This window comes from Rhizobium sp. No.120 (assembly GCF_054558365.1).
On sequence record NZ_BAAJNQ010000001.1, the window covers coordinates 945,846 to 1,003,516 of the forward strand.

General features: G+C 59.7%; 49 protein-coding genes (2 of these 49 cut by a window edge). 33 read left to right on the top strand and 16 right to left on the bottom strand.

Annotated features, from left to right (window positions below; genetic code table 11):
• From ACYJRZ_RS04735 to ACYJRZ_RS04770, 8 genes are all read left to right on the top strand, one after another.
• Nucleotides 1–561, top strand: partial view of a carbohydrate ABC transporter permease gene (locus ACYJRZ_RS04735; protein WP_459456947.1) — the 3' portion only. The gene continues 336 nt to the left of window position 1, outside the view; only the last 561 of its 897 coding nucleotides appear in the window; its start codon lies off the left edge, out of view; the stop codon is at nt 559–561.
• A 3-nt stretch (nt 562–564) separates the two neighbouring features.
• Entirely contained in the window at nt 565–1,656 is a 1,092-nt protein-coding gene (locus ACYJRZ_RS04740; protein ID WP_459456558.1) for an ABC transporter ATP-binding protein, read from the top strand.
• Between the two features lie 58 nt (nt 1,657–1,714).
• Complete coding sequence (locus ACYJRZ_RS04745) at nt 1,715–4,177, top strand: beta-mannosidase (protein WP_459456560.1); 2,463 nt, start codon at nt 1,715–1,717, stop codon at nt 4,175–4,177.
• A 79-nt stretch (nt 4,178–4,256) separates the two neighbouring features.
• Nucleotides 4,257–5,018 carry a sugar phosphate isomerase/epimerase family protein gene (locus ACYJRZ_RS04750; RefSeq protein WP_459456562.1) on the top strand — a complete coding sequence of 254 codons (762 nt, stop codon included), beginning with the start codon at nt 4,257–4,259 and terminating at the stop codon, nt 5,016–5,018.
• An 11-nt stretch (nt 5,019–5,029) separates the two neighbouring features.
• Complete coding sequence (locus tag ACYJRZ_RS04755) at nt 5,030–6,163, top strand: Gfo/Idh/MocA family protein (RefSeq protein ID WP_459456564.1); 1,134 nt, start codon at nt 5,030–5,032, stop codon at nt 6,161–6,163.
• A 70-nt stretch (nt 6,164–6,233) separates the two neighbouring features.
• Nucleotides 6,234–7,265 carry an L-glyceraldehyde 3-phosphate reductase gene (gene mgrA / locus ACYJRZ_RS04760; protein ID WP_183870562.1) on the top strand — a complete coding sequence of 344 codons (1,032 nt, stop codon included), beginning with the start codon at nt 6,234–6,236 and terminating at the stop codon, nt 7,263–7,265.
• Nucleotides 7,266–7,356: 91 nt separating this feature from the next.
• Nucleotides 7,357–8,967 (top strand): glycoside hydrolase family 43 protein, encoded by a 1,611-nt coding sequence (locus ACYJRZ_RS04765; RefSeq protein ID WP_459456566.1) that lies wholly within the window; start codon nt 7,357–7,359, stop codon nt 8,965–8,967.
• Nucleotides 8,968–9,106: 139 nt separating this feature from the next.
• On the top strand, nt 9,107–9,433 hold the full coding sequence (locus ACYJRZ_RS04770) for an RcnB family protein (protein ID WP_459456568.1): 327 nt from the start codon (nt 9,107–9,109) through the stop codon (nt 9,431–9,433).
• A 138-nt stretch (nt 9,434–9,571) separates the two neighbouring features.
• On the opposite strand, the gene ACYJRZ_RS04775 is transcribed toward ACYJRZ_RS04770, so the two are convergent.
• On the bottom strand, nt 9,572–16,261 hold the full coding sequence (locus ACYJRZ_RS04775) for an apolipoprotein A-IV repeat region-like domain-containing protein (RefSeq protein WP_459456570.1): 6,690 nt from the start codon (nt 16,259–16,261) through the stop codon (nt 9,572–9,574).
• A gap of 492 nt (nt 16,262–16,753) precedes the next feature.
• Here ACYJRZ_RS04775 and ACYJRZ_RS04780 point away from each other — a divergent pair, with 492 nt between their 5' ends.
• A complete protein-coding gene (locus ACYJRZ_RS04780; RefSeq protein ID WP_459456572.1) occupies nt 16,754–17,122 on the top strand; it encodes an Hpt domain-containing protein in 369 nt (122 codons plus the stop codon).
• 147 nt (nt 17,123–17,269) lie between these two features.
• Nucleotides 17,270–17,590, top strand: a complete 321-nt coding sequence (locus tag ACYJRZ_RS04785) for a 2Fe-2S iron-sulfur cluster-binding protein (protein ID WP_459456574.1) — start codon at nt 17,270–17,272, stop codon at nt 17,588–17,590.
• Between the two features lie 440 nt (nt 17,591–18,030).
• Here the strand turns inward: ACYJRZ_RS04785 and ACYJRZ_RS04790 are convergent, their stop codons facing one another.
• Complete coding sequence (locus ACYJRZ_RS04790; protein ID WP_459456949.1) at nt 18,031–18,654, bottom strand: DUF922 domain-containing Zn-dependent protease; 624 nt, start codon at nt 18,652–18,654, stop codon at nt 18,031–18,033.
• A 103-nt stretch (nt 18,655–18,757) separates the two neighbouring features.
• Here ACYJRZ_RS04790 and folP point away from each other — a divergent pair, with 103 nt between their 5' ends.
• The 3 genes from folP (at nt 18,758) to folK (ending at nt 20,559) form a co-directional block, all read left to right on the top strand.
• A complete protein-coding gene (gene folP, locus ACYJRZ_RS04795; RefSeq protein ID WP_459456576.1) occupies nt 18,758–19,615 on the top strand; it encodes a dihydropteroate synthase in 858 nt (285 codons plus the stop codon).
• Nucleotides 19,616–19,676: 61 nt separating this feature from the next.
• On the top strand, nt 19,677–20,048 hold the full coding sequence (gene folB / locus ACYJRZ_RS04800; RefSeq protein WP_459456578.1) for a dihydroneopterin aldolase: 372 nt from the start codon (nt 19,677–19,679) through the stop codon (nt 20,046–20,048).
• A gap of 10 nt (nt 20,049–20,058) precedes the next feature.
• Nucleotides 20,059–20,559: a 2-amino-4-hydroxy-6-hydroxymethyldihydropteridine diphosphokinase gene (folK, locus tag ACYJRZ_RS04805; protein WP_459456581.1), complete on the top strand. Its 501-nt coding sequence runs from the start codon at nt 20,059–20,061 to the stop codon at nt 20,557–20,559.
• Between the two features lie 72 nt (nt 20,560–20,631).
• On the opposite strand, the gene ACYJRZ_RS04810 is transcribed toward folK, so the two are convergent.
• From ACYJRZ_RS04810 to ACYJRZ_RS04825, 4 genes are all read right to left on the bottom strand, one after another.
• A complete protein-coding gene (locus ACYJRZ_RS04810) occupies nt 20,632–21,183 on the bottom strand; it encodes a hypothetical protein (protein ID WP_459456583.1) in 552 nt (183 codons plus the stop codon).
• A 105-nt stretch (nt 21,184–21,288) separates the two neighbouring features.
• Nucleotides 21,289–22,368 (bottom strand): YcjF family protein, encoded by a 1,080-nt coding sequence (locus tag ACYJRZ_RS04815; protein ID WP_459456585.1) that lies wholly within the window; start codon nt 22,366–22,368, stop codon nt 21,289–21,291.
• Nucleotides 22,365–23,840: a YcjX family GTP-binding protein gene (locus ACYJRZ_RS04820; RefSeq protein WP_459456587.1), complete on the bottom strand. Its 1,476-nt coding sequence runs from the start codon at nt 23,838–23,840 to the stop codon at nt 22,365–22,367. The genes ACYJRZ_RS04815 and ACYJRZ_RS04820 overlap by 4 nt, the downstream gene beginning before the upstream one ends.
• Nucleotides 23,841–23,963: 123 nt before the next feature.
• Nucleotides 23,964–24,455 carry a SixA phosphatase family protein gene (locus tag ACYJRZ_RS04825; RefSeq protein WP_459456951.1) on the bottom strand — a complete coding sequence of 164 codons (492 nt, stop codon included), beginning with the start codon at nt 24,453–24,455 and terminating at the stop codon, nt 23,964–23,966.
• Between the two features lie 280 nt (nt 24,456–24,735).
• Here ACYJRZ_RS04825 and dksA point away from each other — a divergent pair, with 280 nt between their 5' ends.
• The gene (dksA, locus tag ACYJRZ_RS04830) at nt 24,736–25,155 is read left to right on the top strand and encodes an RNA polymerase-binding protein DksA (protein ID WP_015340076.1); all 420 of its coding nucleotides are present in this window, start codon (nt 24,736–24,738) and stop codon (nt 25,153–25,155) included.
• A 96-nt stretch (nt 25,156–25,251) separates the two neighbouring features.
• Here dksA and ACYJRZ_RS04835 read toward each other — a convergent pair whose 3' ends face one another.
• Nucleotides 25,252–26,175: a flagellar biosynthetic protein FliO gene (locus ACYJRZ_RS04835; protein WP_459456589.1), complete on the bottom strand. Its 924-nt coding sequence runs from the start codon at nt 26,173–26,175 to the stop codon at nt 25,252–25,254.
• Between the two features lie 391 nt (nt 26,176–26,566).
• On the opposite strand from ACYJRZ_RS04835, the gene cckA reads away from it, so the two are divergent.
• Both cckA and trpS read left to right on the top strand, forming a co-directional pair.
• Nucleotides 26,567–29,185 carry a cell cycle histidine kinase CckA gene (gene cckA, locus ACYJRZ_RS04840; protein WP_459456591.1) on the top strand — a complete coding sequence of 873 codons (2,619 nt, stop codon included), beginning with the start codon at nt 26,567–26,569 and terminating at the stop codon, nt 29,183–29,185.
• Between the two features lie 224 nt (nt 29,186–29,409).
• Nucleotides 29,410–30,429 (top strand): tryptophan--tRNA ligase, encoded by a 1,020-nt coding sequence (gene trpS / locus ACYJRZ_RS04845; RefSeq protein ID WP_459456593.1) that lies wholly within the window; start codon nt 29,410–29,412, stop codon nt 30,427–30,429.
• Between the two features lie 60 nt (nt 30,430–30,489).
• On the opposite strand, the gene ACYJRZ_RS04850 is transcribed toward trpS, so the two are convergent.
• Together ACYJRZ_RS04850 and ACYJRZ_RS04855 are read right to left on the bottom strand one after the other, a co-directional pair.
• Nucleotides 30,490–31,416 (bottom strand): pseudouridine-5'-phosphate glycosidase, encoded by a 927-nt coding sequence (locus ACYJRZ_RS04850; protein WP_459456595.1) that lies wholly within the window; start codon nt 31,414–31,416, stop codon nt 30,490–30,492.
• A gap of 46 nt (nt 31,417–31,462) precedes the next feature.
• Nucleotides 31,463–32,407, bottom strand: coding sequence for a carbohydrate kinase family protein (locus ACYJRZ_RS04855; protein WP_459456597.1), 945 nt, complete (start codon nt 32,405–32,407; stop codon nt 31,463–31,465).
• A gap of 239 nt (nt 32,408–32,646) precedes the next feature.
• On the opposite strand from ACYJRZ_RS04855, the gene recA reads away from it, so the two are divergent.
• The 3 genes from recA (at nt 32,647) to ACYJRZ_RS04870 (ending at nt 37,556) form a co-directional block, all read left to right on the top strand.
• On the top strand, nt 32,647–33,732 hold the full coding sequence (gene recA / locus ACYJRZ_RS04860; RefSeq protein ID WP_459456599.1) for a recombinase RecA: 1,086 nt from the start codon (nt 32,647–32,649) through the stop codon (nt 33,730–33,732).
• Nucleotides 33,733–33,905: 173 nt separating this feature from the next.
• On the top strand, nt 33,906–36,566 hold the full coding sequence (gene alaS / locus ACYJRZ_RS04865; RefSeq protein ID WP_459456601.1) for an alanine--tRNA ligase: 2,661 nt from the start codon (nt 33,906–33,908) through the stop codon (nt 36,564–36,566).
• A gap of 138 nt (nt 36,567–36,704) precedes the next feature.
• Nucleotides 36,705–37,556 carry an AraC family transcriptional regulator gene (locus tag ACYJRZ_RS04870; RefSeq protein ID WP_459456603.1) on the top strand — a complete coding sequence of 284 codons (852 nt, stop codon included), beginning with the start codon at nt 36,705–36,707 and terminating at the stop codon, nt 37,554–37,556.
• A gap of 46 nt (nt 37,557–37,602) precedes the next feature.
• Here the strand turns inward: ACYJRZ_RS04870 and ACYJRZ_RS04875 are convergent, their stop codons facing one another.
• Together ACYJRZ_RS04875 and ACYJRZ_RS04880 are read right to left on the bottom strand one after the other, a co-directional pair.
• Complete coding sequence (locus tag ACYJRZ_RS04875) at nt 37,603–38,229, bottom strand: glutathione S-transferase family protein (protein WP_459456605.1); 627 nt, start codon at nt 38,227–38,229, stop codon at nt 37,603–37,605.
• A gap of 118 nt (nt 38,230–38,347) precedes the next feature.
• A complete protein-coding gene (locus tag ACYJRZ_RS04880) occupies nt 38,348–39,562 on the bottom strand; it encodes an NADP-dependent isocitrate dehydrogenase (RefSeq protein ID WP_459456607.1) in 1,215 nt (404 codons plus the stop codon).
• 222 nt (nt 39,563–39,784) lie between these two features.
• On the opposite strand from ACYJRZ_RS04880, the gene ACYJRZ_RS04885 reads away from it, so the two are divergent.
• The 12 genes from ACYJRZ_RS04885 to ACYJRZ_RS04940 all read left to right on the top strand — a co-directional run bounded on the left by ACYJRZ_RS04885 (nt 39,785) and on the right by ACYJRZ_RS04940 (nt 51,118).
• Nucleotides 39,785–40,390 (top strand): hypothetical protein, encoded by a 606-nt coding sequence (locus tag ACYJRZ_RS04885; protein WP_459456609.1) that lies wholly within the window; start codon nt 39,785–39,787, stop codon nt 40,388–40,390.
• A 174-nt stretch (nt 40,391–40,564) separates the two neighbouring features.
• Nucleotides 40,565–41,407: an RNA methyltransferase gene (locus ACYJRZ_RS04890; RefSeq protein ID WP_459456611.1), complete on the top strand. Its 843-nt coding sequence runs from the start codon at nt 40,565–40,567 to the stop codon at nt 41,405–41,407.
• Nucleotides 41,388–42,188 (top strand): glutamate racemase, encoded by an 801-nt coding sequence (gene murI / locus ACYJRZ_RS04895; RefSeq protein WP_459456613.1) that lies wholly within the window; start codon nt 41,388–41,390, stop codon nt 42,186–42,188. Before ACYJRZ_RS04890 ends, murI begins: the two co-directional genes overlap by 20 nt.
• Nucleotides 42,189–42,190: 2 nt before the next feature.
• Nucleotides 42,191–42,655 carry an N-acetyltransferase family protein gene (locus tag ACYJRZ_RS04900; RefSeq protein WP_459456953.1) on the top strand — a complete coding sequence of 155 codons (465 nt, stop codon included), beginning with the start codon at nt 42,191–42,193 and terminating at the stop codon, nt 42,653–42,655.
• A gap of 85 nt (nt 42,656–42,740) precedes the next feature.
• The gene (locus ACYJRZ_RS04905) at nt 42,741–43,886 is read left to right on the top strand and encodes an alpha-hydroxy acid oxidase (protein WP_459456615.1); all 1,146 of its coding nucleotides are present in this window, start codon (nt 42,741–42,743) and stop codon (nt 43,884–43,886) included.
• Between the two features lie 130 nt (nt 43,887–44,016).
• On the top strand, nt 44,017–45,534 hold the full coding sequence (locus ACYJRZ_RS04910) for a helicase HerA domain-containing protein (protein ID WP_459456618.1): 1,518 nt from the start codon (nt 44,017–44,019) through the stop codon (nt 45,532–45,534).
• A 232-nt stretch (nt 45,535–45,766) separates the two neighbouring features.
• Nucleotides 45,767–46,384: a 30S ribosomal protein S4 gene (rpsD, locus tag ACYJRZ_RS04915; protein ID WP_015340058.1), complete on the top strand. Its 618-nt coding sequence runs from the start codon at nt 45,767–45,769 to the stop codon at nt 46,382–46,384.
• A 71-nt stretch (nt 46,385–46,455) separates the two neighbouring features.
• Entirely contained in the window at nt 46,456–47,385 is a 930-nt protein-coding gene (locus ACYJRZ_RS04920) for a glutaminase (RefSeq protein WP_459456620.1), read from the top strand.
• 60 nt (nt 47,386–47,445) lie between these two features.
• Complete coding sequence (ttcA, locus tag ACYJRZ_RS04925; RefSeq protein WP_459456622.1) at nt 47,446–48,333, top strand: tRNA 2-thiocytidine(32) synthetase TtcA; 888 nt, start codon at nt 47,446–47,448, stop codon at nt 48,331–48,333.
• Nucleotides 48,334–48,406: 73 nt separating this feature from the next.
• The gene (locus ACYJRZ_RS04930) at nt 48,407–49,234 is read left to right on the top strand and encodes an inositol monophosphatase family protein (protein ID WP_459456624.1); all 828 of its coding nucleotides are present in this window, start codon (nt 48,407–48,409) and stop codon (nt 49,232–49,234) included.
• A gap of 16 nt (nt 49,235–49,250) precedes the next feature.
• Nucleotides 49,251–50,075 carry an inositol monophosphatase family protein gene (locus tag ACYJRZ_RS04935; protein WP_459456626.1) on the top strand — a complete coding sequence of 275 codons (825 nt, stop codon included), beginning with the start codon at nt 49,251–49,253 and terminating at the stop codon, nt 50,073–50,075.
• A gap of 113 nt (nt 50,076–50,188) precedes the next feature.
• Nucleotides 50,189–51,118: an adenylate/guanylate cyclase domain-containing protein gene (locus ACYJRZ_RS04940; RefSeq protein ID WP_459456628.1), complete on the top strand. Its 930-nt coding sequence runs from the start codon at nt 50,189–50,191 to the stop codon at nt 51,116–51,118.
• 18 nt (nt 51,119–51,136) lie between these two features.
• Here ACYJRZ_RS04940 and ACYJRZ_RS04945 read toward each other — a convergent pair whose 3' ends face one another.
• The 3 genes from ACYJRZ_RS04945 to grxD all read right to left on the bottom strand — a co-directional run bounded on the left by ACYJRZ_RS04945 (nt 51,137) and on the right by grxD (nt 54,154).
• Nucleotides 51,137–52,432: a multidrug effflux MFS transporter gene (locus ACYJRZ_RS04945; protein WP_459456630.1), complete on the bottom strand. Its 1,296-nt coding sequence runs from the start codon at nt 52,430–52,432 to the stop codon at nt 51,137–51,139.
• 13 nt (nt 52,433–52,445) lie between these two features.
• The gene (locus tag ACYJRZ_RS04950; protein WP_459456955.1) at nt 52,446–53,678 is read right to left on the bottom strand and encodes a multidrug effflux MFS transporter; all 1,233 of its coding nucleotides are present in this window, start codon (nt 53,676–53,678) and stop codon (nt 52,446–52,448) included.
• Nucleotides 53,679–53,818: 140 nt separating this feature from the next.
• Entirely contained in the window at nt 53,819–54,154 is a 336-nt protein-coding gene (gene grxD / locus ACYJRZ_RS04955; protein WP_015340050.1) for a Grx4 family monothiol glutaredoxin, read from the bottom strand.
• Nucleotides 54,155–54,534: 380 nt separating this feature from the next.
• Between grxD and ACYJRZ_RS04960 the strand changes: the two genes are divergently transcribed.
• Both ACYJRZ_RS04960 and ACYJRZ_RS04965 read left to right on the top strand, forming a co-directional pair.
• Nucleotides 54,535–54,837 carry a hypothetical protein gene (locus tag ACYJRZ_RS04960; protein WP_459456633.1) on the top strand — a complete coding sequence of 101 codons (303 nt, stop codon included), beginning with the start codon at nt 54,535–54,537 and terminating at the stop codon, nt 54,835–54,837.
• A 213-nt stretch (nt 54,838–55,050) separates the two neighbouring features.
• The gene (locus tag ACYJRZ_RS04965) at nt 55,051–56,250 is read left to right on the top strand and encodes a hypothetical protein (protein WP_459456635.1); all 1,200 of its coding nucleotides are present in this window, start codon (nt 55,051–55,053) and stop codon (nt 56,248–56,250) included.
• Here ACYJRZ_RS04965 and ACYJRZ_RS04970 read toward each other — a convergent pair.
• Entirely contained in the window at nt 56,236–56,469 is a 234-nt protein-coding gene (locus ACYJRZ_RS04970) for a BolA family protein (RefSeq protein WP_459456637.1), read from the bottom strand. The two genes, ACYJRZ_RS04965 and ACYJRZ_RS04970, sit on opposite strands and share 15 nt — an antisense overlap.
• Nucleotides 56,470–56,484: 15 nt before the next feature.
• On the bottom strand, nt 56,485–57,671 hold the 3' portion of the coding sequence (gene purL, locus ACYJRZ_RS04975; protein WP_459456639.1) for a phosphoribosylformylglycinamidine synthase subunit PurL. 1,045 nt of this gene lie beyond the right edge of the window; 1,187 of the gene's 2,232 nt are visible here — the last part of the coding sequence; its start codon lies off the right edge, out of view — the gene reads right to left on this strand; its stop codon occupies nt 56,485–56,487.

Consider the following 57,671-nt stretch of genomic DNA (forward strand, 5'->3'; position numbering starts at 1 on the left):
GGCTATGCGCTTGCCAATTGGCGCTTCAAGGGAGCCGATCTGTTCTTTTCGATCCTGGTGATCGGGGCGTTCATACCCTATCAGGTGATGATTTATCCGATCGTTATCGTGCTACGCGAAATCGGCATCTACGGTACGCTGACCGGACTTATCCTAGTGCACAGCATCTTCGGCATGCCGATCCTGACGCTGTTGTTCCGGAATTATTTCGCATCGCTGCCGGTGGAGCTTTTTAAGGCTGCGCGTATCGATGGCGCCGGCTTCTGGCAGATTTTCCTGCGCATCATGCTGCCCATGTCACTGCCGATCTTCGTCGTCGCCATGATCCTGCAAGTCACAGGCATTTGGAACGACTTTCTGTTCGGTGTCGTCTTCACCAGGCCGGAATATTATCCAATGACCGTCCAGCTCAACAATATCGTCAATTCCGTCCAGGGCGTGAAGGAATACAACGTCAATATGGCGGCAACGATCCTGACCGGTCTTGTTCCACTTATCGTCTATTTCGTCTCCGGACGGCTTTTCGTTCGGGGCATCGCCGCCGGCGCAGTGAAGGGGTGATCCATGAACAGCAGTGTTTCCATCAAAGACCTCTCGCTCGATTTCGGCGCTGTCACCGTTCTGAAAAACCTCAATCTCGAGATCAATGACGGCGAATTCCTCGTGCTTCTCGGTTCGTCGGGCTGCGGCAAGTCGACGTTGCTGAATTGCATTGCCGGCCTGCTCGATATCACCGAGGGGCAGATCTTCATCAAGAATAAGAACGTCACCTGGGAAGAGCCCAAGGATCGCGGTATCGGCATGGTGTTCCAATCCTATGCCCTCTATCCGCAGATGACGGTCGAGAAGAACCTGTCCTTCGGCCTGCGTGTCGCCAAGGTGCCGCAGGACGAAATCAACAAGCGCATCGCGCGTGCCGCCGAGATCCTGCAGATCCAGCCTCTGCTGAAGCGCAAGCCGGCCGAGCTTTCGGGCGGCCAGCGCCAGCGCGTCGCGATCGGCCGCGCCCTGGTGCGCGATGTCGACGTCTTTCTCTTCGACGAACCGCTCTCGAACCTCGATGCCAAGCTGCGCTCGGAACTGCGCGTGGAAATCAAGCGCTTGCACCAGTCGCTGAAGAACACGATGATCTATGTCACCCACGACCAGATCGAGGCGCTGACGCTTGCCGACCGCATCGCGATCATGAAGAACGGCGTCATCATGCAGCTCGACGATCCCACGACGATCTACAACGAGCCGCGCAATCTCTTCGTCGCGGGCTTCATCGGCTCGCCGTCGATGAATTTCCTCAAGGGCGAACTGGTCAACCGCGAAGGCAAGGTCGTCTTCGCGACCAATGACGTGCTGTTTTCTCTCGATGGCTACAAGGCCGGAGAGGCGCTGCAGGCCGGCCGCAAGGTCGTGCTGGGCGTTCGTCCCGAGCATATCAAGGTCAATGAAGCGGCCGCCTTCGGTACCGAGATCCACAACGCCACGGTCGATATCGAAGAGCCGATGGGCGCCGATAACCTGCTCTGGCTGAAGCATGCCGGCCATACCATGTCGGTTCGCGTCAACGGCTCGAGGCGCTTTGGCCCGGGTTCTGCCGTACAGCTTGGCTTCGACATGTCTCTCGCATCGCTCTTCGATGCGCAGACAGAACTCAGAATATGATCCCATGCCCGGAGGCGGCCCTGCCGCCTCCTACTTTGCAGCGGTCCGAGGAGGTCCGATGTCGTCTTCCATCAATGATAGCCTCTCCGTCGATCTGGCGGGATCGTGGATGCTAACGTCTCCCGACAGTGATCACTCTCTGTTCATGTCTCTGCCCGGTGATATTCATTCCGCGCTCCATGCCGAAGGGCTTATTCCCGATCCTTATTTTGCGCGGAACGAAGAGGTCGTGCAGTGGGTCGCCAAGCAGGACTGGGAGCTGACGCGCAGCTTTGTGCTCGATGATGCCGGCGGAGACTGGTATCTCGATATCGACTATCTCGATACTGTCGCCAGCGTCTACGTCAACGATGCGTTGGTGCTGGAGGGCAATAACTGTTTTCAGCGTTATCGCCCCGACGTCTCGAAAGTGCTGAAGGCGGGTGCGAACACCATTCGCATCGTCCTGCATTCGAGCATTTCGGCTGGCGCTGCCTTGCAGGCGAAGCAGCCTTTCTACATTCCCTACAGCACCGGCAATTCGCCGATCCCGAACGGCAACATGCTGCGCAAGCCGCAATGCCATTTCGGCTGGGACTGGAATGTCGCGATCGCGCCGCTTGGCCTCTACGGCACCATCGCACTGAAGAAGCTCGAAATCGCCCGTATCGAAAATGTCGTCACCCAGCAAATTCATAACGAGGACGGCTCGGTCGATCTCAAAGTGACGGTAGCGCTGTTTGCTAAGGGGACAGGCATCGCGCAGCTCTATTTCTCGCTTGATGACGAGCGGGTGCGCCTCGATGTCGGCGTCAATGCCGGCGAAACCTCAATCACCCACTTCTTCCATATCGACAAGCCTAAGCTTTGGTGGCCGGCAGGCAATGGCGAGCAGGCACTCTATACGCTTTCGGTGGAAACCAATTTCGAAACCGTCACGCGGCAGATCGGCCTGCGCACGGTCGAGTTGATCACCACTGAGGATGAAGCTGGCAGCCGTTTTGCCTTGAAGGTCAATGGCCGCGAGATCTTCGCCCGTGGCGCGAACTGGATTCCCGCCGACGCGCTGTTTTCCCGCTCCAACCCGGCGGCGACCGAAGACCTGCTGCAATCGGCCGTCGATGCAAACATGAATGCGATCCGTGTATGGGGTGGCGGCTTCTATGAGCATGACTGGTTCTACGACACCTGCGACCGCCTGGGCCTCATGGTGTGGCAGGACTTCATGTTCGCCTGCAATCTCTATCCGTCGACGGGCGATTTCCTCGAGAATGTCGAGGAGGAGGTTGGCTATCAGGTTCGCCGGCTTGCGACGCATCCTTCAATCGTTCTCTGGTGCGGCGACAATGAACTGGTGGGCGCACTCACCTGGTTCGAGGAGTCCCGCAAAGATCGGGATCGCTATCTCGTCTCCTACGATCGCCTGAACAGAACGATCGAGACGGCGATGAAGAAGGCCCTGCCGGATGCGATCTGGTGGCCGTCGAGCCCGGCTTCGGGTTATCTCAATTTCGGCGACGCCTGGCATGCCGATGGCTCCGGCGACATGCATTACTGGTCGGTCTGGCACGAGAACAAATCCTTCGACAATTATCGCTCCGTGCGGCCGCGCTTCTGCTCGGAATTCGGCTTCCAGTCCTATACCTCGCTGCCCGTCATCAAGACCTATGCGGAGGCGAAGGATATGAACATTGCTTCCCCAGTCATGGAGCTGCACCAGAAGAATGCCGGCGGCAACGAGCGCATTGCCGGCACGATGTTCCGCTATTTCCGCTTTCCCAAGGATTTCCCGAATTTCGTCTATCTGAGCCAGGTCCAGCAGGGCCTCGCCATCAAGACGGCCGTGGAATATTGGCGGTCGCTGAAGCCGCATTGCATGGGCACCATTTACTGGCAGCTCAACGACACCTGGCCTGTCGCCTCGTGGTCCAGCCTGGATTACGGCGGCCGGTGGAAGGTGATGCACTATCAGGTGCGGCGTTTCTTCCAGCCCGTGTCCGTCGCGGCCATTCCCTCGGAAGACAACAAGACGATCCGCTTCTCCCTGGTCAACGATACCAATGCCGATGTGGTAGTGGATATTTCCGTATCGCTGCTCAAGCTCGATGGCGAACGCGTGCCGCTGACGACAGCGCACGCCGTCTGTACGCCGGATGCTGCCGTTACGGCATTGTCGATCGATGCAGATCAGGTTCCGGCCGATTGTCTGCTGGCGTGGCGCTTCACCGCATCGAACGGCATGGGCGGCGAGGGGCACTATGTCCACGGCACCTACAAGGCGCTCGAGCTTCAGCCTGCCGGGCTGACCGTGCTGCGGGAGGAGAAAGAGGAAAACGGGACAGTGGAACTCACCGTCACCGCAAAGGGACTTGCGCTGTTCGTGATGATCGAGAGCGAGGCGGAGGGGCGCTATTCCGACAATGCCTTCGATCTCGCCGCCGGTGAGAGCCGCCGCGTCGTATTCACGCCGGCCAAGCCGCTCGCAAGCGGCGTGCCCGATTTCCGCATCTACGATTTGCAATCCAGCCAGTCGGTGGATTGAGCCATCGCGTCGCAGTGGCGACGCTTTCGGGCCCCCAAGCCCCAAGATAGACGGCCCGAGGGCCATTGGAGGACTATTGATGACGAAACTTGGATTTCAGATTTACAGCGCCCGCAATTTCCAGCCCTATTCGGAAATCTTCGTAAAGCTCGGCAAAGCCGGCTACGCCGAAGTCGAAGGTTTCGGCGGCATCTATGCCGATCTGGACGAAACCGGCCTCAAGAACCTGCGCGCCGAACTCGACAAGAACGGCCTGCGGATGGCAAGCGGCCATTTCAGCCCGGATTTCCTCGATGGCGAAGTGCAGAAGTCGCTCACCATCGGCAAGATCCTCGGCATGGATTCGATCTATGCGCCGCACATTGCTGCCGACCAGCGCCCGAAGGATGCCGCCGGCTGGCTCGCATTCGGCAAGCGTCTGCATGAAATGAGCAAGCCCTATAAGGATGCAGGCTTCGAGTTCGGCTGGCACAACCACGACTTCGAATTCGTCAAGCAGGCCGATGGCTCGCTGCCGATCGAGCAGATCTTCGAAGGCGCTCCGGATATCTCCTGGGAAGCCGATATCGCCTGGGTCATCCGCGGCGGCGGCGATCCCTTTGCCTGGATCGAAAAGTTGGGTCCGCGCATCACCGCCGTTCACGTCAAGGACATTGCGCCGGCTGGCGAGAACAAGAACGAAGACGGATGGGCCGATGTCGGTCATGGTACGGTTCCGTGGGCGAAGCTGCTCAAGGCGCTCGCCGGCACCAAGGCCAAGCACTTCGTCGTCGAACATGACAATCCGAGCGATGTCGATCGTCTGATCACGCGCTCCATCGCATCCTTCAAGAGCTTTTGAGGCACTTCCACATGGCTAAGGAACTTGGCGTCGGCATCATCGGATGCGGCAACATTTCAACAACCTATTTCTCGCTGGCACCGCTCTTCAAGGGCCTGAAGGTGCTGGCCTGCGCGGATATCAACATGGAAGCGGCGCGTGCGCGCGCCGAAGAATATAAGGTCAAGGCCCAGACGATCGACGAACTGCTCGCCAATGACGAGCTCGATGTCATCGTCAACCTGACCATCCCGGACGCGCATTTCCCGGTTTCCAAGCGCATCCTCGAAGCCGGCAAGCACGTCTACTCTGAAAAGCCACTCGTGCTGACGCTGGAGCAGGGCGAGGAACTGCGCCGCATCGCCAAGGAAAAGGGGCTGGCCGTCGGCTGCGCGCCCGATACCTTCCTCGGCGGTGCGCATCAGCTCGCCCGCAAATTCATCGATGACGGCGGCATCGGCCGCGTCACTTCGGGCGCATGCTATGTCATGAGCCCGGGCATGGAGATGTGGCATCCAAATCCGGACTTCTTCTTCCTGCCTGGTGGCGGCCCGATCCTCGATCTCGGCCCTTATTATATAGCCAATCTGATCAACCTGATCGGGCCGGTGAAGCGTGTTGGCGCGATGACTTCAATGGCATCGCCGACCCGCACCATTACCAGCCAGCCGCGACATGGCGAGATCATTCCGGTTAAGACGCCGACGACGATCCAGGCGCTTCTGGAATTCGTCAGCGGTGCCCGGATCACGCTGACAGCGAGCTGGGATGTGTGGTCGCACCGCCATGCCAATATGGAGCTCTACGGCACCGAGGGCTCACTCTATGTGCCCGATCCGAACTTCTTCGGCGGCACCGTCGAGGCGAGCGGCCGCGACAAAGACATCAAGCCGCTGGAAAACTGGGCGCATCCTTTCGGTATCGTCAATCAGGAAAGCCCGAACGGCTCGCGTGCCAACTATCGCACGGCTGGTCTTGCCGATATGGCGGCCTCGCTGATCGACGGACGTGATGCCCGTTGCTCGCTCGACCGCACGCTGCATGGCGTCGATGTCATGACATCGATCCTGAAGTCGGGCGAAGAAGGCCGTTTCATTGATCTCAGCACGACCTGCACGCAGCCGGCAGCGCTTGGCATCGAAGAGGCTCAGGCGCTCTTGAAGTAGGTGCTGGAAGAGCTAGTTTGCGCGCGGGAGACCAAACCCGCGCGCTTTTTCATCTCGAAGGAATTTCATCATGGCCTGGCAACCGGCATCCGATCGCTATTCGAAAATGAAATACAACAGGACCGGCCGTTCCGGTCTGAAGCTGCCGGCGGTTTCGCTGGGCCTCTGGCATAATTTCGGCGGCGACACGCCGCATGACCGCAAGGTCGATATGTGCCGCACGGCCTTCGATCTCGGTATCACCCATTTCGACCTCGCCAACAACTACGGACCGCCTCCCGGCAGTGCCGAGACGGCGTTCGGCGAGATTCTGCGCACCGATTTCGCGGGCTTGCGCGATGAGCTGATCATCTCCTCCAAGGCAGGCTATGACATGTGGCCAGGTCCCTATGGCGAATGGGGCAGCCGCAAATATCTGATCGCCTCCTGCGACCAGAGCCTGAAGCGCATGGGCCTCGACTATGTCGATATCTTCTATTCCCATCGCTTCGATCCGGATACGCCGCTCGAGGAGACCTGCGGTGCGCTCGATCACATCGTCCGCTCGGGCAGGGCGCTTTATGTCGGCATATCCTCCTATAACTCGCAGCGTACGCGTGAGGCTGCCGCCATCCTCAAGGACCTCGGCACGCCATGCCTGATCCATCAACCGAGCTATTCCATGCTCAATCGCTGGGTCGAGGATGACGGTCTGGTGGACACGCTGGAAGACCTCGGCATTGGCTCGATCGTCTTCTCACCGCTGGCCCAGGGCATGCTCTCGACCAAGTATCTCGGCGGCATTCCGGAAGACAGCCGCGCGGCGCAGAACCACTTCCTGAAGCGCGACTTCATCCGCCCGTCGATTATCGATAACATCAAAAAGCTCAACGAGATCGCCGAGAAGCGCGGCCAGACGCTGGCGCAAATGGCGATTGCCTGGGTTCTGCGCGGCGGCCGCATCACCTCTGCCCTGATCGGCGCCAGCCGTTCGTCGCAGATCGTCGATTGCGTCAAGGCTCTCGACAATCTCGACTTCACGGCCGAAGAGCTGAAGCAGATCGATGTCTATGCCAAGGAGGCGGACATCAATCTGTGGGCAAAGTCGGCTGAACGCGACTGATCATCATAAGACGCCCGAGACCTGGTTCCGGGCGTCTCATTTGTATGACCGCACATCGCCACATGTCGTGGTCTCTGGAGGGGAGAGTTTCATGATCCGCAATCCGATCCTGCCGGGGTTCAACCCCGATCCATCCATCTGCCGCGTGGGCGAGGACTATTATATCGCCACCTCGACATTCGAGTGGTATCCGGGCGTCCAGATCCATCATTCGCGCGATTTGGTGAACTGGACGCTCGTGAGGCGACCGCTGGAGCGCGCGTCGCAGCTCGACATGCGCGGCGAGCCCGATAGCTGCGGCATTTGGGCGCCCTGCCTCTCTTACGCGGACGGGCTGTTCTGGCTCGTCTATACCGACGTCAAGCGCTATGACGGCAACTTCAAGGATGCCCATAATTACATCGTGACCTCGCCAACCATTGAAGGTGAGTGGTCCGAACCAGCCTATGTGAACTCCTCCGGTTTCGACCCCTCGCTGTTTCATGACGACGACGGCCGCAAGTGGTTCGTCAACATGCAATGGAACCACCGTACCGAAAGCTATGGCGGTTCGCCGAAGACACCGGCCTTCGACGGCATCCTGCTGCAGGAATGGGACCCTGCGACGAAATCCTTGAAAGGGCCGATCAGGAACATCTTTGCCGGTACGGAGCTGGGGCTGGTCGAAGGCCCGCATCTCTTCAAGCGTAACGGCTGGTACTATCTGACCACGGCTGAAGGCGGCACCGGTTACGACCATGCCGTGACCATGGCCCGATCCCGCGATATTGCCGGGCCGTACGAACTGCATCCGAACAAGCACCTGATCACCTCGAAGGATCATCCGGAGGCGGCGCTGCAACGTGCGGGCCATGGCCAGTATGTCGAGACCCATGACGGGCAGTTCTACCATACCCATCTTTGCGGGCGGCCTTTGCCGCCGCATCGCCGCTGCACACTTGGCCGGGAAACGGCTCTGCAGAAATGCGTGTGGAAAGAGGATGGCTGGCTCTATCTCGAAAACGGCACCAGCGTTCCAGATGCCGAGGTCGCAGGCTTGAACGGCGCCGTGCCGGTCCAAAAGCCGCGCCGCAGCGGTTACAATTTCGATGAGGCCAGACTGCCGATGGATTTTCAGTGGCTGCGCACACCGCAGCCTGAACGCATTTTCAGCGTAACGGAACGTCCCGGTCATTTGCGGCTTTTTGCCCGTGAAAGCATCGGTTCCTGGTTCGAGCAAGCGCTCGTCGCCCGCCGTCAGGAACATCACAGTTTCCGGGCTGAAACGGTAGTCGAATTCCAGCCCGATACCTATCAGCAGGTTGCGGGCCTGACGCATTACTACAATCGCTTCAAGCTGCATGCCATTGCGGTGACCCTGCACGAGAAGCTCGGCCGCTGCGTCACCATCATGACGTGCCCGGGCGATTATCCGAATGGCCGCTTGAGCTTTCCGATCGACGGCGGCGTCGCCGTGCCGGATGGGCGCATACAGCTCGCCATGGAAGTGCGGGACAACGACCTGCAGTTCTTCTGGCAAGCCGAAGGCATGGGCGCATGGCAGGCGATCGGGCCAGTACTCGATGCCGGTGTCATCTCGGATGAGGGCGGGCGCGGCGAACACGGCTCATTCACCGGTGCTTTCGTGGGCATGTTCGCCTTCGACATCTCAGGCAGAGCAAAGACAGCGGATTTCGACTGGTTTAACTACGATGAATTGTGAGGCATCGAAGACTTGCGGACATGCGATGGAAAGTCTGCCTGTTGTTGCCTCTATTACGGAATTGTAATTCGACTGTCAGATGCGTTTCATGTCTGTCACGATAAGTTCGCGTGCAGATTCTGAAATGAGGAAACAACCAATGAGAAAAACCTTCGCAGTGCTTCTTGCGGCGACAGTCCTCGGGATGCCGCTGGCTGCGACAGCGCAGGTCAAGCCCGCTCCCGCCGGCAGGCAGACCGTTGTTCAGAAAGAGGTAGTGAAGAAGAAGGTCGTTATCCGCAAAGGCGGCTGGGTCAAGGGGCGCCGCCTGTCGGCTTCTGACCGCCGCCGCGCAACGGAAATCGACTATCGTGCCTTCCAGCTATCCACGCCTCCGCGCGGCTATCACTGGGTTCGCCTGAAGAACAACTTCCTCCTCGTTGGTATTACCAGCGGTTTGATCTCGAAGGTGCATGAGGCCCGGTAAGCCGGCTCGAGCTACTACCAAGCAAGTCAAGGGCGGCCGAGAACCGCCCTTTTTTCGTGCCCTAAAACTTATGAAAAAGCCTGAAACAAAAATCCCCGGCATCTCTGCCGGGGATCAAGGAGTCGTCTGGTCTCATTCTCAGTTCAGGCGGCCTGCTGCGTGGGCCAGCATGGTGTAGACCTTGCCCGTGTCCGAGGTGAGATAGGACTGCGTAATGGTGCGATCACGATCGGTACGCGCGACATCGGCGAGCAGCTTTTCGAAATCGGCGATGTAGCGATCGACTGCGGTGCGGAATTCCGGCTCACGGTCGTATTTGCGCTTGATCTCGTCGAAGGTCTGCTGACCCTTGAGCGTATAGAGCCGACGGGTGAACACGTCGCGTTCGCCGCGCTGGTAACGGCGCCACAGATCGACCGAGGCGTCATGATCGATGGCGCGGGCGATATCGACCGAAAGCGAGTTCAGCGATTCCACAACATGGCGCGGGTTGCGCGCGGCGGGGGCAGGAGCCTGTTCCGCCGGCGCCTTCGGCGCTGGTTGGCGGGTCGGCTGCAGACCGGCATTTTCATCGCGCGAAGCGCCACGCAGCAGATCGCTGATCCAGCCACCGCCAGCTGCTTCCTGGCGCGCGGGCGCCGGTTCAGCCGGGCGCTGCGGCTGTGCGGCCGGGCGCTCTGCGGAAAGCGATCCACGCAGGCCGAGGGACTCGATCGAAGGCGGCTGCTGCGGCGCCGGGCGCTGTGCGGGCTGCTGGGCGACTGGCGGCTGTGGCGCCGGTTGTTGCGGAGCAGGCTGTTGAGACCGCGGGGCTGCAGCTGCCGGGGCAGGCGCGGCGGGCTGCGGCCGTGGAGCAGGTTGTGCTTCGGCCAGCGCGCGAGCGGTCGGCTCGGAAATCTCCAGCTGCTGCGTCGAGCGGCCGACGATTTGCGAGATATCTTGAAGGGCCTTGATCTGCTCGGCAACCGCGCGGCGCATCGCTGCAGCGCTTTCCTTCGCTTCTTCTGGAAGGTCGAAGGCACCGCGCTTCAACTCGCTGCGGGTGAGATCAAGCTCACGGCGGATATCGCCGGCCGAGCGGCGGATCTCGTCCGTCGCACCGGCGAAGCGGCCGATCGCGTCATCGACTGCAACACGCAGGGTTTCACGCAGCTGATGAGCAGCCGTCTCGGAGGTCTTGCCGGCGTCGGCGAGCATCTGCTCGACCTCGGACAACGAGGCGGTGAGGCCACCGCGCAGGCGATTGGTGAGATCGCTGGAGCGGCGCTCGGCGTTGGCGAATGTGTTTTCGACAGCCTGGTTCGCTTCCTCGCCGGCCTTCTGCAATGCTGCGCGCATGTTTTCCGCTGCATCTTCGGCGCGCTTCTCGGCGTCGGAGAGAACGCGGCCGATATCGCCGAAGGAAGACTGCACGCTCTGGCGCAGATTACCGGTCACCTGGTTCGACCGCTGCTCGGCCCGGTCGAAAGCTGTTTCCACCATCGAGCCGAGGGCGCGCATGGTGTTCTCGATCTCTTCCGAGCGCTGAACGAGGCCGACGGCCAGGTTCTGCAGCGCCGTTTCGCGCTCTTCCAGCGTCGATACAAGGTTCGACTGGGCCGCGCCAAGGAGCTGAGACGCTTGCGTCAGCACCTTGGAATGATCGTCAAAGCGGCCAACGATACTGCCGACCTGCGAAAGAGTCTGGCCGGTGATCTCAGACAGCTTGTCGACCTTGCCTTCAAGGAGGCGGCTCGAAGCCGAAACCATCTCGCCGGCTTTTGCCGCGGATTCAGCGAAGCGCGACGAGGTTGCCATCAGTCGGTCATCGACGCTTGCAAATTCGCTCGCAGCATTGGACAGCAGTCCGGCGATCGCCGAGTTGTTGTCCGCTAGACGGGCGATGACACCATTGACACTCGCAAGCAGGTTGTTTTCCAGCGCGCTGACCGTGTTGACGGCATGCTCGGTGCGCGACGAAATCGCGTTGATCAGCGCGGCATTCTCGGCCCGCAGGCGCTCCGTGCTTTCCTGAGCTGCCGCCGTGATGAGAGCGGCGGCTTCCTGACCCGTTGCCGCGTAGCGATCGACGATGGGCCGAGCCTTTTCGTCGATGAGGCGCGACAGCTCGGTGGAGCGTCCAGCCAGCATCGAATTCAGCTCGCGGGTGCGCTCGTCGAGCGAGGTACGGATGGAGGAGCCACGAGCTTCCAGGGCCTTGTCGACATCGGCAAGCGTCGAGTCGATTTCGTGAGCGCGTTCCTCCAGCGAACTGCGGATCGCTGTGCTGCGCTCGTCGAGCGCGCGCTCGACTTGTGCCATGGTGGCGGCGATCTGCTCGCTGCCGCCGGCAAGCGTATTGCGGAGAGACGCGCCGCGGGCTTCCAGCGACTGTTCGGCCGAAGAGAGTGCCTGCGAGATCGTGTTGACTTGGTTGCTGACGAGGCCCTCGGCTTCGGCGACCTTGTTGACGATCGCGTTGCCTGCTTCCGAGAAGGTCTGGGCGACGGCTGCAGCCTGGCTTGCCAGCCGGTTCTGCGTTTCCGAGACGCGGTTGACGAGCTCGTCGGAGCGCTCGGTCATGGCGCGCGTAAAGGCATCGCTATGGCTGCCGAGGTTTTCGGCAAATTGCTGGCCAGTATTGGCGAGCAATTCAGCCGTGCGGGTCGCTTCCGTGTCCATGCCCTGCGCGGCATCGGCAACAGCCGTGCGCAGCGTCGTTGCAAGATTGGCAGCCTTGCCTTCGATCGTGCGATTGACCGCTTCGAGGCCGAGATTGAGGGCGCGATCCATGGTCGAAAGGCGCTCTTCGATGCGGGCAGCTGCGTGGCTGCCGCTGTCATCGATCTTTGCCGCACCGCTCGCCAGCGTATCGGAGAGGCGGTTGCCGGCGGCATCGACCTGGGCTGCAACGCCGGTGACGCCTTCATTGATGCGATTTTCGAGAGCCGACAGGCTGGCTTCGACCCGCGAGCCGGTCTCGGCAAAGCGGTTCGTCATGCCTTCGATCGACTGATTGAGGTTGGACGAGAAGGTTTCGGCCGAGCGGGCGATGTCGCCGGCGGCCTGCTGGATACGGCCGGCAATGTCGCCTGCACCGCTGTTCAGGCGCTCTTCCAACGTCCTTGCACTAGCGTCGATGGTCTGACGCAGCGAAGCCTCACGGTCCTCGAGCGACATTTCGAGCATGCTGGCGCTGGTGGCGATCGAGGTCCCGATGGCGGTCGTCTGTTCCATCAAGGTGTTGTCGATCTGCGCATGGGCGTCGCGCAGGGCAAGGTTGATCGCATTGCTGCGGTCTTCCAGCGTGGAACGCATACGCTCGTAGGCCGAGGCCAGGTTCTGATCCATCTGCGACAGACCGGCGCCAAGCGTGTTCTCCAGCTGACGGGCGGTGGTGCCGAGAACAGTTTCGACGCGGTCGCTATTGGTGCCGAGAATATTGGAGAGAGTGTCCGTATGGGCGGCGAGCGAGCGGTCGAGGCGTTCCTGGTTTTCGCTATAGGCTGCGCGAATGGCATCCGCCTTGTCGCCAAAGGCTCCGGCAACGCGGGATTCTGCGCCGGAGACGCTTTGGAGGAGCGCGTTGGCACGTTCCTCCAGGGCGCTTTCGAAGCGGTTCTGGTTTTCTGCAAGCGAGATTGCGAAGGCCATGCTCTTGTCGTCGAGCGTGTTGGTCAATGCCTCGTGGCCGCTGGTGACGGTATGGGCAATGGCCTTGGCGCTGTTGGAAAGAGTGTCTTCCAGCTTCGCATGGCCTTCCGAAAGAGCGACGGCGAGCGCCATCGTCCTGTCGTCGAGGCTGTTGACGATCTTGTCGTGAGTGCCGGCAACAGTTTCGGAGAGGGCGTCGAGACGGCTGGATACCGCATCCTCGAGGCGTGACTGGGTGTCCGAAAGCGAAATTGCGAGAGCCATCGCCTTGTCGTCCAGTGCATCGGCCAGCGCATTGTGGTTGCTGGCGAACGCGTTGGTGATCGCCTCGGCGCGATTGGCAAGCGTCGCTTCGAGACGCGACTGGCCGGAGGTCAGCGCATCGGAAAGCGCCCGTGTCTTGCCGTCCAGCGTGTCGGCAACGCGATCAGCATGGCCGGAGACGGTATCCTCGAGGCGGGCCTGGGCTTCCGACAATGCGATGGCGAGAGCCATAGCTCTGTCGTCCAGTGCTTCGGCCAAGGCATTATGGTTGCCTGCAAATGCCTTGATGATGGCCTCGGCGCGGTTCGCGAGGGTTTCGTCGAGACGAGCCTGTCCGGAGGTCAGCGCGGCGGCGAGGGCACTGGCCTTGCCTTCGAACGTGTCAGCGACGCGATCTGCGTGACCGGCAACGGTTTCCTCCAGCCGGGCCTGGCTCTCTGAAAGTGCGATGGCGAGCGCCATCGTCCTGTCGTCGAGAGCATTGGTGACGCTTTCGGCGTGACCCGAGACGGTGCTTTCGAGGCGAGCCTGACCCTCGGCAAGTGCGCGCGCCAGTTCGTTGGTCTTGGTATCGAGCGTGCCGGCAACCCGTTCCGCATGACCGGAAACCGTATCTTCCAGGCGGGATTGGCTTTCGGAAAGCGCGATAGCAAGCGCCATCGTCTTATCGTCGAGCGTGTCGGCCAGCTTGCTGTGGGTATCGGTCATGACGCTGGTGATCGCATCTGCGCGGCTCGCAAGCGTGTTTTCGAGGCGCAGTTGGCTCTCGGCCAGCGAAATGGCGAGCATCGAGGTACGCTCGTCCAGAGCGGCGGTCAGATGTTCATGAGAACCGCTGACGGCGTTGGTAATCGCTTCCGAGCGCTCGGCAAGCGTCTGCTCGAAACGGGATTGGTTATCGGCAAGCGCGCCGAACAAGGCGTTGCTGCGGGCGGCCATGACGGCATCGACCCGCTCGTGAGCAGAACTCAAAGCCTGCGTGATCTCGTTGGTGCGGGCAGAGAGGGTGTTGTTGATGTCGTTGGCGCGGCCGGTGAAGGCGGAGGTGAGTTCTTCCGTACCGCTTTGCAGCGCGGTCGAGACTTCGCGCGTCACACCCTGCACCGCAGAGGTAAAGGCGCTGGCATGCGAGGCAAGCGTGGTGTTGAGTTCGCTCGTGCCCGAGGTCAGGGCCGAGGAAATGCCTGTCGTGGCGTTCTGCAGCGCGGAAGTGATCTCGTTCGCCTTGGAGCCGATTGCGCTTTCCAATACCTCCTGGCCGGTTGCCAGCGTCGTTGCCAGAGCGAAGGACTGGTCGGTGAGATGCGAACCGAGGCGCTCAATGCTGGAGGTCAGGATGCCTTCCAGTGCCTCCGAATTGCTGCCAAGCGACTGATTGATGCGAGCAAGGCTTTCCGAGAGCTTGGTGTCCAGAGAGCCGGCGCGCTTGTCGAAGGCGGAGGCGAATTCCGACACGCGCTCGTCAAAGGTCGTCGAAAGCTGTGCGATCGTCGACTGGAAGCGCTCTTCGAAGAAGCCGGAGCGCAAGTCGATGTCCATGATGGCATCATCGGCTGTCGACTGCAGACTTTGGCGGAAGCTCGCGCCTTTTTCGTCGAGTGCCGTGTTGAGGCGGGACAGAACATTGTCCAGCGTGCCGGTGATGGACCGCTCGCCGCCGCTGAGGCTTTCGCTGATCTCCCTTGTGCGGGCAACCAGCGTTTCGTTGAGCTGGCGCGCACGTTCATTCAATGCGGAATTCAGCTTTTCGGTGTTTGCATCGAGTGTCGAAGCGCGGGTTTCGAACTGTCCGAGCAGGTCCTTGCCGCGTTCGGCAAGGGTCGACGATAGAGATTCCAGGCGGGAATCGAATTCATGGCTGAGAGCGAGGCCCGAGGCGTTGAGGTTCTGCAGCAGGCTGTCGGTCTTCGCGGAAAGCAGAGTGCCAAGGGCCTGGACCGCGGAATCCGACTTTTCCATCAGGGCGGCTGCGCGCGTGTCGATCATCGACGCGAAGGCTTCACCCGACGTGGAGAGGCGCACGGCGATTTCTTCGGTCGCCAGCGACAGGTCTTCCTTGATCTGATCGTGCACGCCCGAAATCGAAGAGCGGATACGCTCGGCATGATTGACGATGGCGTCGCGCTCTGCGCCGAGTTCGTGGACCAAGCCGCGCACGCGCAATTCGTTGTCGGCGTAGCTGCGCTCCAGTGCGTTGACCTCGGAATGGACGAGGGTTTCGAGCTCCGTCGCGCGTGCAATGGTGCGCTCGATGCCTTCGTTCATCGCCGAGACTTCGCGGCGAACGGCCTGACCGACCGTCATGATGCGCTCCGAAGCGACGGTTTCCGGCTCTACGAGACGTAGCGCGACTTCCGCCATGGAGCGGGCCGCATTGCGCATGTCATGCGCACGCGAGATCATCATGCCGAAAGCATAGAAAAGCAGTACCGGAACGATAATGCCGACGATGCAGGCGATGAGGCCCGGAAGGGCAGCGAGATCCGCGATCGAATGGATGTTCCGGATCTGAGCGCCATAGAGCATGAAGGCGAGGCCGGCCCCGCCGATGATCCAGAACAGAGAGACGATCGTGGCGTTTCGCACCGCATGGCTCTGCGAGGCTCCATCGAGCGCTCTCAATATACTAGCGGAACTTGCCCTATTGCCGTCATTGGCGGCAGCGAGGGTCGGGTTCCTCGGCGCCTCGGCAGGGCGGGGCGGAGGCGCAGGGGCTGCGGTGCTGCGTGCGCCGCCATTCTGGCGGGCGGCATCATCCCTGGTCTGCTTTATCGGCTGTTTCGGCGGCTCAGACACATTTTGCTCCGGGATATCGGGCGTAATGCCGCTGCGAGACTCTAAGCTCTCGTCACTGAAATCGATCTGCAAAGCTTCGTCCAATGCCTGGAAGGCCTTGTCCTCGACCGACTCGATGTACTTTTTGTTCGCCATGCGGTTACGCCTCGTTACAACTCACTCGGGCTTGCCGTGTCTTTTCCGGTAATTCCGCCGCGTCCGGAAAAGACGAACCCTGCCTCCCGTGGGGTCTTCCGTCCTCGGTCAACACCGAGCTTGGATTTCCCATTACATTCAGAGTGGATAACTGGTTTTTCAAACGGATGTTATGAAAACATTACCATCATCCACTTCCGGGGCAAAGGCATGTGCCATCCACCCAATTTACCAGTATCGTAGTGACACATTCCCCCAGTTATGACAATTAATTCCACCTTAAAGTCAGTGGATCATTAAGGGGCCATTAACCCTGTTTGGCTGTTCAATACTATGAAAACCCAAGATTTTGAGCATGTTTAACGCACGTTAACCATGTCCGGAGTTTTCGGCCCTCAATGTGCCAAAATTTAACGGGATGGCCATGCCCGAGCCGCAACTATGCGGCAGGTTCCTAAAACAGTCCTAGATATAAGACGGGAGCATTGGCACATGGCCGCTTTGAACATCGCATTTGAATCTCCGGACAATTCGCGGGGCGCGGCCCCGTCGCGGGAGCGGGCTATCGATCTTGTCCATCTCGGAAAGCAGACGATGGGTGATAAGGCGCTTGAGGTGGAGGTGCTGCAGATGTTCGCAAGGCAGGCGCGTTCCTGTCTGCAGGAGATCGGCAGCGGCGATTTGAAGCGCATGCAGGCTGCATCGCACAAGCTGAAGGGTGCTGCCAGCGCCGTTGGCGCTTTCCGCGTGGCGGATGCGGCCGGAGCGCTCGAAAGCAATGCCGGCGACGCCGCTCGCATGGCAGTTGTTACAGCCAGCGTGATCGAGGCCGAGAACTTCATTTTGAAGCTCTCGCGTTAAGTCGACCGCTCGAACGTCAATCTCATGCATTCTTGCGCCGCCAGACGGTAAAACCCGTTTCGGCGGCGCAAATGTTGACTGCTCCGGCGAATTGTTGGAAGTAAAATCCCCATCGTCCTTCATTCAAGCAATTCGGAATCCACCCACATGACCAAATTGACCATCGTCGCCTTCGACGGCACGCGCTTTGACCTCAATGTCGACGAGGGCTCCACCGTGATGGAAAATGCAGTGCGTAATTCCGTTCCGGGTATCGAAGCGGAGTGCGGCGGCGCGTGCGCCTGTGCCACCTGTCATGTCTATGTCGACGAGGAATGGACCGAAAAGGTCGGCGGCCCGGAAGCCATGGAAGAAGACATGCTCGATTTTGCCTTCGACGTCCGCTCGAATTCGCGGCTTTCCTGTCAGATCAAGATGAAGAGCGCGCTTGACGGGCTCGTCGTGCATGTGCCGGAGCGCCAGGCCTGAGGCAGTGCTCCGACGCGCCTTCCGGCGTTTCCTCGGCTAGATCTCCTGTAGGCACTTATCACTCAAAAAGATGCCCCGCTCAGCCAGTGCAGCGAGCGAGGCGAGGCGGGCGCATCACCACAGGCAAGGGAGGAAACACCTGCGGCTTCAGGACGCGCCAGGAGAACACTTAGCGCATGCTTTGAAAAACAAACCCGACTGCGCCAACGAGCGAATAGCCCCGCCGACGCAGGCACTCGAAATCGATCTTTATGAGCCTCTCGCCCGGCCTTTTTCGAATCAACCAGTGCGTTTGTCTCTGTAATTGATAGGAAAAACCTATTTCAGATTCTCGTAAAGTTCAAAGAGGGGCGAGATCACACGATTCACAACATATAGTGACCTATTTCCCACAGTCGTTATTACTCGATCGCTTTTTGTGGTGAGTGCGGCTCTTCGGGCTACTGCGAATTGCCTTGTCGGCTGCGATAATAGAGCAGCCTCTGAATGCGGCTCGAAAAATTGAGCGCTTCTATGCGGTCGAAGCGCGCCTGATCGGCGTCGTGCCGCTCTGTTTCGCGGGATGTCACCGCGTTTGCCCGTTCCTGCAGCGTATCGCAATTGCTGGCCGATGGCAGAGCTAGGATCTGTTTTTCCATCTGTCGCGCATGCTGGCGGGCGATTTCGACATGCCGATCCTCATGGCGCCGGATATCGCCGGCAAGAGTATCCCAGATCACCGAAAGCTGCTTGGTGGCGCCGCGCCGGTCGCGCCAACGTGGCAGGATGATTTCCGTATCGACCGTTACCTTGACGCTGGAAATATGACAGCGGCCGTTTGCTTCGCTGTAGGTCGCGCTGCCACCGAAGCGGATCTTTGTCGCACCGGGATGGTGGCTGCTGGAGCCTATCGCCAGCGGGCCGCGCTGATTCAAGGCTGCATCGAGTTCGTCGGCGGTGCTGCCTTTGATGTCGAAATAGGAAATGGATTTGCGGGCGATGACTTCCGCACCGGCCACAGCGGGCATGCAGATTGTGAGCAGCAATGCACACGAAAGACTGAACTTATGGGACGCAAGCGGCATTCGTGTCGCTACCATGTTGAACTTCTGTGAACCTTGCGGCATAGCCACTGTGAGCGCAATATCAAGCGTAAGGTTTTTTCCTTTTCAATGGGATGGACAGTTCGTGACGGAGCTTCGCAGCCAAACTTGGCATGTCGCGCATGGCCGCAGCATCGATGTCGGCGGGCAGAGCGTCATTATGGCGATCGTCAATGTGACGCCGGATTCCTTTTCCGACGGCGGTCACTATGAGGCCGTCGATGCGGCTGTTGCCCATGCGTTGGCTTGCGTTGAGGACGGGGCTGCCATCATCGATATTGGTGGTGAATCGACCAAGCCGGGCGCTGCCCCCGTCAACGCCACCGAGGAGCAGGGACGGGTATTGCCCGTCATCGAAGCCCTGCGTGGGAGGACTGATGCTCTGATCTCGGTCGACACGTACCGTGCCGATACGGCGCGGCTGGCGATTGGAGCAGGTGCTCATATCGTCAATGATGTCTTCGGCCTGCAGCGCGAGCCTGACATCGCCGCCGTGGCGGCGCAGACGGGCGCCGGTCTGTGCATCATGCATACCGGCCGTAACCGGCAGAAGCTGCCTGATGTCATCGATGACCAGCTTCTATTTCTCAATCGCTCGCTCGAGATCGCTGCCGCCTCAGGCGTGGACAGGCGGACGATCGTACTCGATCCGGGTTTCGGCTTTGCCAAGGAAAACGCCGAGGAAAATTTGGAGCTCATGGCGCGTTTCAATGCCCTGCTGCACTTCGACCTGCCCCTGTTGGTCGGCACTTCGCGCAAGCGGTTCGTGGGCACGATAACCGGTCGCGAAGCAGCTGATCGCGATGTCGGCACTGCCGCAACCAGTGCAATCCTGCGATTGCAGGGAGCTGCGATATTCCGCGTACACAATGTCGCAATCAACAGGGACGCGCTGGCGGTCGCGGATGCTATTCTCAGGACGCGCGCGAGACTTAAAACATGATACTCGGATCCAGGGAGCGGTTTTCGGACGCGATCGCGCCTGTTCGAAACGGAGATACGCCATGAGCGCTGTGACATATACCATTACTCTGCAGAATTGCGCCTTTTTTGCCCGGCACGGCGTCCATGATGAGGAGGAGTTCCTAGGTCAGCGCTTCTTCGTTGATGCCGAACTCGATGTCGAGGCCGGCGATGCGTTGGAGCAGGATTCGATCGACGATACGGTCAATTACGGCATCGCTTTTAGCGTCATCGAGGAAATCGTGACTGGCCGCCGGCGTTATCTGATAGAGGCGCTGGCGCTCGATGTGGCGAAGGAACTATGCCGACGTTTTCCGAGTATCCGCCGCGCTAAAATCACGGTACGCAAGCCCAATGCCCCGGTTCCGGGCGTTCTCGATTATGTACAGGTGAGCATTGAGCATTTTGCCTGAGGGGGTAGCCGTGCGGACGACGCTCGGTTTGGGCGGCAATCTGGACAACCCGATCCACGCCATGGCGCTTGCCCTGCGCACGCTGGACGCGCATGCTGATTGTCAGGTGGTTTCGGTGTCGCGGCTTTACCGCACGCCGCCTTGGGGCAAGACGGACCAATCCTTCTTCTACAATTCCTGTGCTGCCGTCGATACTACGCTTTCGCCGGAAGCCCTGCTTGATGTGTGTCTCGATATAGAGCGGCAGATGAAGCGGGTGCGGATCGAGCGCTGGGGGCCGCGCACGATCGATATCGACGTGCTGACCTATGGAGAGCTGGAACAGGCTGAGCCGCTGCTCACCATTCCGCATCCGCGAATGGTCGAGCGTGGTTTCGTGCTGATGCCGCTTGCCGATTTTGCAGAGGATCTCGTCGTCAACGGCCGCAAGATCAGCGACTGGTTGCGGGAGGTCGATGTCGAGGGCATCGAGGTTGCGGATGAAAACCGTGACTGGTGGCGAACCGCCTGAATCGCAATATGAAAAAAGCAAAAGGCCGGCGAGTTTGCCAGCCTTTTGCTTTTGGGCATTGATATACGAAGCTTACTGGATTGATCCGACCGCCATCTGGTCAACATCGGCGCGCTTCAACGTGACGCCGATGACCGGCACCATCTGTTCGCCGACCTTCACCGAGATTGTGACATTCATCGACTTGTTGTCCGCAACGCGAGCGATCATGGCGCCGTTAAGCTTCTGGCGGATCAATCCGAGAACGACCGTGTTGTCGTTGACCGTGCCGGACGTTACGTCGAGGCCCTTACCGGCTGCACCATCCAGGAATTTTCCGCTGTAGGAACCGCCGTTCTGCGTGATCTCTGCCGACATCGGCTGCTGGAAAACGCCAACGCGGCAGGTGCCGTCGAGCTTGACACCGGCACTGCCGCCATCGGATGGCTTGCCCGTGAGATTGCACGTAAACTTCGTACCCTTGTACTTGCCGGCAACAATCTCACCCGGGCCGCTCCAGGTGCCTGATATCGACTGGAAGAAGGCCTTGTCGCGGGGTGCCGCGTCGGCTGATTGCGTCCAGACGCCGGTGGAGATGGCTGCGGCGGCAAGGCTGCTTACAAGAAGAAATCGACGCGAAAACATGGACATTCCCTAGCGAGGCGAAACCGTGAAACTGGTTGTCACTTTTGCCCTAGAATGGTTAATGCTTGGTTTCCGGACGTGTTGAAGTCCCTAATTTGCAGGTCGTCACGCCGGATTGCGACCGGTGACGTTCGGCGTGAGATCACCGGCGAAATCGGCAATACCTGGTCGCTTGAGCGCCTTGAAGGGAAGCGGTCGGCAGAGGTCCATGGCGGCTATCCCGATTCGCGCGGTCATCATGCCGTTGACGACGCCCTCGCCAAGACGCGCCGACAGTTTCGATGCCAGACCGTGGCCGATCAGTTGCTGGATGATGCTGTCGCCGACTGCTATGGAGCCGGTGACGGCGAGATGGGCGACTACATCGCGCATCAGCCTGACCATGCCGAGCGTTCCGGGTCTACCGCCGTAGAGTTCGGCCATGGCGCGGACCAATTTTGCCGCTTCATAGAGAACATAGAGAATATCGACGAGAGCGCGGGGACTGACGGCGGTCACCACCGATACCCGTTTCGATGCGCCGAGAATCAGCGCCCGGGCGCGGCGATCAAGCGGGCCGAGCAGCTCACGTTCGGCAAGATCGATCAGCTGGGGCGCATCGATGATATCGTCTTCCGCTGCCTTGAGGGTCGCACGGCCTCTTGCCGTGTCCGGATTGGCTTCCAGCAGTGCGCAGAGTCGCTTGACCAATGCTTTGGCGCGCGCCGGTCGAGTTTCGACAATGGCTGCTTCCGCCTCTGCCTTGATGGTCTGCACGGCGGCAAGCCGCATCATTCCGGCAGTCTCGCGGATGACGATGGCAAGGACGGCCAGAATGCCGACAGCGACGACCGTAAGGGCGGTATAGCCGAGCCAGTCGGCCCGGCTGAACAGGTCGCGGATGAGCTGATCCGTCCAGAGGCCAAAGGCGAGCGATACCAGAATACCGAGCGCACCGAGTGCCACCTTGCCGAAGGAGAATCTTTTGCGGCGGGGCTTGGCGATGGCAGTTGCGTCCGAATCGGCGCCGAGGGTGGGACTGATGAACGGATCCTCCGCGTCGGGCGTCAGCACGACATCGGCATCAAAGCTCTGTGGCTTGCGAACCGCTGGTGGAGCTACCTCCTTTCTGGAGGTTTCCGGTTCCACCGTGAAGGCGCCCGGACGACGACTACCGTTCGGTTCGTTTTCGGTCGATTTCGTCATGCGAGGCGATCTCCGAACAGGAACTGCATGGCGCGGTCGAGGCGAATATGCGGCACCGAAAGTTTGATGCCTTCCCCGGTTTTTTCCAGCTCCGGCGGGCGGAACCGCACGACATTCACTTCGGGCAGATGGACTTTGGCTCCGTCCGATTCAAGGGCTTCAAACAGCCAGCGCGGATTTTCAGGGAGGTCGCCGGGGAAAACCGCAGTTTTGCGATTGCCGTCGAATCTCTCGCCAGCGATGGTTTCCCCGTCCATCGGCGTGCCGACGATGACGGGGAGCGTCTGGCCATCGCGGGTCACGGTTGCCTCGCGGGTCGCCCGCACCGAGGCGATGGCCATGACATCGATGCCGGCACCGGCCATGCCGATGCGCTCAATGGCGCGGTCGACGAGACGGCGGGTCAATGCTTCCAGCCGATCATGACTTTCATGATGGAGATGGTCGGCCTTGGTTGCGGCCACTAGCACGCGGTCGATGCGCCGGCCGAGCAGCGAGGAGAGGAGGGAGTTTGTGCCCGGACGAAAGCAGGCCAGCACATCCGTCAGCGCCCGCTCGAGATCCTGCACCGCTTCCGGGCCGCGATTGATGGCCTGCAGAGCATCGACCAGAACGATCTGCCGGTCGAGGCGAGCAAAATGCTCGCGAAAGAAAGGTTTGACGACGACGGACTTGTAGGCCTCGTAGCGGCGCTCCATCATCGCCCAGAGCGAGCCTTTCGGCGCGCTGCCTTGGGGCGACAGCTTCAGCGGCGCGAAGGTGAGGGCCGGCGAACCGTCGAGATCGCCCGGCAGAAGGAAACGACCGGGCGGCAATGTGGAAAGCGAACGTTCGTCGGATTTGCAGGCTTTCAGGTAATCGGCGAAAGCCGTGGCAAGATCGCGCGCCTTCATTTCATCCGCGGGCGCTGCGATGTCTGTGGCGTCGGTCACGGCAAGCCAATGACGTGAAAGCTCGGCGCGAATACCGGTTTCCGCCAGCGCCAGAGTTTCCTCGCTGAAGGTGCGGAAATCCTTGGCAAGCAGCGGCAGGTCCAGCAGCCATTCGCCCGGATAGTCGACGATATCGATCGAGAGACGGCCGGGGGAGAACAAGCGGTTCCAGCCACTGGCGCTTTGATAATCCAGTGTGATGCGCAGCTCGGAAATTGCCCGCGTCGAATCCGGCCAAATGCGGTCGTTCACGAGTGCACGGATATGATCCTCATACTGAAAGCGCGGCACAGCATCATCCGGCTGGGGTTCGAGACGAACGGCGGAGACGCGGCCGGATTGCACCGGCTCGAACAGCGGCAGCCGCCCGCCATTCAGGAGATTGTGCACCAGCGACGAGATGAAGACAGTCTTGCCCGAACGGGAGAGGCCTGTAACACCCAGACGGATCGTGGGATTGACGAGGCCGGCGGCGCGATCGGCCAGATTGTCAAATGCAATGAGAGCGTCGTCGGTAAAAGAGGTCAGGCTTGGGGGCAAGGCGGGATCCCTGGATGACAGCGTGGCCGTGAATATAGGGATGGAAATGTGTGCCGAAAAGATGAGCGAATATGTGTCCGCAATTAGCGGCACTGCCGCTTGCGGCCTATCTCGGCGAAGTCTCTATTTGGTGACAAAATCGAGCAGTACCCAGCCCGATGGCGTCGAATCGACAACTGCAAGGCCGGCTGTGGGAAAGCCGCGTGGAAGAGCGCCAGCCAGAGCGTCGCGTCCGATCAAGGCCGCAAGCGTCATCTCGATGACCGGATTGTGCGCAACCAGCATGACTGAGCCCTGATCGGTCTGCGCAGCGATGAGCGACAGATAGATATCGGGTGAGCCGTTATAGAGTTCGTCGACAAAGCGAAACTCCGTCGATGGAGTGACGACGCGGCGCATGGCCTCCGCGGTCTGACGGCAGCGTAAGGCGGTGGAGGAAATGACGAGGTCGGGCTTGTAGCCTTTATCAGCCGCCTCGTCAGCGACGATCTCCGCTGCGGCGTAGCCATTATCGCTCAAGGGACGGTCGAAATCTTTCTGCCCGGGTGCAGCCTGCAGAGCCTCGGCGTGGCGCAGAAGATAGATCCGGAAGGGCGGCGGCGAAATGCTGATCATGGCAAGATCCCGAGGCTCGATTTCACTCATGAGCTAACGTTTCTTTATTGGTGCCGTCAACTGCTGCGCGATCTCTCAGAAGCCGAAATGCTCCATCATCACGGGAAGGTTACGAGAGACACGAATCCGGCCTGATGAGAAGAAGTGATTAAAAAATAGACCCTTAGCCGAATTTTATGACAAATTTAAAAATCAGTTGACAGCAGCTATTTGGCTTGAATCGGCACTATTGGTTGGGATATACACCCCGCCATATGAGATGTTCTTCAGGAGAATCGCGTTGAGTGAGAAGATCGATCTTAGCAATTATGTGCCCTCGGAAGACGAGGAGTTCATGAATCTGAACCAGCGAGCTTATTTTCGAGCGAAGCTGGTGGCATGGAAAAACGATATCCTTAGAGAAGCGCGCGAAACCCTGGATCATCTGGCGGAAGAGAGTGCAAATCACCCCGATCTCGCCGATCGGGCCTCATCGGAAACCGACAGAGCTATCGAACTTCGGGCCCGCGACCGCCAGCGTAAACTTATTTCGAAGATCGATGCCGCATTGCAGCGTATCGAAGATGGCACTTACGGCTATTGTGAAGAAACCGGCGAGCCGATCGGCTTGAAGCGTCTGGACGCCCGTCCGATCGCAACCTTGTCGATCGAGGCGCAGGAGCGTCATGAGCGCCGCGAGAAGGTCTACCGCGACGAGTAGTGACAGGCTCGGTTTCGACGGATTTCATAAAATAAAGGCACGATGGACATGTCCGTCGTGCCTTTTTCGATTCCGGCGAGATGGGGCGGCCGCGCTTTATTTGTCGCGGCTGACGCTCATTTCTCCAAAGATGCGAGCGACTTCTTTCTGAAGAGCGCTGTCAGCTCCCGTCAGCGGAGCGAGCTCGGGCTCGACACGTTTTGCCGGGCTTGGAATCGGGGATGGTCCAGCACTCTGTTGCTGCTGCACCTGTCGCGGTGCCGGCGCGTTCGGAATGATCCGCTCAGCGGTCAGGTTCTTCGACATTTCCGCTTCCAGTATGCGCTGGAAATCATTGCCGGGTTCAGCCGATGGAGTCGGCGAGGGGGCAGGTTCGACCGGTGCAGGGCGTGCGGGCGCCGGTTGTTGTTGTGGCAGGACGACATGGCGAGCAGCGTCCAGTATGTCGGCGGCTTCCGTCTCACTGATTGCCGGAGCCGGCTGGGGTGCAGGTTGCGACGGCTTGACCGCAGCGGGTTGCGGACGTTCGGTTACTTGAGGCACCGAAGCCGGTTGTGCTTCAGGCTCGAGACGCGGCTCGTTGCGCAGATAGGCTTCGATCTTGTCCTCAGCGGATTGCTGACGCTGCGGAAGCGTTGCGGGAGGTGCCTCCACAGCGGTTGCCTTTTGCTGCGGCTGCCTCTCTCCAAATACCAAGGGTGTCTCGGTCGACCTTGCCGTTCCGGCCTGGGTGGCATCGGAAATGCCCGATTCGATGACGATGTCTGTGGGGCCACCGATCATGATCAGGTGCTCAATACCATCGCGTCGAACGAGTACGAGGCGGCGGCGGGCATCGACGGCGGCGGCATCCAGCACCTGCAGGCGCGGCTGACGGTTCTTGCCGCCGCGCACGAAGGGAGAGGGCGCTCGGTTGCGCATGATCCACAGAATGCCGATCAGCACCAGCAGGGCAATGCCAACTCCTCCGGCTGCGAGAAAGAAACGGCTGCCATAGGCTCCGGCGATATCGTCCAACATATCGAGATACTCCGTAATTATCCCCGATGTCGCGGTTTGCAGCGCCGAGCGTCACTATGGCGCGCAAAGGTCGCCATAATACTCTAAATCCACTGCGTAATTTTGCCCTTAAATCGAATCCTGTTTAAGGAATTATGCAGTGGGTGCAACTGCTGCGGGTAATGCTTTGACCGTGACCCTTCTATACGGTGATCATATGAACAGGATTGCGGCGGAGACAAGATGCGATTGCGGTCTGTTCTGCTCTATTGCTTGTGAATTCAAGCCTTTCTAGCCCAGCAAAGCTTTTTGCCAATGATGCAAATTGATAAAGAAGATTCGAAAGTCCGACTCCGGCGACCCCTAAACGTGTATGACATGTCGCGAGGAGAAAGGCGGATACGAGGGGTTCATGACGAAGCAGCGTCCGTCCGACGAGTATAGCGTGCCGCTGGTGGATCGCGGAGTTCGTTCTGGAACCGTGCTGCGCATCATCCTGCTCGCGCTTGTCCTCGTGGCTGCCGCGGCGGCCTTCGTCGTTTTTAAAAACCAGCTGGACAATGAAGCGGTTCTCGGCGGCCTCGGCATTCTCGCCATGGTCGGCATCTTCTTCTTGGTTTCCTCGATCATCGGCTTTGTCGAGGTGATGCCGCAACCGCAGTCCGATAGTCTGGCGCGGTCCTTCCTCAACAGCCATCCCGACGGAACGCTGATTACGGACGAGAAGGGGCGCATCGTCTACGCGAATGCCGCCTATGGCCGTTTGACGGGGGCGACAAAGGCGACGGAAGTGCAGTCGCTGGAGATGCTCCTGTCGCGAAATCGTGAGTCCAACGAGGCTCTCTATCGTCTCGCCAATGGCCTGCGCGATGGTAATGAGGGGTCGGAAGAGTTTCGCCTGTTGAAGCCGCTCGGGCCGATGGATGGCAGCGGCAATGGAGCGCATTGGTACCGGTTGAAGGCGCGCGTGCTGCCGGCCGAGCATGGCGCCAACAAGACACTGCATATCTGGCAGATCACCGACATCACCTCCGAGCGTGACGACCAAGAACGCTTCTTCAAGGAACTGCAGAACGCGATCGACTATCTCGACCATGCCCCGGCCGGCTTCTTCTCCGCCGGTCGCAAGGGAGAGATCTTCTATCTCAATGCGACGCTTGCCGAATGGCTGGGCTTCGACCTGACGAAATTCGTGCCGGGCTCGATGACGATTGGCGATCTGGTGGCCGGCGAGGGACTGGCACTCATTCAGTCCGTGCAGGCCGAGCCGGGCTTGAAGAAGACGGTGACGCTCGATCTCGATCTGCGCCGGTCCAACGGCCAGAGCCTGCCGGTGCAGATCGTCCACAGCGTAACCTCGATGCGCGACGGCGCTCCGGGCGAGAGCCGCACCATCGTCCTGACCCGCCAGAACGGTGGGGATACCGAGCAATCGGCCTCCGCCGCCGCGATGCGTTTCAGCCGCTTCTTCAACAATACGCCGATGGCGATCGCGTCCGTCGATGGCAACGGACGTATTCTGCGGACGAATGCGCCTTTCCTGAAGCTCTTTTCGGAATTGGTATCCCGCGACGATATCGAACGCGGTGCTGCCCTCGAGAGCGTCGTCAACGAAAGTGACCGGCCGCAGCTGCAGCAGGCGCTGGCGGCCGCCAAGGACCGGCAGGGTGATATTCCGCCGATCGATTCCCGCAATCCGAAGGACGAAACGCGGCATTTCCGCTTCTACGTCAATGCCGTCATCGACCAGACCGACGAGGCGCCGGAAGAGGCGGCCATCGTCTATGCGGTCGAGGTGACCGAGCAGAAGGCGCTCGAAACCCAGATGGCGCAGACGCAGAAGCTCAATGCTGTCGGTACGCTTGCTGGCGGCATCGCGCATGACTTCAACAATGTTCTGACCGCCATCCTTTTGTCTTCCGACCATCTCCTGCTGCAGGCTCGGCCTTCCGACGCCAGCTTCGCGGATCTGATGGAAATCAAGCGCAACGCCAATCGTGCGGCAGTGCTGGTTCGGCAGTTGCTCGCCTTCTCGCGCAAGCAGACCATGCGGCCGACGATCCTGAACCTGACGGACGTGATCGGCGATCTGCGCATGCTGGTGGACCGACTGCTATCTGGCACGCATGTCAAACTCGACGTCGATTACGGGCGTGATCTCTGGCCTGTCAAAACTGACCTCTCGCAGTTCGAGCAGGTGCTGATCAATCTCTGCGTCAATGCCCGCGACGCGATGCCGAGCGGCGGTACGCTGACCCTGCGCACCCGTAATCTGCGTGCTGCCGATGTCAGTGCCTTCAACTATCCCTATCTTCCGCATGAGGACATGGTGCTCGTCGAGGTCAGCGATACCGGAACCGGTATTGCGCCAGAAATCATGGACAAGATTTTCGAGCCTTTCTTTACGACTAAGGAAGTCGGCAAGGGCACCGGCCTTGGTCTTGCCATGGTCTATGGTATCATCAAGCAGTCCGGCGGCTATATTCAGCCGGAATCGGAAGTGGGCAAGGGAACGACCTTCCGTATTTTCTTGCCACGGCACATCGTCGAAATGCCGTCGGTGACGGAAGTGAAAGTGGCGGAAAGCCGCGATGTTGCGGCCATGGACCAAAGTGTGGGTGTCGCCGCCTCATCAGAAGAGCCGGCCGATCTCACAGGCAAATCCGCAGTCGTTCTGCTAGTAGAGGACGAAGAAGCGGTACGCCGTGGCGGCAAGCGCATGCTTGAGACGCGTGGTTATACCGTCCACGAGGCCGGCTCCGGCGTTGAGGCGCTCGACATCATGGAGGAGCTCGACGGACAGGTCGATGTCGTCGTCTCCGACGTCGTCATGCCCGAGATGGACGGGCCGTCGCTCCTGCGCGAACTGCGCAAGAAGTATCCGGATCTGAAGTTCATCTTCGTTTCGGGTTATGCCGAGGATGCCTTTGCGCGCAATCTGCCAGCGGACGCCCAATTCGGCTTCCTGCCGAAGCCGTTCTCGCTGAAGCAGCTTGCTGTCGTCGTGCGGGAGACGCTGGACAAGAATTAAGCGAGGGGCGTTTCTCGCCTCTCCATGTTGCCGATTGTGGCGCAACAGTGTAATCAACCGCCCATGATCGACCTTGCCAAGCCCATTTGCCAAATGTGGTGGCGCTCCTTCTAGGAGCGGCAGTCGTCATGTCTTGAAATCGACCCTGCCGCCGTGATCCGGCAGGCATGGTCCATTCCGTTTTTCCTTCCCGATTGCGGCGGCTCCTTTTGCGGAGCAACCAAATGCATTCTCCCATCGATACTCGCCCCGTCATCCTGACTGGCGACCGGACCACCGGCCCATTGCATCTCGGCCACTACGCCGGGTCGCTGAAGAGCCGCGTTGCGCTTCAGCAAAGCCATCGGCAATTCCTGCTCCTGGCGGATACGCAGGCGTTGACCGACAATGCCCATGATCCTCAGAAAGTGCGGCGCAACGTCCTTGAAGTCGCCACGGACTATCTGGCCGTCGGCATCGATCCGACGCTGACGACGATCTGCCTACAATCCGCCTTGCCAGCACTGGCAGAGCTGACATTGCTCTACCTGAACTTCGTCACGGTCAGCCGTCTCGAGCGAAATCCAACGATCAAGACGGAGATCCAGTTGCGCGGCTTCGAACGCGATGTCCCGGCCGGCTTTCTCTGCTATCCGGTCGCGCAAGCCGCCGATATCACGGCGTTCAAGGCGACGGTCGTTCCGGTCGGCGAGGATCAGGCGCCTTTGATCGAGCAGACAAACGAGATCGTCCGCCGTCTCAACCGGCAGATTGGGCGCGATGTTCTTGTGGAAGCAACAGCGATGGTGCCGAGCGTGGGGCGCCTGCCAGGCGTCGACGGCAAGGCGAAGATGAGCAAATCCCAGGGCAACGCCATCCCGCTTTCGGCATCGTCGGATGAAATATGCGATGCGGTGCGACGCATGTACACCGATCCGGATCACCTGCGCGTCAGCGATCCCGGCAAGATCGAAGGAAATATCGTCTTCACCTATCTCGATGCTTTTTGTGAGGATCGGCAATTCGTCGAAGAGATGAAGGCGCGTTATCGGCATGGCGGCCTTGGTGACGTCACCTTGAAGAGACATCTTGAAGCTGTCCTGCAGGCGCTGCTCGCGCCGATCAGGGAGCGCCGCGCGCATTATGCCGCTGAGCCCGACTATGTCATGGGAATCGTGCGTGAGGGTACGCGAAAGGCGAGGGAGCGGACGGAGGCCACATTTGCCGAATTACGCAACGCCTTGGGCCTTTTCGTCCTGTCCTGAAACAAAAACGGCCGGGCGATCTTCTGATGCGTCCGGCCGTTCTCGTCGCTGCTTGTCTGATTATTCCGCCAGAGCGACGGCGATTTCTGCGGCCAAACGCGCATTGTTTTCGACAAGCGCGATGTTGGTCTTGAGGCTGCGGCCTTCGGTAATGTCGAAGATCGTGCTCAGCAGATAGGGCGTAACCGCCTTGCCGCTGATCTCGTCACGCTCAGCGCTGTCGAGGGCGCGCTCGATGTAGATTTCCATCTCCTCGCGCGGGATCTCGTCGGCTTGCGGAACCGGATTGGCGATCAACATACCGCCATCGATGCCGAGCTGCTCGCGCGTCGTCTGGAAGTTGGCGATCGCAGCGGGGCTGTTCAGCGTCAAAGGGCTCGTGAGCCCGGATGAGCGCGACCAGAAGGCCGGGAATTCCGTGCTGTCGTAGGTGACGACCGGAACGCCGCGGGTTTCCAGCACTTCCAGGGTCTTCGGAATGTCGAGGATTGCCTTGGCGCCGGCGCAGACGACGATGACACCCGTGCGGGACAGCTCTTCAAGATCGGCCGAGATATCGAAGCTCTCTTCGGCGCCGCGATGCACGCCGCCGATACCGCCGGTGGCGAAAACCTTGATGCCGGCGCGGGCGGCGGCAATCATCGTGGCGGCAACGGTGGTCGCGCCCGTGCGGCGTTCGGCGATCGCAAAGGCGATATCGGCGCGGGAAACCTTCATCGCACCTTCCGTTTTGGCGAGGGCTTCCAGCTCTTCCGGCTCAAGACCGATATGCAGCGTACCGTGAATGACGGCGATAGTCGCCGGAACAGCGCCTTCCTGCCGGATGATCGCCTCAACGCTGCGGGCCATCTCGATATTGCCGGGGTAGGGCATGCCGTGGGTGATGATCGTCGATTCCAGGGCGACGATCGGCGCACCGCGCAGCTTGGCGGCAGCGACTTCCTTCGAATAGGAGATCGGAAGCAGGGGCGAGATAGGCTGGGTCATTGTCGTTTCCAATTCACTGAAACAATATACGCGTCTTGAGCAGGCTTCATGACAGAATTTCGGCCTCGGGAACAAGGGCCAAAGCCGCCTTTAGCAGCTCGGGAGTGAGATTTTCCGCCGTCGCATGAGGGGACTGGACGGTGATCGCCGCCGCCGCTGCCCCATGACGGACGGCTTCCGCGAGATCGTGGCCGGCCAGCAGCGCCGAAAGAACGCCGGAAGCAAGCGAGTCTCCCGCGCCGGTGACATCGGCCACATCTTCGACGACAGGCGGCTGCAGGCTGACGATGGCATCATGCGAGAAGGCGATCAGGGGGCGTTTCCCGCGAGTGATCACACCATTGCGCAGGCCGAGCGCACGCAAAGCATTTATCCATTCGCGCGGATCCTCCGGACGGATTTCGGTCAGCGCCGCGGCTTCGGCCTCATTGAGGAACAGATGGTCGATGCCGGCAAGGCTTGGTTTCAGCCGCACGACTTTGGCCGGCGAGATGGCGATAGCGGCAACGGGCTTGCCGCAAAAGACGGCCCTTGCCGCAATTGCCGCCAGGGTTTCGGCTGGCAGATTGGCATCGCAGAGAATGAGGTCGGTTTCTTCGAAGGTGTCCCGAACGGCGCGAATCGCCAGGCGTCTTGGCACGAAGAGCTTGTAGAGCTCCATGTCGGCAAGCGCGATGACGAGATTGCCGTCATTCTCGAGGATTGCCGTATAGCTCGGCGTCTTGCGATCGAGGAAGACGAAGGGCTTGTCTTCGATGCCGGCATGGCTTGCGGCTTCCGCCACCATTTCGCCGGAGGGATCACCGCCGCGCGGCGAGATCAGCTTCACGTCGAAGCCTAGGCGGGCGAGATTTCGGGCTGCATTGAAGCCGCCGCCGCCGGGCTCTTCGTACCATGCGCCGGGGTTGCTGGCGCCAGGCGCCGTCTCGCCGAAGATGCGGCCACGTCGGTCGATATGGGCGCCGCCGAGAACGAGAATCTTTTTCGCCATAGGGTTATCCTCAGCAGTCGAAAAGGCGAATCGAGCGAGCCGCAAACACCTCGCAATTCACCGTTCCTGGCATGTAAGTGCCTGGGAAGAAAGAAGAAAACAAAAATAGAACGAAATTCATTTTACCTTTTTCTTTCAATTGCTTGTTGTGCTCTTGCGATAAGAGAACAAATAGAGTACAGAATTCTCATCGGCGGCGACATTGCTAGAGCGGCTTCAATAACCTAAAGGTGGATCGGATGTCTCAGAATTCTTTGCGGCTTGTAGAGGACAAATCGGTGGATAAAAGCAAGGCACTTGAAGCGGCACTCTCTCAAATTGAGCGGTCGTTCGGCAAGGGCTCGATCATGAAGCTCGGTTCTAACGAGAACGTGGTCGAAATCGAAACGGTTTCCACCGGCTCTCTGAGCCTCGATATCGCTCTCGGCATTGGCGGCTTGCCGAAGGGGCGCATCATCGAAATCTACGGGCCGGAAAGCTCGGGTAAGACGACACTGGCGCTGCAGACCATTGCAGAAGCGCAGAAGAAGGGCGGCATTTGCGCCTTCGTGGACGCAGAACATGCGCTCGATCCGGTCTACGCCCGCAAGCTCGGCGTCGACCTGCAGAACCTGCTGATCTCGCAGCCCGATACGGGCGAGCAGGCGCTTGAAATCACCGACACGCTGGTGCGCTCCGGCGCGATCGACGTTCTGGTCGTCGACTCCGTTGCGGCTCTGACGCCGCGCGCCGAAATCGAAGGCGAGATGGGCGACAGCCTGCCGGGTCTGCAGGCTCGTCTGATGAGCCAGGCGCTGCGCAAGCTTACGGCTTCGATCTCGAAGTCCAACTGCATGGTGATCTTCATCAACCAGATCCGTATGAAGATCGGCGTCATGTTCGGTTCGCCGGAAACGACGACGGGCGGTAACGCGCTGAAGTTCTATGCCTCGGTTCGCCTCGACATCCGCCGTATCGGCGCCGTCAAGGAGCGCGAAGAGGTGATCGGCAACCAGACCCGCGTCAAGGTCGTCAAGAACAAGATGGCGCCTCCCTTCAAGCAGGTCGAGTTCGACATTATGTATGGTGAAGGTGTTTCCAAGACCGGCGAACTTGTCGATCTCGGCGTCAAGGCCGGTATTGTCGAAAAGTCCGGTGCCTGGTTCTCTTATAATAGCCAACGCCTCGGACAGGGCCGCGAGAATGCGAAAATCTTCTTGCGCGACAATCCGGATCTCGCCCGCGAAATCGAGTTGTCGCTGCGCCAGAATGCCGGTCTCATCGCCGACCGCTTCCTGCAGAATGGCGGTCCCGATGCCGATGATGGCGACGCCTCCGGAGAATAAGGATCTTCGGGAGCAGTTCCCGGTCTGAGACTGAGACTTTAAATTGGAACCGGCCGCATTGTCCAAGGGATGTGCGGCCGGTTTTGTTCGTGCGGCTGGACAGCGCCCGGAGCGAACGATAAAAGCCTCTGACTTTGACGCAAGTTGTTGACGGCAGTACTGAAGGGCCCCCTATGAGCGGTGTGAATGAAATCCGGTCGACCTTCCTCGACTATTTTAAGAAAAACGGCCACGAGATCGTGCCGTCGAGCCCGCTGGTGCCGCGCAACGATCCGACATTGATGTTCACCAATGCCGGCATGGTGCAGTTCAAGAACGTCTTTACCGGCCTGGAGCAGCGCCCCTATACGACGGCTTCGACGGCGCAGAAATGCGTTCGCGCCGGCGGCAAGCACAACGACCTCGACAATGTCGGCTATACCGCACGCCACCACACCTTCTTCGAGATGCTCGGCAATTTCTCCTTTGGCGACTATTTCAAGGAGCGCGCCATCGAGCTTGCCTGGAACCTGATCACCAAGGAATTCGGCCTCGATGCCAAGCGCCTGCTGGTCACGGTCTACCACACTGACGACGACGCCTTTAACCTGTGGAAGAAGATTGCCGGCCTTTCCGACGACCGGATCATCCGCATCGCCACCAGCGACAATTTCTGGGCGATGGGCGATACCGGTCCCTGCGGCCCCTGTTCGGAAATCTTCTACGATCATGGCGATCACATCTGGGGCGGCCCTCCCGGATCGCCGGAAGAAGATGGCGACCGCTTCATCGAGATTTGGAATCTCGTCTTCATGCAGTTCGAGCAGATCACCAAGGAGCAGCGCGTCGACCTGCCGCGTCCGTCGATCGATACCGGCATGGGCCTCGAGCGCGTTGCTGCCGTGCTGCAGGGCAAGCATGACAATTATGACATCGATCTGTTCCGCGCGTTGATTGAAGCTTCGGAAGAGGCAACGGGCGTCAAGGCCGAGGGCGAGCATCGTGCCAGCCATCGCGTCATCGCCGACCATCTGCGTTCGTCTGCCTTCCTGATCGCCGATGGCGTGCTGCCGTCGAACGAAGGCCGCGGCTACGTGCTTCGCCGCATCATGCGCCGCGCCATGCGCCACGCGCAGTTGCTCGGTGCCAAGGAACCGCTGATGTGGAAGCTGCTGCCGGCGCTAATCCAGCAGATGGGCCGCGCCTATCCCGAGTTGGTGCGCGCCGAGGCGCTTACCTCCGAGACGCTGAAGCTCGAAGAGACCCGTTTCCGCAAGACGCTGGAACGTGGCCTGTCGCTGCTCAACGATGCAACTTCAGACCTGCATAAGGGCGACAGCCTGGACGGCGAGACCGCCTTCAAGCTCTACGACACCTATGGTTTCCCGCTCGACCTGACGCAGGATGCGCTGCGCGCCCGCGGCATCGGCGTCGACATTTCCAGCTTTACCGATGCGATGGAGCGGCAGAAGGCTGAAGCGCGTTCGCATTGGGCAGGCTCCGGCGACAAGGCGACCGAGACCATCTGGTTCGAGCTCAAGGAAAAGAACGGCGCCACTGAATTCCTGGGTTACGATACGGAATCTGCCGAAGGGGTGATCCAGGCGATCGTCAAGGACGGTGTTGCAGTCGATAGCGCCTCTACCGGCAACAAGGTGCAGATCGTCGTCAATCAGACGCCTTTCTACGGCGAATCCGGCGGCCAGATGGGCGATACCGGCGTGATATCAAGCGATCACGGCAGACTCGCCGTCAATGACACCCAGAAGAAGGGCGAGGGCCTCTTCGTTCACAGCTCCGAGGTTTCGGAAGGCAAGATCAAGGTCGGCGACGCCGTCGTCCTGACTGTCGATCACAACAGGCGCTCGCGCCTGCGTGCCAACCATTCCGCCACCCACTTGCTGCATGAGGCACTTCGTGAAGTGCTCGGCACCCACGTGGCGCAGAAAGGCTCGCTGGTCGCGCCCGAGCGCCTGCGTTTCGACGTTTCTCATCCGAAGCCTATGTCGGCTGAGGAGTTGAAGGTCGTCGAGGACATGGCTAACGAGATCGTCCTGCAGAATTCGCCTGTTACGACCCGTCTGATGAGCGTCGATGATGCCATCGCGGAAGGTGCGATGGCACTGTTCGGCGAGAAGTATGGCGACGAGGTCCGCGTCGTTTCGATGGGGCAGGGCGTTCGTGGCGCCAAGGCTGGCAAGCCCTATTCGGTCGAGCTTTGCGGCGGCACGCATGTCTCTGCCACCGGCCAGATCGGTCTCGTGCGCATTCTCGGCGAAAGCGCCGTCGGTGCAGGGGTGCGCCGTATCGAAGCCGTCACCGGTGAAACCGCGCGTGAATATCTCGCCGAGCAGGACGACCGCGTGAAGAGCCTCGCCTCTGCGCTGAAGGTTCAGCCTGCCGATGTCGTCTTGCGCGTCGAAGCCTTGATGGACGAGCGCCGCAAGCTGGAGCGCGAACTGGCCGATGCCAAGCGCAAGCTTGCCATGGGCGGCGGCCAAGGCGGTTCGGCCGATGCGGTACGGGACGTCAATGGTGTCAAGTTCCTCGGCAAGCCGGTTTCCGGCGTAGACCCCAAGGATCTCAAGGGCATGGCGGATGAGGCCAAGGCAGGTCTCGGTTCTGGCATCGTTGCGCTGATCGGCGTTTCGGACGATGGCAAGGCCAGTGCCGTCGTCGCTGTCACCGAAGATCTGGTCGGCCGCTTCAGCGCCGTCGATCTCGTACGCGTCGCCTCGGCTGCGCTCGGCGGCAAGGGTGGCGGCGGCCGTCCCGACATGGCTCAGGCCGGCGGTCCAGATGGCGCCAAGGCAGATGAAGCGATCGAGGCAATCGCTGCGGCACTTGCTGGCTAAGACGCTGATCTTCCACGGATAATCAAGAATGGCGGATACTTCGGTGTCCGCCATTTTTCTTTGTCCGGACAACTCCGCAGGATTTGTCAAATCGGGTTATGCTCTTGTCGGGCCGATCGAATTTGCAAGAGGTTTGATATGAGTGGCGGAACGGCGTGGACGCTTTACGAGACCCGGCTGCGGCGGGTTTCGGCCTATATCCATGAGCATCTGGATGATGAACTCGATATGGAAAAGCTTGCCGAGATCGCCTGCATGTCCAGCTATCACTGGCACAGGATCTATCGGGCGATCTATGGCGAGACGGCTGCTGCAACCGTCAAGCGGCTGCGGCTGCACCGTGCAGCCGGCGATCTCGTCAACACCCGTCTATCCGTCAGCGATATTGCAAAGCGGTCGGGCTATCCCAACCTCCAGTCGTTCAACCGCATCTTCAGATCCGTCTACGGCATGCCGCCGGCGCGATATCGGAATGAGGGAAGCCATACGGTCTTCGAACCCAGTACCCAAGGAAGGATCACGGTTATGTTCGACGTTACGCTTCGCACGATTTCCCCGATGTCACTGATCGGTGTCGCCCATCGCGGTTCCTACATGCAGATCGGCCAGGCATTCGAAACGCTGTTTGGCACCATCTTCGCCCGCGGCCTGGCTGGGCCGGACATGCGCATGATCGGCGTCTATCTCGATGATCCCGATGTCGTAGAGGTGGACAAGCTACGCTCCTATGCCTGTGTTACTGCCAGCGAGACCATAGCAACTGCCGCCCCACTGGAGCGGCGCTCGCTGGAGGGCGGTGAATATGCCGTGCTGCGTCACAAGGGGCCTTATGCGAACATGCATAGGGCTTATCAGTGGCTCTATGCGCAATGGCTTCCGGCTTCCGGGCGGCAGCTGCGTGATACCGTCATGTTCGAAGAATATATCAACAATCCGCGCGACGTGCCGCCGACGGAGCTTCTGACCGATATCTATATGCCGCTGCAATAGCGGCATATAAGCATACGCGAAAATTTCCTCTCAATGCCTCGCATTATCACGCATTAGCTGGCTTCGGCATGGCAGCATTGTCGATCTCGTTGCCGCGGCGATAGGCGTCGCGGTCGCTGACCCGGCTCCAGTAGTCGACGAATGCCTGGCGCTTCTCGATCGTGCCGAAATTGAGACCCCAGCCGATATGCGAACCGACATAGACGTCGGCGGCCGTAAAGCGGTCGCCGGCAATGAAGGGCGAGGCTGTGACCGCCTGTTCCAATGTATCGAAAACATGGTCCAGACTGCCGCAGCCGGCCATGCGCAGGCGTTCCGTCGGAATTTCAAAGCCGAGGGCGCGGTTGGTCACCGCCATCTCCATCGGGCCGGCGGCAAAGAACATCCAGCGGTAATAGCGTCCTCGTTCGGCTGCTGCTGGCGCAAGCCCGGCCTGGGGAAAGGTCTCGGCCAGATAGGCGCAGATGGCAGCACCTTCGGTGACGATGGTATCGCCATGCTTGATGGCCGGCACCTTGCCCATGGGATTGACTGCCAGATATTCTGGCGCCTTCATCGTCGTGCCAAAATCGAGGTACTCGGTGCGGTAGGGTTGGCCGATTTCCTCGAGCATCCAGCGAGCAATGCGTCCGCGTGACATCGGATTGGTATAGAAAACGAGTTCCTCAGCCATCTGCCTCTCCCTTTTGTTGCGCGCATTTTTGCCACCGGTGAGCCCCGGCGGCAAGATTCAGGGCAAAAGAAAACCCGGCGTTGAGGCCGGGTTTCCGTATCTGCTTTGTCGGTGAGGCTTAGGCAGCCATGGCCTTCTTGAGGTTCTCGTCGATCTTGTCGAGGAAAGCGGTGGTGGAGAGCCACGGCTGGTCGGGACCGATCAGCAGTGCCAGGTCCTTGGTCATGTAGCCGGCTTCAACCGTATCGACGCAAACCTTTTCCAGCGTGGAAGCGAACTTGGCGAGTTCGGCGTTGTCGTCGAGCTTGGCGCGATGAGCAAGGCCACGGGTCCAGGCGAAGATCGAGGCGATGGAGTTCGTCGAGGTTTCCTGGCCCTTCTGATGCTGGCGGTAGTGACGGGTCACCGTGCCGTGTGCGGCTTCGGCTTCGACCGTCTTACCATCGGGCGTCAGCAGGACCGAGGTCATCAGGCCGAGCGAACCGAAGCCCTGGGCAACGGTGTCGGACTGGACGTCGCCGTCATAGTTCTTGCAGGCCCAGACGTAGCCGCCGGACCACTTCAGAGCGGAGGCAACCATGTCGTCGATCAGGCGGTGTTCGTAGGTGATGCCGGCTTCGTCGAACTGAGCCTTGAACTCGTTCTGGTAGACTTCTTCGAAGATGTCCTTGAAGCGGCCGTCATAAGCCTTGAGGATGGTGTTCTTGGTCGACAGATAGACCGGCCACTTGCGCATCAGGCCGTACATCATCGAGGCGCGGGCGAATTCGCGGATCGACTCGTCGAGGTTGTACATGGCCATGGCAACGCCGGCGCCCGGAGCGTTGAAGACTTCCTTCTCGATGACCGTGCCGTCTTCGCCAACGAACTTGATGGTGAGCTTGCCCTTGCCGGGGAACTTGAAGTCGGTGGCGCGGTACTGGTCACCGAAAGCGTGACGGCCGACGACGATCGGCTGCGTCCAGCCCGGAACCAGGCGCGGAACGTTCCTGCAGATGATCGGCTCGCGGAAGATGACGCCGCCGAGGATGTTGCGGATCGTGCCGTTCGGGCTCTTCCACATTTCCTTGAGGTTGAATTCCTTCACTCGGGCTTCGTCCGGGGTGATCGTCGCGCACTTGATGCCGACGCCGTATTTCTTAATGGCGTTGGCGGCGTCGACGGTCACCTGGTCGTTGGTGGCGTCACGGTTTTCGACCGAGAGGTCGTAGTAGTCGATATCGATGTCGAGGTAGGGGAAGATCAGTTTTTCTTTGATGAGCTGCCAGATGATGCGAGTCATTTCGTCGCCATCGAGATCGGCAACGGGGTTAGCGACCTTGATCTTCTTCATGCTTCTGCCTCGTTTAAGCTGATGGGACCGGATGGTCCTGTGGGTAATAGGAAATCCCGAGGGCTATAGCACCGCAAGTGCAGAACGCAAAGCCGATAGAGCCTTCGGCATCGCGTTTTTGATCATTCATGACATCCCTGGCATTTTATGAGGAGGCCATTGCCAAAGCGGTCGATGGGGCTAATGTCGCGCATGTTTTGCCTGTTGCAACGGAATCATATCATGCAGAAATTTGCGGCATCCGCGCTCGCCTTCACGCTTTTCCAGTTCTCCCTCGGCGCACATATGGCGCTTGCCGCCGATGCAACGGCGCCGGTCAAGGTCATCATGGATGCGACTGTCTCCAATTGGGCTGGCGGCGACAGCGATTGGCAGGATATTTTCGGCGAGGACAAGCTGAACGATGTCTACAGCAAGGATTTCGCCGCAAAATACCAGGCGGCGGCGCAGTTTCCTGCTGCCGACGAGGATGGTATCTCGCCATTCGATTATGATGTCATCGTCAATGCGCAGGATGCGTGCCCGCTGGAGGACGTGAAGATTGCCGCCCAGCCGCCGAAGAACAATGTGACGGAGGTGCTGGCGACCTTCAAGAAATCGACTTGCATGGGCTCCGACGCGGATTATCAAAAGGCGACCACGGTTCGTTTCGAGGTCATCGAAGAGGGCGGCAGGCCTTTGGTGGACGATATCGTCACGAACGACGACAACGGCAATCCGAGCTCGCTCAAGAGCGTGATGGTGGATCTCGTCAAACAGCAGCAGCAACAGCCGACAGACCAGACGCAGCAACCGTCGGATCCGAAGAAGCCTGCCAATCAGCAATAATCGGCCGGATTCGTTCTGCCATTCAAGCGCAAAACCTTGCCGATCGGCTGGCGTCTCGCTATTGCGACACCGGATTCAGGACATTGAGCATGATGTCGTGCGAAAATCGCTAACACTTTTCGGCATCATTCTCGAATTAGCGCGATTGGGTTCGCGCGCGGAGATTTAGGCATCATGGCAGGCACGAACAGCGAGCGTCAACTTCTGGCCGAAGGGCCGGCCATCATTCTGGTCGAGCCGCAGATGGGCGAAAATATCGGCATGGTCGCGCGGGCCATGGCGAATTTCGGACTTGCGGAGTTGCGCCTCGTCAATCCTCGCGACGGCTGGCCGAACGAGAGGGCGCAGGCGACGGCTTCCAAGGCGGATCACATTATCGAGGCGACGAAGGTCTACGAGACGCTGGAGCAGGCGATCGCTGATCTCCATTTCGTCTATGCGACGACCGCGCGGGAGCGGGACGGTTACAAGCCGGTGCGTTCGCCTGTCGTTGCCGCGCAAACCCTTCGTGCCAAGTTCCAAGCAGGCGAGGGCACCGGCATTCTCTTCGGCAGGGAGCGCTGGGGCCTGACGAACGAAGAAGTGGCGCTGGCCGACGAGATCGTCACCTTTCCTGTCAATCCGGCCTTCGCTTCTTTGAACATCGCGCAGGCCGTGCTGCTGATGTCCTATGAATGGATGAAGTCGGGCATGGAAGATCTGGGCGATGTGCCTTTCCAGGCGATCGAGCAGCGGCCTTCGACGAAGGAGCAGCTTTTCGGCCTGTTCGATCAGCTCGAGGAAGCGCTGGATGCGCGCAACTATTTCCATCCCGCCGGGAAAAAGCCGAAAATGGTCGACAATCTCCGGGCTGTCCTCTCGCGCCGGGCGTTCACCGAACAGGAAATCAGCGTCTTGCGCGGGGTGATCTCGTCTCTTGACCGCTTCTCGCGGAAGTCCCCGCGCGGTAGCGGTTCGCATCCCCGATCCTCCAAAGCACCCAAGGAAACCACGAACGATGACAGCAGCGGCGAATGAGCTGAAACCGGTCCTTGTTTTCGATTCAGGGATCGGCGGTTTGACCGTACTGCGCGAAGCACGCGTGCTGATGCCAGAGCGGGGTTTCATCTATATCGCCGACGATGCCGCATTTCCCTATGGCAGTTGGGAAGAAGCAGCGCTGAAGGAGCGCATTGTCGGTCTCTTCGCAAAGCTGCTTGCGCAATATGATCCGGAAGTCTGCATCATCGCCTGCAACACCGCGTTCACGCTGGCCGGAGCCGATCTTCGTGCCGCCTTTCCGCAGATGACGTTCGTGGGTACCGTGCCGGCGATCAAGCCAGCTGCGGAGCGCACGCGTTCAGGCCTGGTTTCGGTGCTCGCGACACCGGGCACCGTCAAGCGCGCCTATACGCGCGACTTGATCCAGTCTTTCGCCACGCAATGTCATGTGCGGCTTGTCGGATCGGAAAATCTGGCGCGCTTGGCGGAAGCTTATATTCGCGGCGACGCAGTAGCCGACGAAGCCGTCGTGGCCGAGATCGAGCAATGTTTCGTCGACATGGATGGCCGCAAGACCGATATAGTCGTGCTTGCCTGCACGCATTATCCTTTCATGGCAAATATTTTCCGCCGCCTTGCGCCTTGGCCGGTCGATTGGCTCGATCCGGCTGAAGCGATCGCAAGGCGTGCGCGCAGCCTGGTGCCGCAGGTGGCCGATGCGGTGCATCCCGACAATTTCGACTTTGCGGTGTTTACCTCCGGTGCGCCGGATTTCCCCACGCGCCGGCTGATGCAGGGTTTTGGACTCAAGGCTTGATGATGAAAGACAAGGTTTCGCTGCGAAAACTCGATCTCGCGGATATGCCGGCTGCGGCCGCTGTCCATCGCGCTTCCTTCAACGAGCGGCTACCGACGCTTGCCGGACTTCACACGCCTGAAGAAGATGTTGGCTTCTGGAGTGCTGTCGTATTCAAAGATTGCCAGATTTGGGGTGCGGAAGAGGGTGGTCGTCTCGTCGGCGTCATCGCCTTTCTCGAAGATTGGATCGACCAACTCTACGTGTTGCCGGAGGCGCAGGCGCGCGGCATCGGCAGCCGCCTTCTCGATATCGCCAAGTCGACCTATCCGGCGCTGTCACTCTGGACGTTCCAGAGAAACGAGCCTGCGCGCCGCTTTTACGAGAAGCATGGCTTCTTCGTGGTTGACGAGTCGGATGGGGCAGGCAATGAGGAAAAGGAGCCGGATGTGCTTTACAAGTGGGAGGCACGCTTGCACCGTTTGTAATGCAGGATTGGGCTGCGCGGCGGAATATTGGGAGGGCGATATTTGATGTCTTTTGAGATTGATTGCAATGTTGTCGGGGCACGCCATGCGTCTGCGTGAGTGCCACAACTTCCATGATTTTCGCCTTCTCGCGAAAAAGCGTCTTCCAGGTCCGATCTTCAACTATATCGACGGCGCTGCCGACGATGAGGTGACGCTGCGGCGGAACACGACGAGCTTCGAAAGCTGCGATCTCGTTCCCAACGTCCTGCGTGGGGTCAGCGAGATCGACATGTCTGTCACCGTCATGGGACAAAAGCTCGCGACACCTTTTTATTGCTCGCCGACGGCGTTGCAGCGGCTCTTCCATCATGAGGGCGAGAATGCGGTTGCTGCAGCGGCTTCTTCGCTCGGCACCATGTTCGGCGTTTCCTCGCTCGGCACCGTCAGCCTCGAGGAAATCCGCAGGAAGCATGCGGGACCGCAGGTCTACCAGTTTTATTTCCATAGGGATCGTGGCCTGAATCGTGCGATGATGGAGCGGGCCAAGGATGCCGGCGTCAACGTGATGATGCTGACGGTGGACAGTATTACCGGCGGCAATCGCGAGCGCGATCTTCGCACCGGATTTTCCATTCCGTTCAAGCTCAATCTCGCCGGCATTACCCAGTTCGCCATCAAGCCCGCTTGGGCGCTGAACTATGTCACCCATGAGAAATTCCGCCTGCCGCAGCTCGACGAGCACGTGGACATGAGCGGCGGCGCCATGTCGATCGGCAAGTATTTCACCGAGATGCTGGATCCGTCGATGAATTGGAACGACGTCGCCGAGATGGTGAAGCACTGGAACGGGCAGTTCTGCCTGAAAGGCATTATGTCGGTCGAGGACGCCAAGCGCGCCGTCGATATCGGATGCACCGGCATCGTGCTTTCGAACCACGGAGGCCGGCAGCTGGACGGCTCGCGCTCGGCATTCGACCAGCTGGCGGAGATCGTCGACGCCGTCGGCCATCGCATCGATGTTATGATGGATGGCGGCATCCAGCGCGGCACGCACGTGCTGAAGGCTCTGTCGCTCGGCGCCAAGGCAGTTGGCCTCGGGCGCTTCTATCTCTATCCGCTCGCCGCTGCCGGACAGGCTGGTGTGGAGCGAGCGCTTAGGCATCTGCGCACCGAAGTCGAGCGCGACATGAAGCTGATGGGCTGCACCTCGATCAGTGAGCTGTCGCGGGCCAATCTGCGCTTCAGGTAGGTCTCGCAATCGCCTGTGGGTTTTTTCAATCCACGGGCGCGAAGCTTGGAAATCTTTGCTAGACGGAGGCGCGTCCTTTCAGAAAGATGGGACGTATCCACATTTGATTCTCGCTCATAGGGGAAGTGCATTGCAGGTCGGCATCGACATGGGAACGGCGTCCGGCGGGACCAGCGCCCAGCTCGATATCGAGGAGCTGCTGGCAACGCGGCTCCTGGTGCAGGGCAATTCCGGTTCCGGAAAATCGCACCTTCTGCGAAGGCTGCTGGAACAGTCGGCGCAGTGGGTGCAGCAGGTCATCATCGATCCCGAAGGCGATTTCGTCACGCTGGCCGACAAATTCGGTCATGTCGTCGTCGATGGCGAGCGTACGGAAGCCGAACTTGCCGGCATCGCCAACCGTATTCGTCAGCATCGCGTTTCCTGCGTGCTGACGCTGGAAGGGCTCGATATCGAGCAGCAGATGCGCGCTGCCGCCGCCTTCCTGAACGGCATGTTCGATGCCGATCGCGAATTCTGGTATCCGGTGCTGGTCGTGGTCGACGAAGCGCAGATGTTTGCGCCTTCGGTCGGCGGCGACGTCTCGGAAGACGCGCGCAAGATGTCGCTCGGTGCCATGACCAATCTGATGTGCCGTGGCCGAAAGCGCGGCCTTGCCGGTGTCATCGCTACGCAGCGTCTGGCGAAGCTCGCCAAGAACGTTGCCGCAGAAGCCTCCAACTTCCTGATGGGCCGTACCTTCCTCGATATCGACATGGCCCGCGCTGCCGATCTGCTCGGCATGGATCGCAGGCAGGCGGAAATGTTCCGCGACCTGAGGCGCGGCAATTTCGTCGCCCTCGGGCCGGCACTTTCCCGTCGGCCGCTGCCGATTACCATCGGCGCGGTGGAGACCTCGGCGCGCTCCTCCAGTCCGAAGCTGATGCCGTTGCCGGATGCGCCGCAGGATGTCGAAGACCTGATCTTCACTCCGGATCCGGAAGAGTTCGCGCGGCCCGTCGTCCGTCGCACGACGCCGGCGCCGCGGCCGACGACCGATATCCTGGCTGAGCTTTCCCGCTCCGTGCCGGCGGCAAGTCAGGCGCCTTCCGAGCCCAAGGTCAGTCAGCCTGAACTATCGAGTGAGGATCGGGAGGCGAGGATGACTGCCGTGCTTTCCGAAATCCTCGATGATCCGGCTTCGGGCTTCCGAACGGATTCGGTGCTTTATCAGGAGTTTCTTGTGCGCTTGCGCATGCGCCGCGTTCCCGGTGCCCCTATGAGCCTGTCGGAATTCCGCCGTCGTGTGGCGATTGCCCGCTCCGGTGCGGACGAAGAGGTCATGGCGACGGACCAATGGGCAACGGCGCTTTCGCTGTCCGCCGGCGTCACCGACGATCTGCAAGGTGTTTTCCTGATGCTGGCGAAGGCCGCGATCAGCGGTGAGCCATGCCCGTCCGACGCCCGCATCGCCCGCGCCTATGGTACTCATTCGGCGCGGCGCGCGCGGCGACTGCTAAGCTATTTCGAGGAGCAGGGCAGCGTTGTCGTCCATACGGATTTCTCTGGCAAGCGTATCGTTGCTTTCCCGGATATGGGATCGCAGACCGCGCCTGGTGATGCCAATGCGCCCGATCTGGACGGTGGCGAGCAGGCGGCGGCGGAATAGCCGCGCTATTCTCGCTGAAGAGCGTCTGGCGCTGTTGACAATTCCATGACGACCGCTTACAGACCGCCTCAACGCCGGGCAGAAATGTCCGGTGTTTCATTTGACATGTCCCGTGGCTTCGTCCGTTCGCTAACGTGAGAAGCCTGTCAGAGCTCGAAAACGGAGTTCAGAGGAGGGCGTGTTTCCTTCGCGGTTCGGCAACGGGCCGCCATAACACTTGAAAGGAAATACGATGAGCAAGCGCGAATCGTCCAAGTACAAAATTGACCGCCGTATGGGCGAAAACATCTGGGGCCGTCCGAAGTCCCCGGTTAACCGCCGCGAATATGGTCCCGGCCAGCACGGCCAGCGCCGCAAGGGCAAGCTCTCCGACTTCGGCGTGCAGCTGCGCGCCAAGCAGAAGCTGAAGGGCTACTACGGCGACCTGCGCGAGAAGCAATTCCGCGCGATCTTCGCTGAAGCTGACCGTCGCAAGGGCGACACCTCGGAAAACCTGATCGGCCTGCTCGAATCGCGCCTCGACGCTATTGTCTATCGCGCAAAGTTCGTTCCGACCGTTTTCGCTGCCCGCCAGTTCGTCAATCATGGCCACGTCACGGTCAACGGCGTTCGCGTCAACATCGGTTCGTACCGCTGCAAAGCTGGCGACGTTATCGAAGTTCGCGAAAAGTCCAAGCAGCTCGTAACGGTTCTGGAATCGGTTGCTCTCGCTGAGCGCGACGTTCCGGACTACATCGAAGTCGATCACAACAAGATGGTTGCGACCTTCGCTCGCGTTCCGGCTCTCGGCGACGTACCCTACGCCGTTGTCATGGAACCGCATCTGGTCGTCGAATTCTATTCGCGTTAATAAGCGGATAACTTTCTTGATGAATGAAAAGCCGCTCGGTTCGAGCGGCTTTTTTGTCTTTGGAGCGCCTCATGACGGATTTGCAGGCTATTCTCGACGGCATTCATGCAGAGCTTTCGCCGCGCATCGGCGAGGGCAAGGTTGCCGATTACATTCCGGAGCTGGCAAAGGTCGATCCGAAGCAGTTCGGGATGGCAATCGCCACTGTCGACGGCAAAGTCTACAGTATAGGTGATGCCGGCGTTCCCTTCTCCATCCAGAGTATCTCCAAGGTCTTTATGCTGACGCTGGCGTTGGGCAAAGTCGGCGAGAGCTTGTGGAATCGGGTAGGGCGCGAACCGTCCGGCACGGCTTTCAACTCCATCGTCCAGCTGGAGCGGGAAGAGGGAATACCGCGCAATCCCTTCGTCAATGCAGGTGCCATTGCCGTCAGCGATGTCGTGCTGGCGGGACACGAGCCGCGCGAGGCCATCGGCGAGCTGCTGCGCTTCGTCCGCTATGTGGCTGACGACGAGACGATCAGCATCGATGACAGAGTGGCGCGTTCGGAGACCCAAACAGGATATAGAAATTTCGCGCTCGCCAATTTCATGCGCGCCTACGGCAATATCCACCATCCGGTCGAGCATGTGCTCGGCGTCTATTTCCATCAATGCGCGCTTTCCATGAGCTGCCGTCAACTTGCCAAGGCGGGGCTCTATCTCGCTGCGCGCGGCAGCAATCCGATCACCGGCCACTCCGTTGTTTCTCCGAAGCGGGCACGGCGTATCAATGCGCTGATGCTGACCTGCGGCCACTATGACGGTTCCGGCGACTTCGCCTATCATGTCGGCCTGCCGGGCAAGAGCGGCGTCGGCGGCGGCATTCTGGCTGTTGCGCCGGGCATCGGCTCTATCGCCGTCTGGTCGCCGGGGCTGAACAAGGTCGGCAATTCGCAGCTCGGCGCCGTGGCATTGGAAATGCTGGCTGCGCGCACCGGCTGGTCGGTGTTCGGCGATTGATACGGTGTCTTCTCGTTCCGCTTTCTGCTATCAGCGTGGCGAGAAGCAAGGAATGACGCAATGAATATCGCGACCACGGTGAAAGACGACATCGATATCGAGGCTGAAGATGGCGGCTCTGCCGTTCATCCGATGTTTTTCGATGCGCCGCGTTCGGTCTCCTTCAACAAGCTTCGCAAGCGCCTGTTGCGGCAAGTGCGCCAGGCGATGGAAGACTTCCAGATGCTGAAGGGCCAGAAGCGCTGGCTGGTCGGCCTTTCCGGCGGCAAGGATTCCTACGGTTTGCTGGCGCTGCTTCTTGATCTGAAATGGCGCGGATTGCTGCCGGTGGAACTGGTTGCCTGCAATCTCGATCAGGGCCAGCCGAATTTCCCGAAACATATCCTGCCTGAATACCTTACGAAGATCGGTGTTGAGCATCGTATCGAGTATCGCGACACTTATTCGATCGTGAAGGAGAAGGTGCCGGAGGGGGCAACCTATTGCTCGCTCTGCTCGCGCCTGCGTCGCGGTAATCTCTATCGCATCGCCCGCGAGGAAGGCTGCGACGCGCTGGTGCTCGGCCATCATCGTGAAGACATTCTCGAAACCTTCTTCATGAACTTCTTCCACGGCGGCCGGCTGGCTTCCATGCCTGCGAAGCTGCTCAATGACGAGGGCGACTTGATGCTTCTGCGTCCGCTCGCCTATGCCGCAGAGGACGATCTTGCCAAATTTGCTGCCGCCATGCAGTTTCCGATTATCCCGTGCGATCTCTGCGGCTCGCAGGATGGGTTGCAGCGCAATGCCATGAAGGACATGCTCGCCGATATCGAGCGGCGCATGCCGGGCCGCAAGGATACGATGCTGCGCGCTCTGGCGCATGTGAACCCGTCGCATCTGCTCGATCCCAAGCTCTTCGATTTTGCGGGTTTGATGACTCAGGGATCTTCGACCGATTCCGCTTAATTTCGGGGCTTTTGCCACACCGATGTCATCGAATCGGGCATAAGAGGAAGCCCTTTCAAAACAGAGGCTTCCTATGAATTTCTCCGATGCTGATTTCGACTATGTGATGACGATCGTTGCCGAAGCGGCGTCAAAGGAGATCATGCTGCGCTTCCGTAATTTGGACGCTGGGGACATATCGGAAAAGACCTCGGCTATCGACCTTGTAACCGAAGCCGATCTTCTCGCCGAACGGCACATCACCGCGGCGCTGAAGGCGCGTTTTCCGAAGGCCGTCATTGTCGGCGAAGAGGCCTACGAAGCCGACAAGTCCGTCGTGCCGGCGCTGGCGCATGCCGAATTGGCTTTTACCATCGATCCGGTGGACGGCACCTTCAATTTCGCGGCCGGACTGCCGGTCTTCGGAACGATTGTCGCCGTCATCGCCAATGGCGAGACGATCGCGAGCATCATCCACGATCCCGTGCTGGGCGACACCGTGACTGCCATGAAGGGCGGCGGCACTTTCCTGCGCCGGCAAAGCGGGCAAGTGAGGCGGCTTGCAGTAGCCTCACCCGCGCCCTTGAGCGCGATGACGGGCGCAATATCCTGGGGGCACATGGATGAACCTGATCGATCCCGCATCAGCACCAATCTGTCAAAAACCCGTATGGCATTCTCGCTGAATTGTTCGGCTTACGAATATTGGATGGTGGCGTCCGGCAAATGGCATTTCATCGGCCATTCCAAATTGATGCCATGGGATCATCTGGCTGGCGTGCTGGCGCATCAGGAGGCGGGCGGTTATACCGCCAAATTCGATGGTACGCCCTACAAGCCCGGCGAAACGACCGGCGGCATCATTTCTGTGCCTGACGAGGAAAGCTGGCGGATGATCCGTCGCGAGATCATCGGCGCCTGACGCGAAAGGAAAAAGCATGACATCGCTCGTTGACGTTACCACGCTTGCCCATGTGCTGCGCCGTGCGGCGCAGACGGAGATCCTGCCGCGCTTTCGCAGGCTCGGCAGCGACGATATCCGTGCCAAGAGCGAGGCGACGGATCTGGTGACGGAGGCTGATGAGCGGGCCGAGCGCATGATCAAGGCCGAGGTTGCCCGGCTCTGGCCCGAGGCCCTGTTCGTCGGCGAGGAATCAGTTGCGGCCGACCCGTCGCTACTGAAAAAGCTGCGGGATGCCGATCTCGCCATCATCGTCGATCCCGTGGACGGCACGTTCAACTTTGCCGCCGGCATTCCGGCCTTCGGTGTGATGGCTTCAGTGGTGTCGAAGGGAGAAACCGTTGCCGGCATCATTTTCGATCCGATGGGCGACGACTGGGTGCTGGCGGAGCGCGGCAGCGGCGCATGGCTGCGCCGTCCGGATGGCGAGACGCTGCGCCTCAACGTTGCTCCTTCCGTCCCGCTGGAAGAGCTGGTCGGCATGGCGGCCACGGGTTTTCTGCCTAAGGAAAAGCGCGCCGAGATCATGGGTAATCTCGCCAAGGTGCGATACACGACCTGCTATCGTTGCGCGGCGCATGAATACCGCACGCTCGCGGGCGGCTATGTGCACTATCTTATGTACAACAAGCTGATGCCCTGGGATCATTTGGCGGGAGCCCTGATCTCGGCCGAATCCGGCGCCTATGTCCGTCGTTTCGACGGCTCGCCCTATCAGCCGCACCATCTCGATGGCGGGTTGCTGGTTGCGGCGGATAAGGATACCTGGGAGCTGCTGCGGCGCGAGGTCTTCACTCTTTAAGGTGAGCTACGCGCGAGGATAGACGCAAGGCCCTTGGAAAGTCACTGCGGCGGGGCTATCTTTGCCCCAACTGGCAAGAGCCTTGGTCGGCGCTTGCCGCGGAGGTGAGACAGATGTCCGAGACGAGCCGCAAGCTGACCACCATCTTCTGTGCCGACGTGCAGGATTATACGCGCCTCATGGGGAAGGATGAGGAGGGGACGCTTTCGACCCTTCGTCGTTACCGCGATGCGATGAAACGGCTGATCGAAGCACATGGCGGCCGTGTCATCAATACCTGGGGCGATGGTGTCTTTGCCGAGTTTCCGAGCGTGGTCGAAGCCGTGCGGGCTGCAATCGATACGCAGAACGAGCTTGCCGGCTACAATGCCATAACCGACTCCGACAAGCAGATGCTCTTTCGCATAGGCCTCAATCTCGGCGATGTGATCGCCGATGGCGATGATCTCTATGGCGACGGCGTTAATATTGCCGCGCGGCTGCAGTCGCGCGCTGCTCCGGGTGGCATTGTGATTTCCAACACTGTCTACGATCAGGTTCGCAATAAGGTGGCGGTCGGTTTCGATTTTCTCGGCCAGCTCGAGGTCAAGAACATCGACGGCGGCGTGCCAAGCTATGCTGTGCGGATCGGCGGCGTGCAGGTTGTCGACACCACATCCGATTATCGGTCGGCCCCGGAGCCGGCTACCGTGCGGGCGCCGGAAGCGGCAATGCGGGAATCCGTGCCGCAGGACTGGCGGCTAAGCTACGGTGTTGCGTTGGTCGTGTGCATCGGCCTTGCCGTTCTCAACGGATTGACCTGGGATGGGGAATTCTGGGCGAAATGGCCCATACTCGCGATTTTGTGGGTTAACGCGTATCGCTATGTCCGTGGCAACCCGCAGATCGATATGGCGATCGCGAGCCTTGTGATCACCGGCATCGGCATCGTGGCGATCAATCTTTTCACCTGGCACGGCACGCCTTGGGCGATGTGGCCGCTCTTCGGGCTTGCGATCGCTGCGGCGGTGCGCTGGGTCAGTCGGCCGCGCAGTGGCGCCTGAGGAAGGGAGGCATGTCGTTCAGACGTGCCCCATGCCGGGTTCTAGTGCCGGCGCATCGCCGGGATGGGTGAAGAGCTTGCCGCGCTCTGCCCACAGCGTCGCCAGAAGTGACAGCAAGCCGAATATCGTGAAACCCGCAAGCAGTGGCTGGGCAGTTCCGTCGAACATCTGGCCGACGATGCCGCCGATCAGAACGCCGACCGTTGTGGAGACTGAGCTGGTGATGGCGGCTGCCGTGCCCGCCAAGTGTCCCATCGGCTCAAGGCTGATGGCCATGCAGTTGGTGGTAATCACTGCAAACATCATCAGCATCACCGAGATCAGTACATAAATGAAGGTGAAGCTCGGCTGGCCGAACATGCCGACGATGTAGCCGATGGCGCCGAGCACTGTGAAGATGATCATGGCCGCGTGAGAAATTCGGCGCATGCCGAAGCTGCGGACGAAATAGCCATTGGCGAACTGTGCTACGGCGGTGCCCGCCGCCGTTGCCGCAAAGGCGATCGGGAACGTGTCCCCCAGCCCGTAGACTTCGCCGAAAACCTGCTGCACCGAGACAATGTAGGCGCAGATGATGCCGGTATAGAGCGTCAGCGCGATCATATAGCCGCAGGTGATGCGGTTGGTGAGCACGGTCTTGAAGCCCGAAAGAACCGACGAGACCGAAAGCGGCAGGCGCTCTTCAGCGGGCAGCGTCTCCTTCATGCGGAAGAAAGCGACCAGGAAGAGCCCGGCGCTGACGATGCCAAGCAGGATGAAGATCCATTGCCAGTTGGAATAGGCAACGATCATCTGACCGACGAAGGGTGCGACCATCGGCATGATCATGAAGACGATCATGACATAGGACATGACGCGGGCCATTTCACGGCCACCGAAGCAATCGCGGACAATGGCGAGCGTCGTGATGCGCACGGCCGCGGCGCCAACGCCTTGGGCAAACCGCATGGCGAGCAGGGCAAACAGGCTGCCGCTCCAAGCGGCGGCAAACAGGGTCACTGTATAGAAGGCAAGACCGCCGAGCAGGATGTACCTTCGGCCATAGGTATCCGACAGGCTGCCGAAGAAAAGCTGACAGATGCCGAATCCGAGGAAATAGACACCGATGACGAGCTGGGTATCGTTCGGATTGGCGACATTAAGCGACTGACCGATATTCGGTAGCGCCGGCAGCATGCTGTCGATGCCCATGGAAATGCTGGCGGTCATCAAGGCGATCGTGATGATGAACTCGACAATGCCAAGACCGATGCGGCCGGAGCCGGGCTGCACCGGCGGCTGAGCCGGCGACTGTAATTGAGGCGCGGTTGTCATTCGAATATGCCTGTCAATGTAGAGCGAGGGACTGGTCGGCCGGAGGCGGCGCATTGTGCGCGCGGAAGAGGCGACCCCTTTCGGCGACCAGCACGAACACCAGGCCGATCAGAGAAACGGTGAAGTAGCCGATGACCATAGGCGTTGCCGTGCCGTTGAAATACTGGCCGATACCGGCGCCGATCGATGCGCCGCCGACGGTGCTCATGAACCCGAGCACCGAGGAAGCGGTGCCGGCGACATGGCCGAGCGGCTCCATGGCGAGAGAATTGAAATTCGAGCCGATCCAGCCGAACTGGAACATTGCCAGCGCGAAAAACAGCATGAACAGCGGGAAGGGCATCGGTGCCGAGCCATAAAGCTGTACCAGCATCCAAATGAAAGTGATGAAGGAGAAGCCGAGCAATGCCGCATGCGAAAGCCGCCGCATGCCGAAACGTCCCACAAGCTGTGAGTTGATGAAGGAAGACAGCGCCATGAACAGCGCTACGCCACCAAAGGCAACCGGCGTGTACACGCCCAGCCCGTAAATGCCGCTATAGATCTGCTGCGCCGAATTGATGAAGCCGAACAGCGCTCCGAATAGGAAGGTGCTGGCCAAGGTGTAACAGAGGGCTACGCGGTTCGTCAGAACCATCCTGAAGCCGGAAGCGACCGATCTGATGGTCAGCGGACGGACATTTTCCGGCTTCAATGTTTCCGGAAGCCGGAAATACATCCAGAGACCGACGAGTGTCGCCATGGTGCCGATGAAGACGAAGATCATGTGCCAGGTGCTGACCAGCATGATGATCTGGCCGCTTCCGGGCGCGATGACCGGAACGATCATGAAGACCATCATGATCAGCGACATCACTTCGGCCATCAGGCGGCCGCCGAAGACGTCACGGACGATCGAAATGGTGATGACGCGCGTGGCTGCCGAGCCCAGGCCCTGGATGAAGCGCAGAGCGAGAAGGCCCGCAAAGGAGGGTATAAGGGCAATACCGAAGGCGGAGACGACGTAGACGGTGATGCCGATCAAGAGGGGCAGGCGGCGGCCAAAGCGATCCGACAGGGGGCCGTAGATAAGCTGAGCCGAGCCGAAGCCGATCAGATAGGCCGTCACCACATATTGCCGATGATTCTCGTTCATCACGCCGAGGCTGGAGCCGATCTGCTGCAATGCGGGGAGCATGATGTCTATGGCAAGCGAATTGATCGCCATCAGGAAGGCCGCAAGTGCGATGAACTCGCGTTTGCCCATGGGCAGTTGCCCATGGGACATGGCCTGGGATGAAGTCGTCACGGTTTTATTCCCATAAACATGTCAAGGCGCCGCCCGGCGGCAGCGCCCAATCGATCAAATTTAACTTATGGAAACCGGACGAGGAGCCCGGTGCCCGGTCAGGCGGCGCCGCGAACGCTGATGCCGTGTTCCTGAAGGTGTTGCTGCAACTCGCCTGCCTGGAACATCTCGCGCACGATATCGCAACCGCCGATGAATTCGCCCTTCACGTAAAGCTGCGGGATGGTCGGCCAATTGGAATAGTCCTTGATGCCCTGGCGAATCTCGGCGTCGGCAAGGACATTGATGCCCTTATAGTCGACGCCAATATAATCGAGAATCTGGACCACCTGGCCGGAGAAGCCACACTGCGGAAACTGGGGCGTGCCTTTCATGAAAAGAACGACGTCGTTGTTCTTAACTTCATTGTCGATGAATTCGTGAATGCCGCTCATTGTCCAGTTCCTTTCACATGCGGGGTCAAGGTCCGCAGCGTTACATCTGTCCCTTAAATAGCAAGCAGCCGACAAGATTTCCAGCCGCAAAACATATGCATCTTCTTTTTCATCGCATGAATGGACTTGCGGATTTACGATCCCGGACACAAGCGAAAATGCTTCATTGAGGCGATTTTCTGAATAGTGCGTTTCGAAAATGACCCTTCAACTCCCTGCCTGAACAACACACATAAATTTGAGGCAAGGGACCGTTAATATTAGTTTGCTATCTAATTTACAAACGATCGGTATGTTTGTAAAAATCTGTCGATTGATGCGATTTGGCGCGTATCGGTCCCTTGTGAGCATTGCAGTCGCATTTTGAGGGAGCGGACACTATGAGCCACCACCATTATTCAGACGGGCAGGTTGGTGAAGAGCGGGAATTTTACAGCTCTGAAGATACCAGCGAAGGCGAGCGGGAATATTTCGAGCACGTGCGCACGCCAAGAGCATCGATCCTGAACAGCGCCGTGACAGTAAGTGCCATTGTTCTTATATTGAGCATCGCTTTCGGCTACCGCGCCTCGACAGCCCCGACGCAGCAGCGGGTGGCGCCTCCTATCGCTCAAAAGATCATGATTGCTCCACCGGTAGACTCGTGTGCCGAGGCTTCTCCATATCCCCGCCATGAATGCTAGGATATTTCTGTGTGGTCACAGCATGATACGATGGTGGGAAGATTTTTTGAGCAGCTTCATTTCTGTCTAAGTCCACGCTGATAAATGCTTGATCTCAATATTTTTACTTTCGTCAAATTATACTGCTTCGCCATGAAAAAGCCGGTAGTTCGTGGTCATGGCACCTTCAATTTTTAACAGTGCTATTGGCGCGCGCCGGGGACAGACTGCAATATGAATCCTATAAAGAAGAGGGTGGTTCTCCACTTCCCTGGCTTCGAGCCGCTGGACGCTGCCGCACATCGGGCTCGTTACGAGCGCTCTGCGCGGCAGAGCGCTGCCGCCTGGGATTTCACCGTGTCCGTAGACGAAATAAAGAATTTCGGCCGTGCACCGTATTTCGATGTCACGGCGACGGCTGCGGACTGGCATACGCAAAGCCGCATTCACATCGTCGATCATAACGATCTGGTTGCCATGCTGAATGGCAGGCCATTCTTCACGCGGCTGATGCAGGGCTATCTTGCCGCGGCAAAAGTTGCCGCTTCGGGTGGCATGACGGGCTACTTCCGTCACGCATGGCGCTTCGGCCTGTTCTTTATCTTTCCGTTTCTGCTGATGCTTGTGGGGCTGATTCTCAGCCTGTCGATCGCCTTTGCGCCAATCCTTTTCGGGCTGCCGGCCTGGAGCCATATCGGCAGCATCGCGCTCGCAGTCGCCTTTTTCGTCTATGTTTTCCTGCCGCAAGCCGAAAAGCTGCATACGCTGCATCTTTTTTCCGATTGGGAGATGGCGGTGGCAATGGCGGAGTTGAACGGGATAGGCGCGGAGCAATGGCTGGAAGCCAGCGCCGTGAATGTCCGGCAAGCCTTGGATGAGCCTGACGTCGAAGAATTCGTCATCTCGTCGCACAGCATGGGTTCGTCCGTGGCAGCTCACGTGGTCGGTCTGCTGCTGGAGCGTGAGCCGGATTTGCTGCAGGGAAAGCGCGTAGTATTTACGACCCTTGGCAGTGCCATCCTGCAATGTGCTCTCATGCGGTCGGCCAATGTGCTGCGCTCACGCGTGGGATTGATCGCTCGCTGCAAGGAAATCTTCTGGCTTGACGTTCATTGTCTCACGGACGCGATCCATTTCTACAAGGCTAGGGTTGCCGCAGTTTGCGGCCATGAGGACGCCCGGCAGGCTTCGATCCTTTTCGTGCGCTTCAAGCAGATGCTGTCGGAAAGGCATTATAAGAAGATCAAACGGGATTTTCTGCGGGTTCACCGGCAATATGTGCTCGGTCCCGATCTCAGGGCCTTCTTCGATTTCACCCTGATGACTGCCGGTCCGTTGCCGGCTGCGGATTTCGCTGAATTCTCAATAAAGAGATTGCCGGAGCTGAGCTTCAACTCCGGCGAAGAGGCGCAGGCGCTCTCAATCGGGCGCTGAGGTCTGCAGCGCAAGAGCGTGCAGTACGCCGCCCATATTGCCCTTCAGGGCATCATAGACCATCTGGTGCTGTTGCACGCGAGTCTTGCCGCGGAAGGCTTCCGCGACAACTTCGGCGGCATAGTGATCGCCATCCCCGGCCAGGTCGCGAATCGTCACCTTGGCGCCGGGAATGCCGGCCTTGATCATGTCTTCGATATCGCCGGGGTTCATGGGCATAAGGGGTACCTCGATTTATTCAGCAGCGGCAAGCGAGCCGCCATCCATGAAGGCAGGAAACCACGATTCATGCGCTTCGCGCAACTGTTCAACCGGTAGCGTTAACAGGCCATCGACGATGAGTGCATTGCCGCCGACCGTTCCGAGACGGCGGAAGGGCACGCCGGCGCTTTCCGCATTGATGCAGACGAAATCGGCAACATCGGCCGGAACGGCGATGACGTAGCGGGCCTGATCCTCGCCAAAGAGGGCTGCATGCGGCAATGTCTTGCATTCGCCGAGATCGATACGCAGGCCCTTGCCTGAAGCCATTGCCATCTCCGCCAGAGCGAGTGCCAGACCACCGGAGGAGATGTCGTGGCAGGCCGTGACCTGACCGTTGCGGATGGCAGAGCGCACGAAATCGCCGTTGCGGCGTTCGGCGAACAGATCGACTTCCGGAGCAGGGCCATCCGTCGAGCCGATGATATCGCGCAAATAGATCGAGGAACCAAGATGGCTGCCGTCGACACCGATCATCAGAACGTGGTCACCTTCCGAAGCGGAGCCGATGCGGGCCATGGCCTTCCAATCCGGCAGCAGACCGACGCCGGCGATGGTCGGGGTCGGCAGGATAGCGACGCCATTGGTTTCGTTGTAGAGCGAAACATTGCCCGAGACGATCGGGAAATCCAGTGCGCGGCAGGCTTCGCCGATGCCTTTGATGGCGCCAACGAACTGGCCCATGATTTCGGGCTTTTCCGGATTGCCGAAGTTCAGATTGTCGGTCGCGGCCAGCGGCTCGGCGCCGGTTGCCGTAATGTTGCGCCAGCATTCCGCCACTGCCTGCTTGCCGCCTTCGAACGGATCGGCTTCGACATAGCGCGGCGTGACATCCGAGGAGAAAGCGAGCGCCTTGGTCGGATGACCTTCGACGCGAACAACGCCGGCATCGCCGCCAGGAAGCTGCAGCGAATTGCCCTGGATCAGCGTATCGTATTGCTCATAGACCCAGCGGCGGCTGGACTGGTTGGCGGAGCCGACCAGCTTCAGTAGGGTCTTACCGTAGCCTTCCGGCGCAGCCACGAGATCGGCGGGGAGTGCGGCGCGCTTGTCGGATTCCCGCCACGGACGGTCATATTCCGGAGCCTGGTCGCCGAGATCCTTGATCGGCAGGTTGGCGACTTCCTCGCCCTGATGGATGACACGGAAACGCAGGTCGT

Bases quoted from the DNA above. Each gene is read 5' to 3' on its own strand.
- ACYJRZ_RS04740 (WP_459456558.1), top strand. From the start codon at position 565: ATGAACAGCAGTGTTTCCATCAAAGACCTCTCGCTCGATTTCGGCGCT.
- ACYJRZ_RS04745 (WP_459456560.1), top strand. From the start codon at position 1,715: ATGTCGTCTTCCATCAATGATAGCCTCTCCGTCGATCTGGCGGGATCG.
- ACYJRZ_RS04750 (WP_459456562.1), top strand. From the start codon at position 4,257: ATGACGAAACTTGGATTTCAGATTTACAGCGCCCGCAATTTCCAGCCC.
- ACYJRZ_RS04755 (WP_459456564.1), top strand. From the start codon at position 5,030: ATGGCTAAGGAACTTGGCGTCGGCATCATCGGATGCGGCAACATTTCA.
- mgrA (WP_183870562.1), top strand. From the start codon at position 6,234: ATGGCCTGGCAACCGGCATCCGATCGCTATTCGAAAATGAAATACAAC.
- ACYJRZ_RS04765 (WP_459456566.1), top strand. From the start codon at position 7,357: ATGATCCGCAATCCGATCCTGCCGGGGTTCAACCCCGATCCATCCATC.
- ACYJRZ_RS04770 (WP_459456568.1), top strand. From the start codon at position 9,107: ATGAGAAAAACCTTCGCAGTGCTTCTTGCGGCGACAGTCCTCGGGATG.
- ACYJRZ_RS04775 (WP_459456570.1), bottom strand. From the start codon at position 16,261: ATGGCGAACAAAAAGTACATCGAGTCGGTCGAGGACAAGGCCTTCCAG.
- ACYJRZ_RS04780 (WP_459456572.1), top strand. From the start codon at position 16,754: ATGGCCGCTTTGAACATCGCATTTGAATCTCCGGACAATTCGCGGGGC.
- ACYJRZ_RS04785 (WP_459456574.1), top strand. From the start codon at position 17,270: ATGACCAAATTGACCATCGTCGCCTTCGACGGCACGCGCTTTGACCTC.
- ACYJRZ_RS04790 (WP_459456949.1), bottom strand. From the start codon at position 18,654: ATGCCGCTTGCGTCCCATAAGTTCAGTCTTTCGTGTGCATTGCTGCTC.
- folB (WP_459456578.1), top strand. From the start codon at position 19,677: ATGAGCGCTGTGACATATACCATTACTCTGCAGAATTGCGCCTTTTTT.
- ACYJRZ_RS04810 (WP_459456583.1), bottom strand. From the start codon at position 21,183: ATGTTTTCGCGTCGATTTCTTCTTGTAAGCAGCCTTGCCGCCGCAGCC.
- ACYJRZ_RS04815 (WP_459456585.1), bottom strand. From the start codon at position 22,368: ATGACGAAATCGACCGAAAACGAACCGAACGGTAGTCGTCGTCCGGGC.
- ACYJRZ_RS04825 (WP_459456951.1), bottom strand. From the start codon at position 24,455: ATGATCAGCATTTCGCCGCCGCCCTTCCGGATCTATCTTCTGCGCCAC.
- ACYJRZ_RS04835 (WP_459456589.1), bottom strand. From the start codon at position 26,175: ATGTTGGACGATATCGCCGGAGCCTATGGCAGCCGTTTCTTTCTCGCA.
- cckA (WP_459456591.1), top strand. From the start codon at position 26,567: ATGACGAAGCAGCGTCCGTCCGACGAGTATAGCGTGCCGCTGGTGGAT.
- trpS (WP_459456593.1), top strand. From the start codon at position 29,410: ATGCATTCTCCCATCGATACTCGCCCCGTCATCCTGACTGGCGACCGG.
- ACYJRZ_RS04850 (WP_459456595.1), bottom strand. From the start codon at position 31,416: ATGACCCAGCCTATCTCGCCCCTGCTTCCGATCTCCTATTCGAAGGAA.
- ACYJRZ_RS04855 (WP_459456597.1), bottom strand. From the start codon at position 32,407: ATGGCGAAAAAGATTCTCGTTCTCGGCGGCGCCCATATCGACCGACGT.
- recA (WP_459456599.1), top strand. From the start codon at position 32,647: ATGTCTCAGAATTCTTTGCGGCTTGTAGAGGACAAATCGGTGGATAAA.
- alaS (WP_459456601.1), top strand. From the start codon at position 33,906: ATGAGCGGTGTGAATGAAATCCGGTCGACCTTCCTCGACTATTTTAAG.
- ACYJRZ_RS04870 (WP_459456603.1), top strand. From the start codon at position 36,705: ATGAGTGGCGGAACGGCGTGGACGCTTTACGAGACCCGGCTGCGGCGG.
- ACYJRZ_RS04875 (WP_459456605.1), bottom strand. From the start codon at position 38,229: ATGGCTGAGGAACTCGTTTTCTATACCAATCCGATGTCACGCGGACGC.
- ACYJRZ_RS04880 (WP_459456607.1), bottom strand. From the start codon at position 39,562: ATGAAGAAGATCAAGGTCGCTAACCCCGTTGCCGATCTCGATGGCGAC.
- ACYJRZ_RS04885 (WP_459456609.1), top strand. From the start codon at position 39,785: ATGCAGAAATTTGCGGCATCCGCGCTCGCCTTCACGCTTTTCCAGTTC.
- ACYJRZ_RS04890 (WP_459456611.1), top strand. From the start codon at position 40,565: ATGGCAGGCACGAACAGCGAGCGTCAACTTCTGGCCGAAGGGCCGGCC.
- murI (WP_459456613.1), top strand. From the start codon at position 41,388: ATGACAGCAGCGGCGAATGAGCTGAAACCGGTCCTTGTTTTCGATTCA.
- ACYJRZ_RS04900 (WP_459456953.1), top strand. From the start codon at position 42,191: ATGAAAGACAAGGTTTCGCTGCGAAAACTCGATCTCGCGGATATGCCG.
- ACYJRZ_RS04905 (WP_459456615.1), top strand. From the start codon at position 42,741: ATGCGTCTGCGTGAGTGCCACAACTTCCATGATTTTCGCCTTCTCGCG.
- rpsD (WP_015340058.1), top strand. From the start codon at position 45,767: ATGAGCAAGCGCGAATCGTCCAAGTACAAAATTGACCGCCGTATGGGC.
- ACYJRZ_RS04920 (WP_459456620.1), top strand. From the start codon at position 46,456: ATGACGGATTTGCAGGCTATTCTCGACGGCATTCATGCAGAGCTTTCG.
- ttcA (WP_459456622.1), top strand. From the start codon at position 47,446: ATGAATATCGCGACCACGGTGAAAGACGACATCGATATCGAGGCTGAA.
- ACYJRZ_RS04930 (WP_459456624.1), top strand. From the start codon at position 48,407: ATGAATTTCTCCGATGCTGATTTCGACTATGTGATGACGATCGTTGCC.
- ACYJRZ_RS04935 (WP_459456626.1), top strand. From the start codon at position 49,251: ATGACATCGCTCGTTGACGTTACCACGCTTGCCCATGTGCTGCGCCGT.
- ACYJRZ_RS04940 (WP_459456628.1), top strand. From the start codon at position 50,189: ATGTCCGAGACGAGCCGCAAGCTGACCACCATCTTCTGTGCCGACGTG.
- ACYJRZ_RS04945 (WP_459456630.1), bottom strand. From the start codon at position 52,432: ATGACAACCGCGCCTCAATTACAGTCGCCGGCTCAGCCGCCGGTGCAG.
- ACYJRZ_RS04950 (WP_459456955.1), bottom strand. From the start codon at position 53,678: ATGGGCAAACGCGAGTTCATCGCACTTGCGGCCTTCCTGATGGCGATC.
- grxD (WP_015340050.1), bottom strand. From the start codon at position 54,154: ATGAGCGGCATTCACGAATTCATCGACAATGAAGTTAAGAACAACGAC.
- ACYJRZ_RS04960 (WP_459456633.1), top strand. From the start codon at position 54,535: ATGAGCCACCACCATTATTCAGACGGGCAGGTTGGTGAAGAGCGGGAA.
- ACYJRZ_RS04965 (WP_459456635.1), top strand. From the start codon at position 55,051: ATGAATCCTATAAAGAAGAGGGTGGTTCTCCACTTCCCTGGCTTCGAG.
- ACYJRZ_RS04970 (WP_459456637.1), bottom strand. From the start codon at position 56,469: ATGCCCATGAACCCCGGCGATATCGAAGACATGATCAAGGCCGGCATT.